39 protein-coding genes and 1 tRNA gene (1 of these 40 running past the window's edge) are annotated in these 47,576 nt (G+C 71.2%); 12 read left to right on the top strand and 28 right to left on the bottom strand.

The genetic code is table 11. The annotated features are described in order from the left end of the window. The 3 genes from H4N64_RS25550 to H4N64_RS25560 all read right to left on the bottom strand — a co-directional run. Positions 1-530: the start of a tetratricopeptide repeat protein gene (locus H4N64_RS25550; protein ID WP_186284753.1), read on the bottom strand. 1,288 nt of this gene lie to the left of the window's left edge; the window shows 530 of its 1,818 coding nt (coding positions 1-530); its start codon is at positions 528-530; its stop codon lies beyond the left edge, outside the window. 206 nt (positions 531-736) lie between these two features. Continuing rightward, positions 737-810: transfer RNA gene (locus H4N64_RS25555), tRNA-Met, on the bottom strand. 43 nt (positions 811-853) lie between these two features. Further along, positions 854-3,784: a UPF0182 family membrane protein gene (locus tag H4N64_RS25560; RefSeq protein WP_222109405.1), complete on the bottom strand. Its 2,931-nt coding sequence runs from the start codon at positions 3,782-3,784 to the stop codon at positions 854-856. A gap of 164 nt (positions 3,785-3,948) precedes the next feature. Between H4N64_RS25560 and H4N64_RS25565 the strand changes: the two genes are divergently transcribed. After that, entirely contained in the window at positions 3,949-4,491 is a 543-nt protein-coding gene (locus H4N64_RS25565) for a PPA1309 family protein (RefSeq protein ID WP_186284755.1), read from the top strand. Between the two features lie 15 nt (positions 4,492-4,506). Here the strand turns inward: H4N64_RS25565 and H4N64_RS25570 are convergent, their stop codons facing one another. From H4N64_RS25570 to H4N64_RS25585, 4 genes are all read right to left on the bottom strand, one after another. Next, positions 4,507-5,601: a YlbL family protein gene (locus H4N64_RS25570; RefSeq protein ID WP_186284756.1), complete on the bottom strand. Its 1,095-nt coding sequence runs from the start codon at positions 5,599-5,601 to the stop codon at positions 4,507-4,509. 36 nt (positions 5,602-5,637) lie between these two features. After that, positions 5,638-5,796: a hypothetical protein gene (locus tag H4N64_RS25575; protein ID WP_186284757.1), complete on the bottom strand. Its 159-nt coding sequence runs from the start codon at positions 5,794-5,796 to the stop codon at positions 5,638-5,640. Between the two features lie 119 nt (positions 5,797-5,915). Next, positions 5,916-6,377 carry a molybdenum cofactor biosynthesis protein MoaE gene (locus tag H4N64_RS25580; protein ID WP_186284758.1) on the bottom strand — a complete coding sequence of 154 codons (462 nt, stop codon included), beginning with the start codon at positions 6,375-6,377 and terminating at the stop codon, positions 5,916-5,918. Between the two features lie 115 nt (positions 6,378-6,492). Further along, on the bottom strand, positions 6,493-7,605 hold the full coding sequence (locus H4N64_RS25585) for an NAD-dependent epimerase/dehydratase family protein (protein ID WP_186284759.1): 1,113 nt from the start codon (positions 7,603-7,605) through the stop codon (positions 6,493-6,495). Between the two features lie 192 nt (positions 7,606-7,797). Here H4N64_RS25585 and H4N64_RS25590 point away from each other — a divergent pair, with 192 nt between their 5' ends. Together H4N64_RS25590 and H4N64_RS25595 are read left to right on the top strand one after the other, a co-directional pair. Then, positions 7,798-9,234 (top strand): zinc-dependent metalloprotease, encoded by a 1,437-nt coding sequence (locus tag H4N64_RS25590; protein WP_186284760.1) that lies wholly within the window; start codon positions 7,798-7,800, stop codon positions 9,232-9,234. Then, entirely contained in the window at positions 9,231-9,746 is a 516-nt protein-coding gene (locus tag H4N64_RS25595) for an NUDIX domain-containing protein (protein WP_186284761.1), read from the top strand. The genes H4N64_RS25590 and H4N64_RS25595 overlap by 4 nt, the downstream gene beginning before the upstream one ends. A gap of 51 nt (positions 9,747-9,797) precedes the next feature. Here H4N64_RS25595 and H4N64_RS25600 read toward each other — a convergent pair whose 3' ends face one another. The 4 genes from H4N64_RS25600 to H4N64_RS25615 form a co-directional block, all read right to left on the bottom strand. Further along, on the bottom strand, positions 9,798-10,553 hold the full coding sequence (locus H4N64_RS25600; protein WP_186284762.1) for an AIM24 family protein: 756 nt from the start codon (positions 10,551-10,553) through the stop codon (positions 9,798-9,800). A gap of 16 nt (positions 10,554-10,569) precedes the next feature. Then, on the bottom strand, positions 10,570-11,250 hold the full coding sequence (locus tag H4N64_RS25605; protein ID WP_015657951.1) for an AIM24 family protein: 681 nt from the start codon (positions 11,248-11,250) through the stop codon (positions 10,570-10,572). A 13-nt stretch (positions 11,251-11,263) separates the two neighbouring features. Continuing rightward, a complete protein-coding gene (locus H4N64_RS25610; RefSeq protein ID WP_186284763.1) occupies positions 11,264-12,967 on the bottom strand; it encodes a TerD family protein in 1,704 nt (567 codons plus the stop codon). A gap of 131 nt (positions 12,968-13,098) precedes the next feature. Beyond that, positions 13,099-13,695, bottom strand: a complete 597-nt coding sequence (locus tag H4N64_RS25615) for a SprT-like domain-containing protein (RefSeq protein WP_186284764.1) — start codon at positions 13,693-13,695, stop codon at positions 13,099-13,101. Positions 13,696-13,932: 237 nt separating this feature from the next. Here H4N64_RS25615 and H4N64_RS25620 point away from each other — a divergent pair, with 237 nt between their 5' ends. Beyond that, the gene (locus tag H4N64_RS25620) at positions 13,933-15,150 is read left to right on the top strand and encodes a TOMM precursor leader peptide-binding protein (RefSeq protein WP_186284765.1); all 1,218 of its coding nucleotides are present in this window, start codon (positions 13,933-13,935) and stop codon (positions 15,148-15,150) included. Continuing rightward, a complete protein-coding gene (locus H4N64_RS25625) occupies positions 15,143-16,525 on the top strand; it encodes an ABC1 kinase family protein (RefSeq protein WP_186284766.1) in 1,383 nt (460 codons plus the stop codon). The genes H4N64_RS25620 and H4N64_RS25625 overlap by 8 nt, the downstream gene beginning before the upstream one ends. 4 nt (positions 16,526-16,529) lie before the next feature. On the opposite strand, the gene H4N64_RS25630 is transcribed toward H4N64_RS25625, so the two are convergent. The 5 genes from H4N64_RS25630 to H4N64_RS25650 all read right to left on the bottom strand — a co-directional run bounded on the left by H4N64_RS25630 (position 16,530) and on the right by H4N64_RS25650 (position 20,423). After that, on the bottom strand, positions 16,530-16,739 hold the full coding sequence (locus H4N64_RS25630; RefSeq protein ID WP_186284767.1) for a hypothetical protein: 210 nt from the start codon (positions 16,737-16,739) through the stop codon (positions 16,530-16,532). Between the two features lie 135 nt (positions 16,740-16,874). Further along, positions 16,875-17,198, bottom strand: a complete 324-nt coding sequence (locus tag H4N64_RS25635) for a hypothetical protein (RefSeq protein WP_186284768.1) — start codon at positions 17,196-17,198, stop codon at positions 16,875-16,877. Further along, entirely contained in the window at positions 17,195-17,563 is a 369-nt protein-coding gene (locus tag H4N64_RS25640) for a WhiB family transcriptional regulator (RefSeq protein ID WP_005480495.1), read from the bottom strand. The genes H4N64_RS25635 and H4N64_RS25640 overlap by 4 nt, the downstream gene beginning before the upstream one ends. Before the next feature lie 172 nt (positions 17,564-17,735). Beyond that, positions 17,736-18,062 (bottom strand): hypothetical protein, encoded by a 327-nt coding sequence (locus tag H4N64_RS25645; RefSeq protein ID WP_186284769.1) that lies wholly within the window; start codon positions 18,060-18,062, stop codon positions 17,736-17,738. A 165-nt stretch (positions 18,063-18,227) separates the two neighbouring features. Next, entirely contained in the window at positions 18,228-20,423 is a 2,196-nt protein-coding gene (locus tag H4N64_RS25650) for a UvrD-helicase domain-containing protein (RefSeq protein ID WP_186284770.1), read from the bottom strand. 184 nt (positions 20,424-20,607) lie between these two features. Here H4N64_RS25650 and H4N64_RS25655 point away from each other — a divergent pair, with 184 nt between their 5' ends. Continuing rightward, positions 20,608-20,850, top strand: a complete 243-nt coding sequence (locus tag H4N64_RS25655; RefSeq protein WP_186284771.1) for a mycoredoxin — start codon at positions 20,608-20,610, stop codon at positions 20,848-20,850. Positions 20,851-20,917: 67 nt separating this feature from the next. On the opposite strand, the gene nudC is transcribed toward H4N64_RS25655, so the two are convergent. The 5 genes from nudC to H4N64_RS25680 all read right to left on the bottom strand — a co-directional run bounded on the left by nudC (position 20,918) and on the right by H4N64_RS25680 (position 30,933). Then, positions 20,918-21,862, bottom strand: a complete 945-nt coding sequence (gene nudC / locus H4N64_RS25660; protein ID WP_186284772.1) for an NAD(+) diphosphatase — start codon at positions 21,860-21,862, stop codon at positions 20,918-20,920. Positions 21,863-22,018: 156 nt separating this feature from the next. Continuing rightward, positions 22,019-23,431 carry a dipeptidase gene (locus H4N64_RS25665; protein ID WP_186284773.1) on the bottom strand — a complete coding sequence of 471 codons (1,413 nt, stop codon included), beginning with the start codon at positions 23,429-23,431 and terminating at the stop codon, positions 22,019-22,021. Between the two features lie 10 nt (positions 23,432-23,441). Then, on the bottom strand, positions 23,442-26,873 hold the full coding sequence (locus tag H4N64_RS25670) for a UvrD-helicase domain-containing protein (protein ID WP_186284774.1): 3,432 nt from the start codon (positions 26,871-26,873) through the stop codon (positions 23,442-23,444). A gap of 91 nt (positions 26,874-26,964) precedes the next feature. Continuing rightward, positions 26,965-30,288 (bottom strand): UvrD-helicase domain-containing protein, encoded by a 3,324-nt coding sequence (locus H4N64_RS25675; protein WP_186284775.1) that lies wholly within the window; start codon positions 30,286-30,288, stop codon positions 26,965-26,967. 258 nt (positions 30,289-30,546) lie between these two features. After that, entirely contained in the window at positions 30,547-30,933 is a 387-nt protein-coding gene (locus tag H4N64_RS25680) for an MGMT family protein (protein WP_186284776.1), read from the bottom strand. 186 nt (positions 30,934-31,119) lie between these two features. On the opposite strand from H4N64_RS25680, the gene H4N64_RS25685 reads away from it, so the two are divergent. The 3 genes from H4N64_RS25685 to H4N64_RS25695 all read left to right on the top strand — a co-directional run bounded on the left by H4N64_RS25685 (position 31,120) and on the right by H4N64_RS25695 (position 37,155). After that, complete coding sequence (locus tag H4N64_RS25685; RefSeq protein ID WP_186284777.1) at positions 31,120-33,849, top strand: lysylphosphatidylglycerol synthase transmembrane domain-containing protein; 2,730 nt, start codon at positions 31,120-31,122, stop codon at positions 33,847-33,849. Positions 33,850-33,923: 74 nt separating this feature from the next. Further along, positions 33,924-35,465 (top strand): alpha/beta hydrolase, encoded by a 1,542-nt coding sequence (locus tag H4N64_RS25690; protein ID WP_186284778.1) that lies wholly within the window; start codon positions 33,924-33,926, stop codon positions 35,463-35,465. A 136-nt stretch (positions 35,466-35,601) separates the two neighbouring features. Further along, positions 35,602-37,155 carry an alpha/beta hydrolase gene (locus H4N64_RS25695; RefSeq protein ID WP_186284779.1) on the top strand — a complete coding sequence of 518 codons (1,554 nt, stop codon included), beginning with the start codon at positions 35,602-35,604 and terminating at the stop codon, positions 37,153-37,155. Positions 37,156-37,217: 62 nt separating this feature from the next. Here the strand turns inward: H4N64_RS25695 and moeZ are convergent, their stop codons facing one another. From moeZ to H4N64_RS25730, 7 genes are all read right to left on the bottom strand, one after another. After that, on the bottom strand, positions 37,218-38,396 hold the full coding sequence (moeZ, locus tag H4N64_RS25700; protein WP_186284780.1) for an adenylyltransferase/sulfurtransferase MoeZ: 1,179 nt from the start codon (positions 38,394-38,396) through the stop codon (positions 37,218-37,220). 63 nt (positions 38,397-38,459) lie between these two features. Further along, entirely contained in the window at positions 38,460-39,209 is a 750-nt protein-coding gene (locus H4N64_RS25705; RefSeq protein ID WP_186284781.1) for a spherulation-specific family 4 protein, read from the bottom strand. Further along, positions 39,197-40,156: an NAD-dependent epimerase/dehydratase family protein gene (locus H4N64_RS25710; RefSeq protein WP_186284782.1), complete on the bottom strand. Its 960-nt coding sequence runs from the start codon at positions 40,154-40,156 to the stop codon at positions 39,197-39,199. Before H4N64_RS25710 ends, H4N64_RS25705 begins: the two co-directional genes overlap by 13 nt. 129 nt (positions 40,157-40,285) lie before the next feature. After that, positions 40,286-41,518, bottom strand: coding sequence for a hypothetical protein (locus H4N64_RS25715; protein WP_186284783.1), 1,233 nt, complete (start codon positions 41,516-41,518; stop codon positions 40,286-40,288). Further along, a complete protein-coding gene (locus H4N64_RS25720) occupies positions 41,515-43,221 on the bottom strand; it encodes a DUF3492 domain-containing protein (protein WP_186284784.1) in 1,707 nt (568 codons plus the stop codon). The genes H4N64_RS25715 and H4N64_RS25720 overlap by 4 nt, the downstream gene beginning before the upstream one ends. A 180-nt stretch (positions 43,222-43,401) precedes the next feature. Then, entirely contained in the window at positions 43,402-44,832 is a 1,431-nt protein-coding gene (locus H4N64_RS25725) for a DUF3152 domain-containing protein (protein ID WP_186284785.1), read from the bottom strand. Positions 44,833-44,839: 7 nt separating this feature from the next. After that, positions 44,840-45,856, bottom strand: coding sequence for an alpha/beta fold hydrolase (locus H4N64_RS25730; RefSeq protein ID WP_186284786.1), 1,017 nt, complete (start codon positions 45,854-45,856; stop codon positions 44,840-44,842). A gap of 261 nt (positions 45,857-46,117) precedes the next feature. Between H4N64_RS25730 and H4N64_RS25735 the strand changes: the two genes are divergently transcribed. The 3 genes from H4N64_RS25735 to H4N64_RS25745 all read left to right on the top strand — a co-directional run bounded on the left by H4N64_RS25735 (position 46,118) and on the right by H4N64_RS25745 (position 47,547). Continuing rightward, entirely contained in the window at positions 46,118-46,342 is a 225-nt protein-coding gene (locus H4N64_RS25735) for a hypothetical protein (protein ID WP_186284787.1), read from the top strand. A 197-nt stretch (positions 46,343-46,539) separates the two neighbouring features. Beyond that, entirely contained in the window at positions 46,540-47,184 is a 645-nt protein-coding gene (locus H4N64_RS25740; RefSeq protein WP_186284788.1) for a TetR family transcriptional regulator, read from the top strand. Between the two features lie 135 nt (positions 47,185-47,319). Continuing rightward, positions 47,320-47,547, top strand: a complete 228-nt coding sequence (locus tag H4N64_RS25745; protein ID WP_037674258.1) for a DUF3107 domain-containing protein — start codon at positions 47,320-47,322, stop codon at positions 47,545-47,547. The last annotated feature ends 29 nt before the right edge of the window (positions 47,548-47,576 follow it).

The raw sequence follows: 47,576 nt of genomic DNA on the forward strand, positions 1-47,576 counted from the left end.
GCCAGCCGGTACGCGGCCTCCCGGTGCCCCCGCTCGGCCGCGGACCGCATCCACTGCTCGGCCCCGCCGTCACCGCGGTGCTCCAGCAGATCGGCAAGCGCGTAGGCCCCCAGCGCGTGCCCTTGCTCGGCGGACTGCCGCAGCCAGTACTCGGCGGCCGGTTCGTCCCCGCGCTCACGGTGATGACGGCCCAACGCGTGCGCGGCCGCGGCCGATCCGGCGACGGCGGCGATGCGCCACCAGCCGGCGGCGTCGTCGGCGTACCCACGCTGATGAAGAAGAACTCCCAGATTGTTCGCGGCGGCACGGTCCCCCGCGGAGGTGGCGGCACGCAACTGGGGCTCGGCTCCGTCGAGATCACCGCGGCGCAGCAGCAGGGCGCCGAGGACACTCATCGCCTCGACGTCGCCGGCCTCTGCGGCGAGCCGCAGGCGCAGTTCCTCGGCAGCCTCACCGACTTCATCCCGGTCGGAAGACTGCACAAAACGCCCTGTCTCCAACAGAGTTGCCTTGTCCCCCATAACGTCCATCGTCGCACCACCTGCAACCTGGGTATACCTGGTATACCGCAGCCAGTGAGGTCACTTCAGCGTTTTGTCGACATGCCCACAGAGAGACAAGTCAAACACAGGTCAACCAACTCCCCACAGCGGCACGGCCGTCCCACCCCTCGGCACATGCGTTCGCACATCACGAAGGCCCGGATCCCTGTGAGGATCCGGGCCTTCGCCATCAGTAGCGGGGACAGGATTTGAACCTGCGACCTCTGGGTTATGAGCCCAGCGAGCTACCGAGCTGCTCCACCCCGCGCCGTTGTGTTGCAACCGTACCACGGCGCGGGGTGGGCCTTTGATCAGCTGCTGTCAGGACTGCCGGTCGGGCTGGGACTCGCCCCGCCGCCGTCACCGGACTCGGGGGACTCGCCGGACTGCGCCTCCTCGGCCCGCCGCAGCGCCTCCTCAAGATCCTCCTGCGCCCTGCCGTACGCCTCCCAGTCGCCGTCCTTCAGCGCCTGCTGTCCGTCCTCGAAGGCCTTCTGAGCGTCGTTCAACGCCTCCTGGACCGTGGGGTCCTCGGTCGTCGGCGGTGGAGTCGGCTCGGTGGTGTCACCGTCGTCCTCCGGTGGCTGCGGGGTCGTACCCTCCGCTCCGAAGATCTTGTTGAGGGCCTGGTCGAGGGTGTCCTCGAAGGCCGTACTGCCTCCGTAGGTCACCAACACCTTGCGCAGCAGCGGGTACTTGAGCCCGCCACCGCGGACGTAGACGGGTTCGACGTAGAGGAGTCCGCCGTCCAGTGGCACCGCGAGCAGGTTGCCGTACTCGACGTTCGAGTCGCCTCTGCTGAGGAGGCTGATCGTCTCGGCGATGTCCTGTTCGGAGTTGAACTGGCTCTGGACCTGTTTGGGTCCGTTGACGGTGGTGTTCGTCGGCAGTTTCAGGATTCTGATCTTGCCGTAGTCGCTGGTGCCCGCTTCCGCGTCGACCGCCATGAACGCACTGAGGTTGTCACGGCCGTTCGGTGTGAACGTCGTCGTCAGCGAGAACGCCTGGGAGTTCTGGTCGGGCATCTTCATGCTCAGGTAGTAGGGCGGCACCGCGTTGCCCGACTTGTTGGTCGGGTCGTCCGGCACCTGCCACACCTCGCTGCCGCTGAGGAACGTCGTCGCGTCGTCCACGTGGTAGCGGCTGAGCAACTCGCGCTGGACCTTGAACAGGTCCTGCGGATAGCGCAGATGGGCCATCAGCGACTGGGAGATCTCGCTCTTGGGCTCCACCGTGTTCGGGAAGGCCTTCATCCAGGTCTTGAGGACCGGGTCCTGGGTGTCCCACTGGTAGAGCTTGACCTCGCCGCTGTACGCGTCGACGGTCGCCTTCACCGAGTTGCGGATGTAATTGACCTGGTTCTGCTGGGCCACCACCGCGCGGGAGTTGTTCGTCGCGGTCAGCGAGTCGGCCGTGGTGTCACCGAGGGTCGTACGCGAGGCGTACGGATAGCCGTTGGTGGTGGTGTAGGCGTCGACGATCCACTGGATCTTGCCGTCCACGACCGCCGGGTAGGCGTCACCGTCGATGGTCAGCCAGGGCGCGACCGCCTCGACCCGCTCCTTGGGCGTGCGGTTGTAGAGGATCCGCGAACCCTCGCCGATCGCCCCGGAGTACAGGATCTGCGGCTCGCTGAACGCCACCGCGTACGCGGCGCGGTTTATCGGGTTGGAGAGGTTGACCCCGCTGTTGCCCTCGTAGCTGTAGGTCTTCTCGCCGCTGTCGTCGGAGTAGTCGATCTCCTTCTGGGGACCGCCGACGATCGAGTACGTCGAGGTCTTCTCGCCGTAGTAGACGCGCTGCTGATACGTGCCGAGGTCGCCCTTGGAGGGCAGGTCGGACTCGGTGAAGACCGGGCGGCCCTGGGAGTCGGCGCTGGTTCCCTCGGCGGCGACCACGCCGTAGCCGTGCGTGTAGCGGAAGTGGTCGTTGATCCAGTTGTTCTTCGGAATGCCGTTGAGATTCAGCTCACGCAGACCGATGACGGTGTCCTGGTCCTTGCCGTCCTTGCTGTACCGGTCGACGTCCAGGTTGGTCGGGAAGCCGTAGTAGTTCCGGATCTGCTGGAGCTGCTGGAACGTCGGCGAGACGATGTTCGGGTCCATGATGCGGATGCTCGCGGCCTTGCCGACGTCGTCCCGCAGCTGCGCCGGGTCCTCGGCGCTGCTCTGGCCCGAGTACTCGGTGACCTGGGCATCGTCGATGCCGTAGGCCTCACGCGTCGCCTTGAGGTTCTTGTTGACGTACGGCGCTTCCTTGGCCTGCTCGTTCGGCTGGACCTGGAACTTCTGGACGATCGCCGGGTACAGACCGCCGATGAGGATCGCCGACAGCACCATCAGACCGAAGCCGATGACGGGCAGCTGCCAGGTGCGCCGCCACAGGGTGGCGAAGAACAGCAGGGCGCAAATGACCGCGATGCAGAACAGGATCGTCTTGGCCGGCAGATAGGCGTTGGCGTCGACGTACCGCAGACCCGTCCAGTTGTCGGTCGCCTTGAAGTCGCTGGACTTCACGGCCAGGCCGTACCGGTCGAGCCAGTAGGCGACCGCCTTCAGCGCGACGAAGATGCCGAGCAGCACCGACAGATGCCCGGTGGCCGCGGCGGTGGCACGCGCGCCGGGGCTGGTGATGCGCAGCCCGCCGTACAGGTAGTGGGTGAGCGCGGCGGCGATCAGGGACAGGATCGCGGCGGCGAAGCCGAAGCCGAGCAGGAACCGGTACCAGGGCAGATCGAAGGCGTAGAACGAGACGTCCAGATGGAACTGCGGGTCCTTCTGTCCGAACGACACGCCGTTGACCCACATCAGCCAGGTCCGCCACTGACCGGACGCGGAGGCACCGGCGATCAGACCGACCAGCGCGGTGATCGCGAGCAGCAGCCACTTCTTGTACGGCGCGATGCCCATGCGGTAGCGGTCGAGGCTCTGCTGCTCCATCGACATGGCGCTCAGCGGCGGGCGCAGCCGGTGGGCCAGCCAGATGTTGAAGCCGACCGACAGGGCCATCAGCAGGCCGAACACGGAGAAGAGACCGATCTTCGTCCACAGGGTGGTCGTGAAGACGGACGAATAGTTCACCGACCGGTACCACAGCCAGTCCGTCCAGAAGCCCGCGAACATGGTGAACGCCATGCCGAGGACGGCAAGGACGCCCAGCGTCATGAGCAGGGTCCGGACACGCCGGGACGGGCGGCCCACTCTGATCCGCGGCCCCGTCGGGCCTCCGCCGCGGTCCGGCATCTGGAAAGCCAAGGTGCGCACCTCGAAGTTCGCTGTCGATCCGTCAGGCCCTGGTCTTTTCGGACCCTCCGGGGGGCCTCGTGATCGTAGGCCCACACCTATGCAACTTACTCACGCTTTACTCGGTTCCCGATTCCGGGTGGGAACGAGGCAGGATTGTGACCATGTCCAACACTCCCATGGCGGCGAGCCCGCTCACCCGGGCCGTACTCGAAATCGACGAGTACGCCTCCGGCCTCGGCTGGGACCAGCCCGCCCGCCTGTTCGCCCTCGTAGACACCGCACGGCTGCGGGCCCAGGAACCCGGTCTCGCCCGCCAGCTCGGCCTGGAGGACGAGCAGCAGACCCCCGGCCTGACCCCCATCGAGCAGGACGAAGTTCCAACGGGCAAGCCGCTCGATGAGTTCCTCGGCACCATCGCGTGGCCCGACGCGGTGACCGGCTGCGCGCTCACCGTGGAGCGGCTGATGCTGCCGCCGTCGGCGGAGGCCCAGGTTCCGCAGGATCTGGACGAGGCCGCGCTGACGAAGTGGGTGGCGAGGCACCCCGAGCGCCAGGAGGTCCGGATGACGGTCGCCGTGCTGCGCGACGGCACCCGCGAGTCGGCCCTGCGCCTGCGCGAGAAGGACACCCCGACGGAGGTCCTCACCGGCTCGGATCTGGTGCCGGGTCTGGCGGAGGCGCTGGCGGCGACGTTCGAGGACTAGGGCCTGGGGGCTGTCCTAGCCGGCGCTGCACTTCGGGAGGTCGGCGGTGTCGCCGGCGCGGATGTCCTTGAGGGCGCCGAGCGCGTCGTCGATGGTGCCGATCTTGACGAGGGTGAGCCCGTCGGGGGTGTCCTTGGTGGCGGCCGCGCAGTTCTCGGCCGGGGTGAGGAAGTACTGGGCGCCCTTGTCCCGGGCGCCGACGGTCTTCATCTCGATGCCGCCGATGGGGCCGACCTTGCCGTCGTCGTCGATGGTGCCGGTGCCCGCGACGAAAGAGCCGCCGGTGAGGCTGCCCGGGGTGAGCTTGTCGTAGATGCCGAGGGCGAACATCAGACCCGCGCTCGGCCCGCCCACGTCGGCGAGCTTGATGTCGATGGTGAACGGGAACGTGTGGTCCGTCCCGGCGGAGATCCCGACGATGGCGCGCTTCTCGCCGCCGTCGTCGGAGGTCGCGGTGGTGATCGTGACGTTCTGTGTCTTGGTCGCCGTCCGCTGCTCCTTCTCTGCGGCGGCCTGCTCCTTGGCGGGCACGATCGTGAAGTCGACGTCCTCGCCGGGCTTGTGCTGGGTCACCAGTTCGGCGACATCGGCCGGCTCCTTCACGGCCTTGCCGTCGACCGCCTTGATCACATCGCCGGCGTGCAGTTTGCCCTCGGCCGGGGAGTCCTTGACGACGGTGGAGACGATCACCCAGGACCGCACGGGGATGTCCAGCGCCTCCAGGGCGGCGACCTTCGCGCTCTCCTGGGACTGGCTGAACTCCTCGGCGTTCTCCTGGGTGGACTCCTCCTCGGTCTTGCCGTCCGGGTAGAGCGTCTCGTGCGGCACGACCTTGTTGTCGTGCGCGAGCCAGCCGTAGACGGCCTCGACGAGGTTCATCTTGTAGTCCGCGCTGGTGACCCGGACCGTGGTCATGTTCAGATTGCCGCTGGTGGCGTACGTCTTGCGCCCCGAGATCTGCAACACCGGCTCGCCGCCGTGGTCCCCGAGGGTGTTCACCGTCGGCCCCGGGGACATCTCCGAGTACGGCACGGGGATGAACACTCCCGCGCACAGAAGCGCGATCAGCATCAGGGTGGAGGCGAGCATCGTCGCGGTGCGGCGTGGCATGCCTCGACAGTACGGGACGCCCCTGTCAGCGTCCCGTCAGGGCCGCGGCTTCTCCATGGCAGCGCGGAACCGGGCATATCCGTCCAGCTCAGGACCGTCGCTGCGGACCTTACGGGTCCGGTTGGCCCAACTGCCCCACAGACCGGCGCCGATCGCAGCGACAAGCGGAATCAGCAACCAGGCGAGCGCCGCCATGCCGTCCTCCCAACCCCGATGAGCGACCGCAACTGACTGATCAGCAGATTAACCATCCGCACCGACAACGCTCGTGGCAGGGGTGCGGTTACGCAACCGGAGGGGCAGGTGGGGGCGGCTCAACAGGCGCCGACCCACTCCTCGGTGCCGTCGGAGAACTTCTGGTGCTTCCAGATGGGCACTTCGTGCTTGAGATCGTCGATCAGCTTCCGACAGGCCTCGAAGGCCTCACCGCGGTGCGGACAGGAGACGGCGACGACGACGGCGAGATCCCCGACCTTGAGGTCCCCGATCCGGTGCACGGCGGCAAGGGCCCGTACCGGATACTCACCGACCACCTTCTCGGCGATTCGTCGCATCTCGGCCTCGGCGCTGGGATGACAGGAGTACCCCAGCTCATCGACATCGGCACCCCCGTCATGGTTCCGCACGGTCCCGACGAACAGAGCGGTCCCCCCGGCGGCGTCGTCCCCGACGGCCCGAAAAACCTCGTCGAGCGAGAGCGCGGTCTCCCGAACAGAGATCAACTTGATGGGATCCGGCCCGGCCAGCTCACCGGGATGGTCGTTCATGGGTGCCATACCCCCATCGTGCCGCACTCACAGGAAACCGAGGAATACCAAAATCACCCGGCACACACGCGTGCGGCTTTGGAGCCTTCTACAGAGCGCCGAGCCCTTCCTGGACACGCCCCGCTCAGATCCGCCGCCGAGCCTTCCGCGCCCGCCGCACCACCGCGGCCGCACCCAGCAGCGCCACAGTCGCCCCCGCGGCGCCCGCAGCCGTCGCGTCCTTGCGCCCGAGCCGCCGCCCAGCCACCGTATGCCGTCCGGCCACCTCCTCCAGCAGCTCGGCCAGCACCTCCTCGTTCGTCCACTGCGGCCGCCACCCCGCGTCATGCAGCCGACTCCCACTCACCACCCAGGGATACATCGTGTACGCGAGATCCCCGGCCGGCGAAGGCGTCAGCCCGATCCGGTGCAACCGAGCCGCCGCCCCCAACGCGACAGCGGACGGCAATTCCATCCGTCGAATCCCGCTGAGCTCCTCGACCTCCTCCTGCTCCAGCCACCCGTCACACCCGACGGCGAGCTCCCCGTCGACCTTCTCCAGGACGGCGTACTCCAGAGCACTGCACAGATCCTCGACATGACAGAACTGCCACGCAGGCCGCGACCCGGCGACAACAAGCAGCCGCGGCGACTCGAAGTACCTGGTCAGCGCGGTGTCCGTACCCCCCACGAGCACGGCGGGCCGTACCACGGTCACATTCAGCCCGGGGTGCGCGCGCGGCGCCCGCCGGGCGAGCCGTTCGATCTCCAGCAGATCCCCGACCCCGGTCGCCTCCGCGGTCGCCCGCAGCTCCGCGTCCTCGGACAGCGGCAGCTCGTTGTCGGGAAGCGCGCCGTAGACCATGGAGGACGTACAGAGAACGACCCGGTGCACCCCGGCCGCCGCGGCAGCGGTCAGCACGGTCTGTGTCCCCCGGACGTTGTACGCCGTCCGGGCGGCACCGTCGGTCTCCAGATCAAGATCGAGCGCGAGGTGTACGACCACATCGGCCCCACGCAGCTTGTCCGCGATGGCCGGATCCCGTACGTCCAGAATGTGCCACTGCGCGCCCGCGCACTCGCCCCGCCGTTCGTCGATGGCGATGACCTGCTTGATCTCCTCCGACGCGGCGAGCCGCTCGGTGAGCAGCGCTCCCACGCCGGACGCGGCACCGGTGACCGCCACGACGGGCCCGCGCGCGGCGGGACTGGTTGACTGGTTTCGCGCTGCGCGAACCTGCGGATCAGGGGAACTCACCGGGCGTCTCCAGCGGTTGTCTTCAGTACGGACGCGAGTGACGCGTTCGTACCAGGTGGCATCCATCCTGCCGCAGGCCGAGAGTCGGCGAAGCACCGAGGCCCTAACCGCCGGTGGTGTCTACGCTGGGTGGTGTTATCGGGCAGTCGCGCCGTCGGAGCAAACCGGCGGCCTTACCAGCCGAGGAATCCCGTGAGTGACACCCCATTCGGATTCGGCCTTCCGCCGGAGGAGCCGGACGACGGCGACGAGGGCAAGAAGAAGGACCAGGAGAGCGGTGGTGGTCAGGGACCTGCCAACCCGTTCGGTTTCGGCGGCCTGCCCGGTGCCGGGGGCTTTGGCGGCCCTGGCGGTCCAGGAGCCGACAATCCGTTCGCAGCCATGTTCGGTTCGCTGAACCCCACCGACCTGGGCGCCGCGTTCCAGCAGCTCGGCCAGATGCTCTCGTACGAGGGCGGCCCGGTGAACTGGGACATGGCCAAGCAGATCGCCCGCCAGACGGTCTCGCAGGGCACATCGGACGGCACCAAGGACGCGAGCGTCGGGCCCGCCGAGCGCACCGCCGTCGAGGAGGCCGCCCGCCTGGCCGACCTGTGGCTCGACGACGCGACGTCGCTGCCGTCGGGCGCCGGCTCCGCGGTGGCGTGGTCCCGCGCGGAGTGGGTCGAGGCGACGCTTCCGGCCTGGAAGGAGCTCGTGGACCCGGTCGCCGAGCGCGTCGGCACCGCCATGGGCGATGTCCTGCCGGAGGAGATGCAGGCCATGGCCGGCCCGCTGATCGGCATGATGCGCTCCATGGGCGGCGCCATGTTCGGCACGCAGATCGGGCAGGCCGTCGGCGTGCTCGCGGGCGAGGTCGTCGGTTCCACCGACATCGGCCTGCCGCTCGGCCCGGCCGGCAAGGCCGCGCTGCTGCCGGTGAACATCGAGGCGTTCGGCAAGGACCTGGGCGTGCCGAAGGAGGAGGTGCGGCTGTATCTCGCCCTGCGCGAGGCCGCCCACCAGCGCCTGTTCGCCCACGTCCCGTGGCTGCGCTCGCACCTGTTCGGCGCGGTCGACGGCTACGCGCGCGGGATCAAGGTCGACACCGCCAAGCTGGAGGACGTGGTCGGCCAGTTCGACCCGCAGAACCCCGAGCAGCTCCAGGACGCCCTTCAGCAGGGCATGTTCCAGCCGGAGGACACGCCCGAGCAGAAGGCCGCCCTGGCCCGTCTGGAGACGGCTCTGGCGCTGGTCGAGGGCTGGGTGGACGCGGTGGTGCACGCGGCCGCGAAGCCGCGTCTGTCGTCCGCGGACGCGCTGCGCGAGACCCTGCGCCGCCGCCGCGCCTCGGGCGGCCCGGCCGAGCAGACGTTCGCCACGCTGATCGGTCTGGAACTGCGCCCGCGCCGCCTGCGCGACGCCTCACGTCTGTGGGCGTCCCTGACGGACGCGCGCGGGGTGGACGGCCGGGACGCGCTGTGGGCCCACCCGGACATGCTGCCGACGGCGACCGACCTGGACGACCCGGACGGCTTCGTCCACCGCGAGCAGCTGGACTTCTCCGAGCTCGACAAGATGCTCGGCGAGGCGGCCGACAAGCCGGACCTGCGCAAGAAGGACGACTCCGAGGACGACAGCACCGAGTGAGCCTCTACGACGACGCGGTCCTCGTACTCAAGGACTACGAGGACCAGCCCGACCTGCGCCAGACCTACCTGGAGCACCTGGAGACCCACCCGGACGGCATGTGGAAGGCCTGCGCGGCCGGGCACATCACGGCCAGCGCCCTGGTGATCGACCCGGCCCGCGGGCGCGTGCTGCTGACCCTCCACAAGAAGCTGCGCATGTGGCTCCAGATGGGCGGCCACTGCGAGCCGTCCGACGCGACCCTGTCGGCTGCCGCCCTGCGCGAGGGCACCGAGGAATCGGGCATCGCGGGCCTGGCCCTGCTCCCCGGCGGCCCGGTCCGCCTGGACCGCCACCACACCCCGTGCGCCTGGCACCTGGACGTCCAGTACGCGGCCGTGGCCCCGCCCGGAGCCGTGGAGGCCATCAGCGACGAGTCCCTGGACCTGCGCTGGTTCGCGTACGACGAAGTGGCGGACGTGGCGGACGGGTCGGTCGTACGACTGCTCGAAGCGACCCGTGCCAGGCTGTGAATGTGTAAGGGGCGACTGCCGTGGTGGTCGCCCCTTACTTGTCAGGTGCTCTCAGCTCCAGACGTTGCCCTGGTTCTGGCCGCGGGCGCCCTGCTGGCCCATGCCGTACTGGGCGGCGAGGCCCGAGCCGATCTGGGCGTTCTGCGGCGGCAGCAGCTCGCTGGGCTGCACGAGCGCGTAGCCGCTGCCCATGAAGCTGAGCTCCCAGCCCTCACCGGTGTTGCCGCGGCGCCGCCACACCCCGGAGGAGTGCGTCTGGGCCTGCATCTGGACGCGCAGGCTGGTGGACCAGGCGACGATCGCGTCGGCGTCGCAGTTGACGTACTTGTCCGGCGTGACCTGCATCATCAGCGGCATGCCTGAGGTCATCAGGGCGACCTTGCCGCGGCCGGTGATGTTGAGCTGGTACTTCCCGGAGCCGGAGATGCCGTACAGGCTGTCCACGGCGATGACCTCGTGGTGCAGCGAGGAGTCCATCGCCAGCACATAACTGCTGTCGACGGTCAGCCCGTCCTGCTCCACGTCCACCAGGTGGATGTGCTGCTTGAGGTTGGCGAGATAGACCGTGCCCTGCCCGTGGCAGCGCATGAGGTCCAGGCCCTCACCGGTGTGGGCACGCGCGCGTCCCTGGTCGTTGCTCTGGTACTCGGCGTCGAACTCGATCAGCCCCTGGTAGGCGACCATGGTGCCCTTGCGGGCGAGGATGTCGTCGTGGCCCTCCAGGGTGAGCCGGAGCATCTGCTTGTTCTGCAGGCTCCAACGCTCCTGGGTCTGCTGGTCGTTGTGGGCGAAAAGCGGACTCTGCATGGTGTGGTGCTCCCCCTCAGCCCCGGACCCGGAGACGGTCGGTGCTGTCCTCGCTGGGCTGGACGACGACGATGCCCTGGCCGGAGAAGGCCATCTGGTAGGCCTCGCCGCTGCCCCGGCCGATCAGAGACTGCGCCTTGAAGCTGCGCTTGCCCTTCACCTTGAGGTTCGGGGACCAGGCGACGAGCGCGTCCGGGTCGACGTACGTCTCGTTCTCACCGCCGCCGCAGTCGACGACGATCGGCTTGCCCCGGGAGGTCAGCGCGACCCAGCCCTGCCCGGAGATCTTGGTGTTCCACAGGCCCTGTCCGGCGAACTTCGCCAGGCCCTTCACGCGCTCGACGCCCCACGTCAGATGCGCGTCGAAGGCGAGCAGGTTGGTGGCGTTGACCGAGATGCCGTCGCCGTTGAGGTTGATCACGACGACGTTCGCGCCGTAGTCGGCCAGGTAGAGGAGCCCGTCGCCGGAGCACTTCATCAGGGGAGCGCCCTCGCCGGTCATCCAGTCCTTGGCGATCTGGCGTACGGCCGGCGGGTTGGGCTCGTACTGGACGAAGCCTTCGTAGGCGACCATCGAGCCCACGCGCGCGAGGAGGTCGTTCCCGGTCTGCATGGCGACCTTCAGCATGTGGTTGCCGTGGTTCTCCATGCGGGCGGTGACAGGTGCGGGAGCGTAGCCCGCGAGCGGCTGGTTCATGACGGGCTCTCCCTCAGATCTCGTACGGCTGGACGACGATGAAGTTGCCGGGCGCGGCCCGGAACTGGAGGTTGACGCTCTCGCCGGTGTCGCCGGGGTAGGCGTTGCGGCGCATGCGGACCTGGCTGGAGACGACCACCTGGGCGGCGGACGACCAGGCGACCACGGCGTTGCAGTCGGCGAAGGTGGTCGGCGTGACCGGCAGGACGACGGGCGTGCCGTGCGTCTTGACGACGATGGTGCCGGTGCCGGTGAACTGCATCGTGAACAGCGCGCCGCCGGGGATGCCGTGTCCCTCGATACGGCGGACCTCGTACTGGAGGCTCTCGTCGAAGGCGAGGACGTTCTCGGCGGAGACGCACACCCCGTCGCCCTGGAGCTCGATGGGGTGCAGCATCGTGGAGTTCTCGGCGAGGAACACCTGGCCCTGGCCGGTACAGCGCATCAGCTGCATCTCCTGGCCGGTCGCGTTGCCCGCGATACGGCCGGCGAACCCGGCGCCCTTGTAGCTGAAGTCGACCTTGCCCTGGTAGAGCACCATGCTGCCCTGGCGGGCCAGCACCGGCTGGCCGCCGATGCCGAGGTCGACGCGGACCATCTTCTTGTTCTGCTGCGTCCAGCGCTGCCCGGTGGGCGTCTCCCTGAACTGCTCCAGCGCGGCGGCCACACCGGGCGCCTGAGGAGCGCCGTAAGGGGCGGGCTGGCCCGGGACCTGGCCGTAGCCCGGCTGCTGACCGTAGCCGGGAGGCGGGGCGGGCTGGCCGTAGCCCTGCGGGGCGTGCGGTGCCTGGGGCTGGCCGTAGCCCGGGGGCAGCGGCGCGCTCGGGGGCTGGCCGTACGGCTGCTGCGGCTGGGCGGGCTGGCCGTAGGGCGCGGGTGCGGGGGCCGGCGGCGGTGCCTGGGTGCCGCTGGGCGGCGTCATGGGGGCGATGATCGTCGGCTGGGCGTGCACCGACGGCGCGGGGGCCGGTGCCGGGGGCGGCGGAGGCGTGGCTCCCGGCGGGGGCGCGAAGCCCTGGGCGGCGGGCTGCGGCGCGGGGGCCGGAGCGGGGGCGGGCGCAGGGGCCGGAGGGGGCGCCGGGGCTGTCGGGGCGCCGAACGCGGGCGGCGCGGCGGCCTGGGGCGGGGGCGCGAAACCGGGGGCCGCGCCTGCCTGCGGCTGCTGCGGGGCCGGGGCGGGAGTCTCCTCCTCCAGGACCTCGCCGCCGAAGTTCTTCAGCAGGGCGTCGAGGCCGCCGTCGAAGCCCTGTCCGACCGCGGCGAACCGCCAGACGTCCTTCAGGTAGAAGTCGCCCAGCATGACGGCCCGTTCGGTGCTGAACTCCGAGCCGTTGAACGCGTATCGGGCGACTTCCTCGCCGCCGGCCACGATGCGGATGTACCCGGGGCTGATCTGCGACATCTGCCCGGCGCCGTCGATCGTCGCGGTGAACGACAGCTTCTGGATCTGCGGCGGGATCCGGTCCAGCGTGACCCGGAAGGACTCCGTGTCACCGGCCTGGGTGCCCAGGAGCTGGACGGACTCCTCGGGGGACTTCGGCTGATTGAAGAAGACGAAGTAACGGTCGTCCGAGAGCCGTTCGTCGGCGTCGAGACCGAAGCAGCTGATGTCGAAGGTCAGACCGGGACCGGAGATCTGCACACCTACGTACAGATCCGTGCCCGCGGTGAGGTCACTGATCCTGGCCTTGTGGCCGCGTTGGAATTCCCTGGCCATGCGTAACGACCGTCCCCCATCCCGAATATGAGTGCGTCGCGTCAGGCTAACGGCAAACTCGGACACCGGACGAAGTCGGTACAGAGCCGGTACAGAACCAGCGCCCCTGGTACCTGAAGGTCGGAGAGCGGTCACTCTCCGCGTGCGCCGGGCAGATGCGGCAGCCGGTCGGCGGCGACCACTCCTTCGAGGTAACCCCGGGCCCGCTCGGTCCGCGGGTACGCCTCCAGCAGCCGCCAGAACCGGGGCCCGTGTCCGGGCACGAGCAGATGCGCGAGCTCGTGCAGCAGGACGTAGTCGACGACGTACTCGGGCATTCCCTGCAGACGGTGCGACAGACGGATGCTGCCCTCGGACGGGGTGCACGAGCCCCAGCGGGTGTTCTGGTTGGTGACCCAGCGGACCGAGCCGGCCCGGGCGCGGCCGTCGAAGTACTGGGCCGAGAGCCGCTCCGCGCGCTCCGCGAGCTCGGTGTCGCCGAGCACCCGCTTGCTCTCCTGGGCGGCCAGCTTGTCGAGCATGACGCTCACCCAGCGCTGCTCCTCCGCCTCGGACATCCGGGCGGGAATGAGCACAACGGTGCGATCGCCCTCGCGGTACGCGGAGACCGTCCTGCGGCGACGGGCACTTCTGCGCACCTCGATCGGGCTCGCCCCCGAACCGTTCGGCGGCGGGCTCGTCGTGCGGCGCTGTGGCGTTCCGGCGCGGTGCAGTGGGTCGACGGACACGCCCCGACGTTACCCGCTGCACACGGGGGAAGTCCCGACTCCGGTACGGTTCGGCGCCGAGACCCCACCATGCGTTTGATTTGTACGAAGAATTCCTGGGCCTGTGGACAACTTTCGGCGCGCGACCGCGCATCCGGGCATGCTGGCTCTCGCCGGGGCAGCCGCGAGCGACTCCGTTTTGCGCGCGACCGACGACTCCGGCATATGGGTACGAACCATGACTTACGGGGGCCTGTCATGCATCCGATGGTGAAGCCGGCGCTCAGGCGCGGCTGGCGCGACCTCAACACCGTGCAGTTCGGGATGACTCCCGCGCACGCGATGACGCTCGGCCCGATGGACACGGCGACGGGCAGCTTCCTCGACCTGCTCAACGGCACCCGAGGGCTGGAGCTGCTGCGCGCGGAGGCACGCCGGATGTGCCTGCCCGACGGCCATGTCGACGGACTGGTGACGCGCCTGGCTCGGGCCGGGCTGCTCGACGACGCGCGCGGGGGCGGCCCGCGCGGTGCCGAACTGCGCGGGAAGAAGGAGGTCATGGACCGGCTCCGCCCCGATCTGGCCTCGCTCTCCCTGACCACGCCCGAGCCGGGCGAGGCCATGCACCGGCTGGCCGCGCGCCGCTCCCTGCGCGTGCAAGTGCGCGGTGCCGGCCGGGTGGGCACGGTGCTGGCCTCGCTGTTGTCGGGCGCGGGCGTCGGCGAGGTCGAGGTGCACGACGGCGGCCGGGTCGAACCGTGGGACGTGGCACCGGGCGGACTGCCCGCCGAGGCGATCGGCGAGCGCAGGGACGAGGCCGCCCGGCGGGCCCTACGCCGGGCGGCCCCGGCCCGTCCGCCCCGCCGCGGCCCGCAGTCACCGCCCGATGACGCCGACCCTGGCCACTCCCTGGTCATCCTCGCCCCACGGGACGAGGTCGCGGTGCACGCACCCCTCCCGTACACCGCCGAACCGCTGATCGCCTCCGGCACGCCTCATCTCTACGCCGGAGTGGTCGAGGGAACCGGCGTCGTCGGTCCGCTCGTCCTGCCGGGCGAGACAAGCTGCGCGGGCTGTCTGCACGAGGGGCGCACCGACCGGGACCCGGTCTGGCCCCGGCTGGTCGCCCAGTGGCGTTCGGGCGTGGGCAAGGCGCGCCCGGTGCCGGCCTGCGATCTGGCGCTGGCGACCACGGTCGCGGGACTGGCGGCGGCGCACGCGCTGGCGTTCCTCGACGGCGGGACCCCGTCCAGCGCGGGCGCCCGCTGGGAGGTGTCGCTGCCCGGTATGACCTGGCACGCGCGGCCGGTCTGGGCTCATCCCGCATGTCCGTGCGGGGCCGCGGAGAAAGGTAAGGAAGGACACACCTCCAAGGACGGGGAGGCGCACGAGACAATGGCGGAGCAACGGCCGTCGAGAATGTCACGCCGTCAGGCAGACGCACGGCCGGCTGGGACCTGGAGGGCGCATGTCTGATCTTCCCCGGAAGGCGGTCACCCGGACCGCCAAGCTCGCCGCGCTCCCGCTCGGCTTCGCCGGACGGGCGACCTGGGGACTGGGCAAGCGAATCGTGGGCGAGTCCGCGGAACTCGTCGGCAGAGAGCTGCAGCAGCGCACCGCCGAGCAGATGTTCAAGGTGCTCGGCGAGCTCAAGGGCGGCGCGATGAAGTTCGGGCAGGCCCTGTCCGTCTTCGAGTCGGCGCTGCCCGAGGAGGTCGCGGGTCCCTACCGCGCGGCGCTGACGAAGCTCCAGGAAGCGGCGCCGCCGATGCCGACCCGTACGGTGCACGCGGTGCTCTCCGAGCGGCTCGGTGAGGACTGGCGCGAGCTGTTCGCCGAGTTCGACGACAAGCCCTCCGCGGCGGCCTCCATCGGCCAGGTGCACCGGGCGGTGTGGCAGGACGGCCGTGCGGTGGCGGTCAAGGTGCAGTACCCGGGCGCCGGTGAGGCCCTGCTCTCCGACCTCACCCAACTGAGCCGGTTCGCCCGTCTGTTGGGCCCGCTGGTCCCCGGCATGGACATCAAGCCGCTGATCACGGAACTCAAGGACCGGGTCTCCGAGGAACTGGACTACGGACTGGAGGCCCAGGCGCAGCGGGTCCACGCGGAGGAGTTCGCGGACGATCCGGACGTCGTGGTGCCCGACGTGGTCCATCAGTGCGACCAGGTTCTGGTCACCGAGTGGATCGACGGCATCCCGCTGTCGGAGATCATCGCCGACGGCACCGAGGAGCAGCGCGACCGCGCCGGCCAGCTGCTGGCCCGCTTCCTCTTCTCCGGCCCTGCCCGCACCGGCCTGCTGCACGCCGATCCGCACCCCGGCAACTTCCGTCTCCTGCCCGGCGTCCCGGACGACGAGGAGGAATGGCGCCTCGGCGTCCTGGACTTCGGCACGGTCGACCGCCTCCCCGGCGGTCTGCCCACCCCGATCGGCGATTCGCTGCGCATGACCCTGGACGGCGACGCGGAGGCCGTCTACGAACTGCTGTGCCGGGAGGGCTTCGTCAAGGAGTCCATAGAGCTGGACCCGGACGCCGTTCTCGACTACCTCCTGCCGATCATCGAACCGGCCCAGGTCGACGCGTTCACCTTCACCCGGGGCTGGATGCGCAGCCAGGCGGCCCGCGTCGCCGATCCCCGCTCCCCCGCCTACCAGCTGGGCAAGCAGCTCAATCTGCCGCCCTCCTACCTGCTGATACACCGGGTGACGCTGAGCACGATCGGCGTCCTGTGCCAGCTCGGGGCCACGGTCCGGCTGCGCGAGGAGCTGGAGGAGTGGCTGCCAGGCTTTGTGCCGGAGGAGGAACTTCCGGAGGAGGAAGTTCCGGAGGAGTCGGTCGCGGAGGCCTGAGCCCCTACCACCAGGACGAGTCCAGCCGTCCCTCGATCGCCCTGAGGTTCTCCCGGGAACAGACGTCGCAGAAGTAGCGGCGCTCGCCGTTCTCCACGGAGAAGGTCCAGGTGGGCTGCGGGCCCTCGGCCTTGGCGCCGCAGCCGGCGCACACCAGGGGTTGCCGCTCCGTCGCGGAGTCGGCGTCGTCACTGCCTCCGGGAAGACTCGTCACCCCGCGACGATATCGCCGTCGTCGGCGCTCCCGCGCGCACAACGCACCGCGGGGGCCGGTCCGTTCGGACGGACCGGCCCCCGCGGGGGAGCTGCTTCCTCCAGTGCCGGGAGGCGACTGCTTCAGTCGGGTCGCTTACTGCATGACCGCCATGGCGATCGCGCGGCGGGCGCGCATCGAGGCACGCTCGGCGCGGCGCTGCATACGGCGCGCGGTCACCAGGCGCAGCGCCCGGCGTTCCCGCTCCGCCTCATGCAGGCGCTCGTGCATATGCGCACGGGCCAGGGCTTCTGGGATGAGTTGCATTTCACGGGTCCTGTTCTGACGCGAGTCGATCGCGCCGGTGGTGGTGAAGTCTTCAGGCGTGGTGCCTGCGAGCTCGTTGGTGGACGGCTTCATCGGGGCCTGCTTCTTGGGGTCGTGCGTGAGGGGGCGGTCGATCGTTCCTGCGGTGTTCATGCCGTGACCGGGTTCTTGCGCGGGCGACCACGCGGCCGCTTCCGGGCGACGACGACACCCTGGACGAACAGCTCGCCACCCCAGACGCCCCAGGGCTCACGCCGCTCCTTGGCGCCGGCGAGGCAGGCCTCCATCAGCGGGCAGGTGCGGCACAGGGACTTGGCGTACTCGACGTCCGCCGGCGACTCGGCGAAGAAGACCTCCGGGTCGTAGGAGCGGCAGGGGACGGGTACGCCGAGGTTCTCGATGGCGTCGTCGAGCGCGGTGAGCGCGGTGAGCGGGGTCAAGGTGGAGTCCTCCGTGAGGCCGGGCGGGGGGATCGTTTCGGAAGGCGGTACGGACGGGGCGTGCGCTTCGAGTTGCACGGTTCGTCTTCCTCGTCTGGTCGTTCCGGTCGGGTTGGACCGGGTGGCGGCTGGTACCGGGTTCTTTTCTTGTCCCGAGGCCCCTTCGCTCTGTCATCCCGTTCGGGACAAACAGAAGGGCCGCGGATCCCGGATGGGGTTCCGCGGCCCTGAAGGCGCCGGCCTGAGTCGATCAGGCTGGATCACTCCAGGGTTCTGGCCCACGGAAGGCCCACATCAGGTGGTGCTGCGTCTGCTTCCGGAATCCGGCACCGGTCGCCGTAAAGGCATAGGCCTGCGCCTTTGCCACTACTGCCGCTTCCAGTGCCTTGGTCGGTCGCTCATTCCGCTCGCGGATGGGAAGACCCGCGAGGGACAGGGAGGCGGCCGGACGCACGGCACGGATGCCGGACAGTCCGGTGCCCTGGTTCGAGGCGCCGAGCATGCACAGGGAGGCGACGACCGAGCGATCGGTCATTTTCACGGTGCTGATGGTGGAGCTGGCGTTGATGCTGATCACTGGACTCGCCTCCTCTCGGCGTCTAGGGGGACTGGGGTGAGCCAGTCCGACGGGTATGCAAGTACAACACGGAATTGGGGCCTCCAGGAAGGCCTCCGTTCCACTGCCTAAGAACCTATGGGGATTGCTGGGGCATGCGCAAACTATTTTTTCGACGAGTTCACATCAGTCCCCGTCTGCCTCTCCCCCGGGCTGCCGGCCTGCGCAGATGGCCAGGACATCGGCTCCGTAGCGGTTGAGCTTGCGCACGCCGACGCCGGGGATCCGTGCCAGGTCGCCCTCGTCGTCGGGGCTCGACTCGGCGATCGCCATCAGCGTCTTGTCGGTGAAGACGCAGAAGGCGGGCTGCCCGCTGCGCTGCGCCTGCTCCGCGCGCCACTCGCGGAGCCGCTCGTACAGCCCCTCGTCCATGTCGGAGGGACAGTCCTCGCAGCGCATCAGCTTCATCTCGCCCGCGTCGGTGAGGGTGCGTCCGCAGACCCGGCAGCGGGCGACGGTGCGCTGGGTGCGCCGCGGCGTGGCGTCCGGTCTGCTGGTGAAGCCGCGCTCGACGCCTCCGGAGCACCCCGCGCCGGCGCGGCCCGCGGTGGCGGTGGAGCCGGGTCGCAGTCCGTCGAGGAAGCGGCTGGGGCGACGGTTGGCGCGGCCGCCGGGTGAGCGGGCGAGGGACCAGGAGACATGGAGGTGCTCCCGGGCACGGGTGACGCCGACATAGAGGAGACGGCGTTCCTCCTCGATCTGCTCGTCGGTCTTTGCGTAGGTGATCGGCATCATGCCCTCGGCGACCCCGACCAGGAAGACGACGTCCCACTCCAGGCCCTTGGCCGAGTGCAGGGAGGCGAGGGTGACGCCCTGGATGGTGGGGGCGTGCTGGGCGTTCGCCCGTTCGTCGAGTTCGGCGACGAGGTCACCGAGGGTGGCGCCGGGTCTGGCGGCGGCGAAGTCCTGGGCGAGGTTGACCAGCGCGGCCAGGGACTCCCAGCGCTCTCTGACCGCACCCGATCCGGCGGGCGGCTCGGTGGTCCAGCCCTCCCCGGAGAGCACGGCGCGCACCTGGGAAGGCAGGTCCACGGCGTCGTCGAGGAGGGAGTCGTTGCCGCCGAAGCGGGCCGCTCCGCGCAGCGCGATTCCGGCCTTGCGCACCTCGGGGCGGTCGAAGAAGCGCTCCGCTCCGCGTAGCTGGTAGGGGATGCCGGCGTCGGCGAGGGCCTGTTCGTAGGTCTCGGACTGGGAGTTCGTGCGGAACAGGACGGCGATCTCGCCGGCCGGGACTCCGGAGTCGAGGAGCTCGCGGATGCGCCGCGCGGCCCCTTCGGCCTCGGCGGGCTCGTCGGTGTACTCGGCGTAGCCGGGCTCGGGGCCCGGCTCGCGCTGGGAGATCAGCTCCAGGCGGTGGTCGGCGGCGCGGCCCCGGGCCTGGGCAAGCAGGCCGTTGGCGAGGTGGACGACCTGGGGGGTGGAGCGGTAGTCGCGGACCAGCTTGACGACGGTGGCGCCGGGGTGGCGGGTGCGGAAGTCGAGCAGATGGTCGGGGGTTGCTCCCGTGAACGAGTAGATCGTCTGGCTGGCGTCGCCGACCACGCACAGGTTGTCGCGGTCGCCGAGCCACAGTTCCAGCAGGCGCTGCTGGAGGGGGCTGACGTCCTGGTACTCGTCGACCACGAAGTGCTGGTACTGGGAGCGGACCTGTTCGGCGATGTCATGGCGGTCCTGGAGGATCGCCACGGTCAGCAGCAGCACGTCCTCGAAGTCGATGACGCCGCGCTCCCGCTTGAGGTCCTCGTAGGCGGAGTAGAGCTGGGCGATCTCGGCCGGGTCGCGGGGGGTCTCGCGGCCGGCCTTGGCGGCGGCGAGCGCGTAGTCGGCGGGGACGGTCTGGGTGACCTTGGACCATTCGATCTCGCCGGTGGTGTCCCGCAGCTCGCCCCGGTCCAGGCGGATGCGGCAGGCGGCGGCCGCGTCCGCGACGAGCTGGATCTTGCGATCGACGAGCCGGGGCATGGAACCACCGATCGCTTTCGGCCAGAAGTACTGGAGCTGTCGCAGGGCAGCCGAGTGGAAGGTCCGGGCCTGGACGCCCCCGGCGCCGAGCTGGCGCAGCCGGCCGCGCATCTCTCCGGCGGCGCGGTTGGTGAAGGTGACGGCCAGCACGCTGGACGGCTGGAGGATCCCGGCGCGCACTCCGTAGGCGATGCGGTGGGTGATCGCCCGCGTCTTGCCCGTACCGGCCCCGGCCAGCACGCACACCGGTCCGTGCAGGGCGGTGGCCACTTCGCGCTGCTCGGGGTCGAGTCCCTCAAGCACCGCGTCGGCCGAGTCCGGTGCCTGCGGGAAGAGCGGGGAGTGCGTTGCTGCTGTCACACCGCCATGCTGCCAGGTCGCCGGAGACGGGTGAGCCGGTTGTCCACAGGCAGACCCTCGCAGTCGTACTAATGCGGCAGGCGTCACGTCGCCGGGCATACCCCGGGCGGGAATGGCCGCCCGGTCGCGTACGTTGCCTCTTCGGACGACTTGGTCCCCGAGCCATCGAAGGAGCGCGCGAGACATGCAGGGCACTGTGACGATGTACAGCACCACCTGGTGCGGCTACTGCCAGCGGCTGAAGAAGCAGCTGGACCGCGAGGGCATCGCGTACACCGAGATCAACATCGAGCAGGACCCGGACTCCGCGGCGTTCGTCGAGAAGGCCAATGGCGGAAACCAGACGGTCCCGACCGTGCGCTTCGCGGACGGCTCGACGCTCACCAACCCCTCGCTGGCTCAGGTCAAGCAGAAGATCGGGGTCTGACGGCTCGCTGTCCGGCGCTACCGGAAGGCGGTTCCCAGGAGATCCCGGGAACCGCCTTTCTGCTGGGTCAGATGAAACTCCGCGTCGGCAGTGGCTTGCCGTACCAGAGCTCGATCAGGCGGGCCGCGATCGAGATGCCGTAGGGCGGCAGCACCTCGCCCGATTCGAAGGCGGCGCCCAGTTCATCGCGGGAGAACCAGCGTGCCTCGTGGATCTCGTCGCCGTCGACGTCGACCTCGGTGGAGGTGGCGCGGGCCATGAAGCCCAGCATCAGGCTGGACGGGAAGGGCCACGGCTGGCTGGCGACGTACTCGACCTGGCCGACGGTGATGCCCGCCTCCTCGAAGACCTCGCGGCGCACCGTCTGCTCGATGGACTCACCGGGCTCGACGAAGCCGGCCAGCGTGGAGAAGCGGCCCTCGGGCCAGTGGACCTGACGGCCCAGCAGGATGCGGTCGTCCTCGTCGGTGACGGCCATGATCACGGCCGGGTCGGTGCGCGGGTAGTGCTCGGCGCCGCAGGCCTGGCAGCGGCGAATGTGACCGGCGGCGGCGATGACGGTGCGGTCGCCACAGCGGGAGCAGAAGCGGTGGGTGCGCTGCCAGTTCTCCAGGCCGACCGCGTGCACCATCAGGCCGACGTCGCGCGGGGACAGCAGCAGGCCCGCCTCGCGCAGTCCGGCCGGGCGCGCGGACTGGTCGATACGGCCGGGCAAAGCGTCCTTCTGGAGCGCGAAGTAGCTGACGCCGTCCTCGTCGATGCCGAGGAAGTAGCGGTGCGCCTCGGTGAGGGGGGCCTCGAAGGAGGGGGTCATGACGAGTTCGGTACGGCCGTCGGCCGTCTCGTCGATCAGGACCTGGCCGCCGGAGACCACGAAGCAGCGGGTCGTGGGGTGGCTCCATGCCGCCGCCAGCCAGGCCTCGTCTAGGCGGTGGTGGGCGGCGCGGTCGATGCCGCTCGGTGCGGTGAGCGAGATGGGGCGGTCGGCGGTGTGGTCGGTCCAGGTGGTCACGGGTGCTTCCAACTCCCCCGGTGGAACGGTTGGTTTCGGCGGGCGGTTCAGCGGGACGTAGGGCGGGAGGGGACCGGGTCCGGCAGGCCGGTGCGGTACGGGGCGGCTCTACCAGTGTGCCCCGCGCGCGGTGCCGCTCCGGACGGGGCTGGGAGCTCAGGGCGCATGGCGCCAGTTCTCCGCGAGGTCGCCCCACAGGTACGCGGTGGTCTCGACGCCCTTGAGCAGCAGGTCCAGCTCGACCTTCTCGTTCGGGGCGTGCCAGCCGTCGGAGGGGACCGAGATGCCCAGGAAGAGCACGGGGGCGCCGAGGACTTCCTGGAGGGCGGCGGCCGGTCCCGAGCCGCCCTCGCGGGTGTAGCGGACGGGCTTGCCGAAGGCGCGGCCCATGGCGTTGGCAACGGACTGGAGGGCGGGGTGGTCCAGCGGCGTCAGGCACGGGCGCGTGGCCGGGCCGAAGACGACCTCGCAGCGGATCCCGGCGGGTACCTGCTCGACGGCCCACGCGCGGACGGCCTTCTCGATGTGCTCGGGCTCCTGGCCCGCGACCATACGGAAGGAGAGCTTCACCATGGCGCCGGACGGGATGATCGTCTTGCTGCCGGGGCCCTGGTAGCCCCCGCCGATGCCGTTGACCTCGGCGGTGGGGCGGGCCCAGATGCGCTCCAGGGTGGAGTACCCGGCCTCGCCGTGGGTGGCGTAGGACTTGGCGGTGCGCAGCCACCGCTGCTCGTCGAAGGGCAGCTCGGCGAAGAGCTCCCGCTCGCGGTCGGTGAGTTCCACGACGCCGTCGTAGAAGCCGGGGATCGCCACGCGCCCGTGTTCGTCGTGCAGGGCGGCGACCAGGCGGGCGGCGGCGGTGGCCGGGTTGGGCACGGCGCCGCCGAAGGAGCCGGAGTGGATGTCCTGGTCGGGGCCGTACAGGCGGATCTCGCACTCGGTGAGGCCACGCATGCCCGTGCACACGGTCGGGGTGTCCTCCGACCACATGCCGGTGTCGGAGACGATCACGGCGTCGGCGGCGAGCCGGTCCGCGTGCTCCTGGACGAGGGCCTCGAAGTGCGGCGAGCCGGACTCCTCCTCACCCTCGATCAGCAGCTTCAGGTTGACGGCCGGGGTGGTGCGGCCGGTCGCGGCGAGGTGGGCGCGGACGCCGAGTGTGTGGAAGAACACCTGGCCCTTGTCGTCGGCCGCCCCGCGCGCGTAGAGGCGATTTTCCCGGACGACGGGCTCGAAGGGGTCGCTGTCCCAGCCGTCCTCGCGGGCGGCGGGCTGTACGTCGTGATGGCCGTAGACGAGGACCGTGGGGGCCTCGGGGTCCGCGGAGCGCCACTCGGCGAAGACGGCCGGGGCGCCGGGCGTCCGCCAGATCTCGACGGTCGGGAAGCCGGTCTCGGCGAGCTTGACGGCGAGCCAGTCGGCGCTGCGCCGTACGTCGGGCGCGTGGTCGGGCTGGGCCGACACGGAGGGGATGCGCAGCCATGCGGTGAGATCGTCGAGGAAGGCGGCGCGGTGCTGCTCGATGTACGTACGGACGGCGCTGACGACGCTGTCAACGGGATGGCTCATGGTCACGAGCCTATCGGCCCGCACCGACATCCTTGCTGGGCGGTTCGTCACACGACGGCTCCTCGGTCAGCAGCCGCTCCAGCGCGGCCCGGTCCGGAAGGTCCTCCGGACGGACGACCTCGCCGCCGCGCACATACAGGAACGCGGCGCTGACCGATTCCAGGGGCACCCCCTGCTGCTCCGCCCACGCCAGCCGGTACACGGCCAGCTGGAGCGGGTCGGCGTCGCGGGTGCGGTTGGTCTTCCAGTCGACGATCTCGTACGTCGCCAGCTCCCCTTCGCCCTGCTTGTAGACGGCGTCGATGCGCCCCCGGACGACTCGGCCGGCGAGGGCGAGCTGGAAGGGGGCCTCGACCCGGTAGGGGGTGCGCTGGGCGTACTCGGTGCGCTCGAAGGCGTCCTTGAGCGCCTCCAGGTCCCGCTCGTCGGCGATCTCGGCCTCGCTGCCGGGCAGTTCCTCCGGCTCCAGCATGGGCAGGGTCAGCTCTTCGAAGCGGGTCTCGACCCACGCGTGGAAGCGGGTGCCGCGCCGTGCCGCGGGCTGCGGCGGGCGGGGCATGGGGCGGGCCAGCTCCTGGGCCAGTCCGTCGGGGTCGGCGGCCAGGCGCAGCACCTGGGAGGCGGTCAGGGAGGCCGGCAGGGGTACGTCGGTGGCGCTGTCCCGCGCGCGGAGGAGTTCTCCGGTGAGGGCGTCCAGGTCGCGGTCCCAGGAGGCGACGGTGCGGACCTCCTCCGGGGTGAGGCGGGTGTGCGCCGACTCCGGCTCGAGGGGCGCCGCCTGGTGGGGGACGGTCGGGCGGTCCGCGGTCCAGGAGTCCCAGTCGGCGGGGTCGTCCTCGAACGGATCCCCGTCGGGAAGGTCGTAAGGGTCGTAGGGGTCCTCGTCGTCCGGCGGTGGGGGCCAGTCCGGGTCGTGCGCGGTGGCGGCGGGGTGGTCGTCCTCGTGGGAGGCGAGGTGGGCGAGGACCGTCTCGGCGGCCGCCCTGCGCCGGGCCAGCGCCGCGTCGTCCAGGGGCAGCGGCCACACCTGGTCGGCGTCGGTCGCGTGGAGCGCCGGGTTCTCCTCGTCCTCGGTGGGCTCGTCCGCCCAGGCCTCGATCTCGCCGTACCCGGCCGCGCAGTGGTCGTGGAGGTCCTGGAGGAAGCCGGAGGGGCCGCGTGGCTTCTTCTGGCTGGGGCCCCACCAGTGGCCGGAGCCGAGCAGCAGGGAGCGGGGGCGGGTGAAGGTGACGTAGCCGAGGCGGAGTTCCTCGGTGTGCTGATGTTCCTTCATGGCCTCGTGGAAGGCCTTCAGGCCGCGTGAGTCCCAGGCCTCGACGTCGGGCAGGGTGTCGGCGTCGCCGCGCAGGGCGTGCGGCAGCACCTTGCCCTGGGAGGTCCACTTCTCGCGGCCCTGGGTGCTCGGGAAGGTTCCGGTGACCAGGCCCGGTACGGCGACGACGTCCCATTCGAGGCCCTTGGACTTGTGCGCGGTGAGCACCTTGACGGTGTTCTCGCCGCCCGGGAGGGCGTTGTCGAGGCCCTTCTCGTACTGGGCGGCCGTGCGCAGGAAGCCGAGGAAGGCCAGCAGGGTGGCCTCGCCGTCGCCCGCGGCGAAGGAGGCGGCGATGTCGAGGAAGTTCGACAGGGTCTCGCGGCGGCGGGCGGCCAGGGCGTGCGGGGACGCCGACAGCTCGACCTCCAGGCCGGTGACGGCGAGGACGCGGTGCAGGACGTCCATCAGCGGGTCCGCCAGCGAGCGGCGCAGGTCGCGCAGTTCGGTGGCCAGGCGGGCGAACCGCACGCGCGCGTCCGGCGAGAAGGGCAGCCCGTCGTCGTCCCCGACGCCGTCGAGGGGCGTCTCCAGGAACGTGTCCAAGGCGTCCGCGAGCGATATCACCTCGGCGGGGTCGACCCCCTCGACGGCCTCGGCGAGCCGCCGGTCGGGGTGGTCGTCGCCGTCCACGCGCGCGTGGGAGACCAGTCGGCGTGCCCGGCGCCCCAGGAGGGCGAGGTCGCGGGGGCCGATGCGCCAGCGCGGGCCGGTCAGCACGCGCACCAGGGAGGCGTTGGCGCCGGGGTCCTGGAGCACCTCGCAGACGGCGACCAGGTCGGCGATCTCGGGCAGGTGCAGCAGTCCGGACAGGCCGACCACCTCGACGGGGACGTCCCGGGCCACCAGCGCGCCCTGGATCTCGGCGAAGTCGGTGGCCGTACGGCACAGGACGGCGATCTCGCCGGGAGCCTTGCCGGTGTTCACGAGGTGGGCGACGGAGTCGGCGATCCAGTCGATCTCCTCGGCGTGGGTGCGCAGCAGGGCGCAGCGGACCGTGCCGTCGCGTTCGGCGCCCGGGGCGGGGCGGAGGGCCTCCACGCCCGCGTGCATGGCGCGCAGCGGCTCGGCGAGGCCGTTGGCGAGGTCCAGGAGGCGGCCGCCGCTGCGGCGGTTCTCGCTGAGGGCCTGGCGGGTGGCGGGGCGGCCGTCGGCGTGCGCGAAGTGCTCGGGGAAGTCGTCGAGGTTGGCGACGGAGGCGCCGCGCCAGCCGTAGATCGCCTGGCAGGGGTCGCCCACGGCGGTCACCGGGTGGCCGGTGCCGCCGCCGAACAGGCCCGCCAGCAGGATGCGTTGGGCGACCGAGGTGTCCTGGTACTCGTCGAGGAGGACCACGCGGAACTCGTCGCGCAGGATCCGGCCCACCTCGGGGATCTGTGCGAGCTGTGCCGACAGGGCGATCTGGTCGCCGAAGTCGAGCAGATCGCGTTCGCGCTTGGCGGCCCGGTAACGCACCACCAGGTCGGCCAGTTCGCGGCGCGCGGCGACCGTTTCGGGGACCTTGCGCAGATCGGCGTTGGTGAGCTTGACGCCGTGCAGCGTGAGCAGCAGTTCGGCGTCGTGGGCGCGCAGGGATTCGGGGCGTACGAGGTGCTCGGCGAGTTCGGCGTCGAGCGCGAGGAGGTCGCTCACGAGGTCCGCGAAGGAGCGGGTCAGCGCCGGGTACGGGCCCGGGGCCTCGCGCAGCACCCTTGCGGCGAGTTGGTAGCGGGTGGCGTCGGCGAGCAGGCGGGAGGTCGGTTCGAGCCCGATGCGCAGACCGTGGTCGGTCAGGAGGCGGCCGGCGAAGGCGTGGTACGTCGAGATCACCGGCTCACCCGGGGGGTTGTCCGGGTCGATGACGTCCGGGTCGGTGACGCCCGCCTTGATCAGGGCCTTGCGGACGCGCTCGGCGAGTTCACCGGCGGCCTTGTTGGTGAAGGTCAGGCCGAGGACCTGCTCGGGGGCGACCCGGCCGGTGCCGACCAGCCACACCACGCGCGCGGCCATCACCGTGGTCTTGCCCGACCCGGCTCCGGCCACGATCACCTGCGGGGCGGGCGGCGCGGTGATGCAGGCCGTCTGCTCCGGGGTGAACGGGATGCCGAGGAGCTCCTTGAGCTGATCGGGGTCGGTGATACGTGGCGGCACCTCAGAGAGGCTAGCGGCGGTCACTGACAGTCGGTGCCGAATCTGCCGCCGGGGGCGAAGAAGTGCAGGTCAGCACGTGTGGTGCCGTCCGTCACTCGACCACGTGCCGCCCCTCGGGGCGCGCGCTGCACGATGCCCGGAACGCGCAGTGCGTGCAGTGCTGTCCCGCGGTCGGCGTGAACCGCTCGTCGAGGACCTTGCCGGCGGCGGTGGCCAGCAGCTCGCCGACCCACTCACCCTCAAGCGGCTCCTGGGCCTGCACCTTGGGCAGGGTCTCGCCGCCGTCCCGCTTCGCCGCGCCCTGACGCAGGTGGACGAGTTCGGCACCGCCCGGCTCGGGGCGCACCCCGTCGAAGGCCTCGTCCACGGCGCCCTCGCGGACGGCGAGCTGATAGACGGCGAGCTGTGGATGCCGGGCCACCTCTGCCGAGCTCGGCGCCTGCTTGCCGGTCTTGAAGTCGACGACATAGGCGCGTCCTTCGCCGTCGGCCTCGACACGGTCCATCTGGCCGCGGATGCGGACCTCGTAGTCGCCCGCTTCGAGGGTGACGTCGAAGTCGTGCTCGCTGGTGACCGGGGTACGGCCGGTGCGGTCGGTGACGTGCCACTTCAGGAAGCGTTCGAGCGCCACGCGCGCGTTCTCCTTCTCCTGCGCCGACTTCCACGGCGCGTCGAAGGCGAGCGCGTTCCACACGGAGTCGAGGCGCTCCATGAGGACGGCAAGATCGGCCGGGGTGTGCCCGGAGGCGACCTCGTCGGCGAGGACATGCACCACGTTGCCAAAGCCCTGGGCGACGGTCGCGGGCGCGTCGGCCTTCACCTCACGGCCCAGGAACCACTGCAGGGAGCAGGTGTTGGCGAGCTGGTCGAGGGCGCTGCCGGAGAGCACCACGGGCTGGTCTCGGTCACGCAGCGGCACCTTGCTCTCGGTCGGCTCGAACATCCCCCACCAGCGGTAGGGGTGGGCCGAGGGGACCAGCGGGCGGCCGTCCTCGTCGGCGAGTGCGGCGAGCCGGGCAAGGCGGCGGGCGGCGGCCTCCCGGAGGCCGTCGGACACGCGCGGGTCGACAGTCGTGGCGCGCAGTTCGGCGACCAGCGCCGCGACCGACAGCGGGCGCCGCGGGCGTCCGGTGACGTCCTTGGGTTCGACGCCGAGTTCGGTCAGGAAGCGGGAGGGCTGGTCGCCGTCGTCCGCGGGGGCCTTCACCGCGGTGACGACGAGGCGCTCACGCGCGCGTGTGGCGGCCACGTAGAACAGTCGGCGCTCCTCGGCGAGCAGCGCTCCTGGGGTGAGCGGTTCGGCGAGTCCGTCGCGGCCGATCCGGTCGGCCTCCAGCAGGGAGCCGCGGCGGCGCAGGTCGGGCCACAGTCCCTCCTGGACTCCCGCGACGACGACCAGCCGCCATTCCAGGCCCTTGGAACGGTGCGCGGTCATCAGGCGCACGGCGTCGGGGCGCAGGGCGCGCCGGGTGAGGGTGTCGGCGGCGATGTCCTCGGCCTCGACCTCCTCCAGGAAGTTCAGGGCGCCACGGCCGCCGGTGCGCTCCTCGGAGCGGGCCGCGGTCGCGAACAGCGCGCAGACGGCGTCCAGATCGCGGTCGGCGTTGCGCCCCGCCGCTCCGCCGCGCCGGGCGGCCCGCTCCAGGCGCCCGGGCCACGGAGTGCCCTCCCACAGGTCCCACAGCGCCTCCTCGGCCGTACCGCCGCCCGCGAGGCGCTCTCGGGCCTTGCGCAGCAGCGCGCCGAGCCGCTGCGCGCCACGCGCGTACACGGGGTCGTGCGCGACCAGCCGCTCCGGCTCGGCCAGCGCCCGCGCGAGCAGTTCGTCCGAGGGCGGCGGCAGGGCGACCCCGGCAGCGCGCTCCTCGTCCCGAAGGGCTCGGCCGAGACGGCGCAGGTCGGCCGCGTCCATGCCGGCGAGGGGGGAGGCCAGGAGGGTCAGGGCGATCTCGGTGTCGAGCCAGCAGGGCTCCGAGTCCTCCTCGGCGGAAACGCCATCCGCCTCCTCGTCGCTTCCCCGAGCCTCCGCCTCGGCCACCGCCCGCAGCGCCGTCAACAAGGGCGCCACCGCCGGTTCGTGGCGAAGGGCGAGGTCGTCGCCGTCGATGTCCAGGGGGACCCCGGCGGAGGTGAGGGCACGGCGGACGGTCGGGATCGTGCGGGAGCCGGCGCGCACCAGGACGGCCATCTCGCGCCAGGGGACGCCGTCCTCCAGGTGTGCCCTGCGCAGGATGTCGGCGATGTTGTCCAGTTCCGTGCCGGGCGTCGGGTACGTGTACACCTCGACACGGCCCCCGTCCCGGACCCGCGTGAGCTCGCGGTGGGCGCGGACCTTCTCGGCGGGCAGGCGGGTCAGCGGCATCCGCTGGGTCAGCAGCCGGGTCGCGGCCAGCAGGGCGCCGCCGGAGCGGCGTGAGGTGCGCAGGACCGCGACGGGTGCCGAGCGGCCGTCCGCGCGCGGGAAGGCGTGCGGGAACTCCAGGATGCCGTTCACGTCGGCGCCCCGGAACGCGTAGATCGACTGGTCCGGGTCGCCGAAGGCGACGAGGGTGCGACCGCCGCCGGCGAGCGCGTGCAGCAGCCGTACCTGGGCCGGGTCGGTGTCCTGGTATTCGTCGACGAAGACCGCGTCGTACCGGTCGGCGAGCTGCCGGCCCACGTCGGGGCGCTGGGCGAGGAGCACCGCGCGATGGACGAGTTCGGCGTAGTCGAGCACGCCCTGGAGGTCGAGGACGTCGAGGTACTCGGCGAGGAAGGCGGCCGCGGCCCGCCAGTCGGGGCGGCCGATACGGCGCGCGAAGGCGTCCAGGGCGTCGGGACCGAGGCCCAGTTCGCGGCTGCGGGCGAGGACCGCCCGGACCTCGTCGGCGAAGCCGCGGGTGGTCAGACAGGCGCGCAGTTCGTCCGGCCAGCGCACATGGGCGAGGCCGAGCCGCTCCAGGTCCGGCTGGCCCGCGAGCAGCCCGCGCACGGCCACGTCCTGCTCGGGACCCGACAGCAGCCGCAGCGGCTCCACGAACAGCTCGCTGTCCTGATGGGCGCGGACCAGGGCGTAGCAGAACGAGTGGAAGGTGGTCGCCTGGGGCGCTCGCGCGGCACCGGTGCGCAGCGCCATGCGCTCCCGCAGTTCGACGGCCGCCTTGCGGCTGAACGTCAGCACCAGTATGCGCGCGGGATCGCCGCCCCGGGCGATCCGCTGAGCCACCGACTCGACCAGCGTGGTGGTCTTTCCGGTGCCCGGACCTGCGAGAACGAGCAGCGGGCCGGTGCCGTGGTCAACCACGGAGCGCTGTGCGGCGTCCAGACGAGGGGGGTCCACCCTGGCCGGCGGGGTACGCACCAGTCGGTAAGCGCCACGGCTCCCCTGCCGCACCTGGGGGTGCGACAGGCGCCTGGTGGAGGAAGAGGAGCTCACGTGGTTCGCCGGTCCTGGTGGGGTGTGCTGGTTGGCCGGCCACCGCGCGTGGAGGGCGGTGGCGACGGGATGAGGGGGACACGTGCAGCCGACGCTACGCCGACGGATCCGGCGGAAGCAGGGCTTCCGATTCATCCCTCGGGGCGCTCGCGCCACATGCGTCCCTTGACTCACGAACGTACGTCATGCCACGAACGTGCCCCTGTTCCCCCGCACGGATCACGGGTCACACAGCGAGCCGTCGAATGGCGGAAGCTGTCAGGTGTGACCTTCCGCGCGTTCGCCGCCGTCCCATCGCGCCCGTTTCATGTCGAGGCGCGGCAGGTGCCCCTCGGTGGTCCGGCCGGCCTCCTTCAGGGGCGTGCCCTCGGCACGGTAGTGGCCGAGCGCCCGCAGCTCGTGCCCCGGGAGCAGGACGCCGTCCGCGCGGACGACACGCCACCACGGAACGGCTCCGCCGTACAGGGCCATCACCCGGCCGACCTGTCTCGGGCCGCCCTCCTGGAGCCACTCGGCGACGTCCCCGTACGTCATGACACGCCCGGGCGGGATCAGTTCGGCGACCTCAAGGACCCGCTCGGCGTACTCGGGCAGTGCGTCCGCGTACTCCGGGTGGGCGTCCTCCGGAAGGCTCTCCTCGCTCATCCGCCCCATCCTGCCCCACCCCACCGACAATGTGACGGGCCCGCGACGGTGCGTGGCCCTCGCCCCGAAGCGGCGCTTCCGGCAGACTGTGCGCCCCCGCATCTGCGCCCTGACGCCCCCGTGTGTCGGTGGGGCATGCCACCATCGTGCGGGCGGTGACCGTTGATACGAGATCAAGAAGAGACGATGAAGCAGCAGGGTGTGCACCCCGAGGATGCGGAGAGCACCTCTGAGGCTTCGTCGCGGCCGGACGCCGCCGACGACAGGAAGGGCGCGGCCACGAACGACGCCGACAAGCCCGCGGAGTACGACGAGATGCCCGCCGACGAGGTGGAGGGCGACGAACCGCTGCTCCCCGCGCGCGTGCACCGTCCCTCCGACCTCATGCGGCTGCTGGTGGGCGTCCTCGCGGTGGCCGTGCTGCTGGCCATCGCCGCGTTCGCGCACGGCACCACCTCGGGCCTGGAACAGGACATCAACAAGGGCACAGGACAGGCGCCCGACCTGCTCATCAAGATCGCGGGACTGGCCTCCAGCATCGCGATCCTGCTGGTTCCGGTCGCGTTCGCGATCGAACGGCTGATCAAACGCGACGGGCTGCGGATCGCCGACGGTGTGCTCGCCGCGGTCCTCGCGCACGGTGTGACACTCGCCACCGACCTCTGGGTCGCCGAGGCCGCCCCCGACTCGATCCAGGAGGCGCTCACCCAGCCCTCCCCCGGCGACATCAACGCCCTCACCGACCCGGTGCACGGCTATCTGGCCCCGGTCATCGCGTACATGACCGCCGTCGGCATGTCCCGTCGGCCGAGATGGCGCGCGGTGTTGTGGATCGTGCTGCTGCTCGACGCCTTCTCGATGCTCGTCACCGGGTACACCACCCCGTTCTCGATCATCCTCACGGTGCTGATCGGCTGGACCGTGGCCTACGGCACGCTCTACGCGGTCGGCTCCCCCAACGTCCGCCCCACCGGCCGGACCCTGATGGCGGGCCTGCGGACCGTGGGCTTCCGTCCGGTGAGCGCGGCCCGGGACGAGACCCCGGACCACGGCGACAGCGGGGACCGCGGCCGACGCTACTTCGTCACCCTGGAGGACGGCCCGCCGCTGGACGTCACGGTCGTCGACCGTGAACAGCAGGCGCAGGGCTTCTTCTATCGCGTGTGGCGCAATCTGACGCTGCGCGGCTTCGCCACCCGCCGCAGCCTCCAGTCGCTGCGCCAGGCGCTGGAGCAGGAGGCGCTGCTCGCCTACGCGGCCATCGCGGCCGGCGCCAACGCGCCCAAGCTGATCGCGACCTCCGAGCTCGGCCCCGACGCGGTCATGCTGGTCTACGAGCACAGCGGCGGACGCACTCTGGACTCGCTCGCCGACGAGGAGATCACCGATGAACTGCTGCGCAACACCTGGCATCAGGTGCGGGCGTTGCAGTCCCGGCGCATCGCGCACCGCAGGCTCGCTGGTGACGCGATTTTGGTGGATCGTTCCGGCACGGTGATCCTCACCGATCTGCGCGGCGGCGAGATCGCGGCCGGCGAGCTGCTGCTGCGCATGGACATCGCCCAGCTCGTGACCACGCTCGGGCTCCGGGTGGGCGCCGAACGCGCCGTCGCCTCGGCGGTCGGCGTCCTCGGCCCCGACGCCGTGGCCGACTGTCTGCCGATGCTCCAGCCCATCGCGCTGACGCGCTCCACGCGCGCGACGCTGCGCAGGCTCGCCCGGGAGCGGGCGGAACGCGAGCGCGAGGCGGTCCTGGAGGCCTCCCGGCAGGCCAAGCACGCGCGCGTGGACGCCGCCGCCGGCGACACCGGACCCGTCGTACTGGAGAAGGCCGCCAAGAAGACCGTACGGGCCCAGGAGCGGGCCGAGAAGCGGGCCATCGACGAAGCCATCGAAGAAGCGCGCGAAGAGGACCTGCTCACCCAGATCCGGCACGAGGTGCTGCGGATCAGGCCGCAGGCGCCGGTCGAGCCGGCCCGCCTGGAGCGGGTGCGGCCGCGCACCCTGATCAGCTTCATCGCCGGTGCCATCGGCGCGTACTTCCTGCTGACACAGCTCACCCACATCGAGTTCGGTCCACTGGTTTCCAACGCCGAGTGGGGCTGGGTCGCCGCAGCCGTGCTGTTCTCCGCGGCCAGCTACTTCGCCGCGGCGATGGCGCTGCTCGGGTTCGTGCCGGAGCGGGTGCCGTTCATGCAGACGGTGGCGGCGCAGGTCGCCGGATCCTTCGTGAAGATCGTCGCGCCGGCCGCGGTCGGCGGGGTCGCGCTCAACACCCGGTTCCTGCAACGCGCGGGCGTGCGGCCGGGGCTCGCGGTGGCGAGCGTGGGCGCGTCGCAGCTGTTCGGGCTCGGCTGCCACATCCTGATGCTGCTGGCCTTCGGCTATCTGACCGGTACGGAGAAGACGCCGTCGCTGTCGCCTTCCCGGACGGTCATCGCGGGTCTGCTGACGGTCGCGGTGCTGGTGCTCGTGGTGACCTCGGTGCCGTTCCTGCGGAAATTCGTCGTCACGCGCGTGCGGTCGCTTTTCGCGGGCGTGGTGCCGCGCATGCTCGATGTGCTCCAGCGGCCCCAGAAGCTGATCACGGGCATCGGCGGCATGCTGCTGCTGACGGCGTGCTTCGTGATGTGCCTGGACGCGTCGATCCGCGCGTTCGGCAACGAGCAGACGTCGATCAGCATCGCCAGCGTCGCCGTCGTCTTCCTCGCGGGCAACGCGCTCGGCTCCGCCGCCCCGACGCCGGGCGGTGTGGGCGCGGTCGAGGCGACCCTGACGGTCGGTCTGATCGCCGTCGGCCTGCCCAGCGAGGTCGCCGCCCCCTCGGTCCTGCTGTACCGGCTGCTCACCCTGTGGCTGCCCGTCCTGCCTGGCTGGCTGGCCTTCAACCACCTCACCCGCAAGGGCGCGCTCTAGTACGGGGACCGCCCCCGTCCCTCGTACGGCCCGTGCCCCGAGCGTCCCGTCGTACGCGACCGCAGGATGGGGTCATGCCGAACCCCCGCCTGCGCGCCGCCGTCCTGACCACCTCCGCCGTGCTGCTGTCCTCGCTGCTCACGGGGTGCGGCGACGACTCCCAGGACGAGGATCTGACGGCCCAGAAGCTGAGCTGGAAGGACTGCCCGGCCCCCTCCCAGGCGGAGGGCGGCGGCGCTCCCCCCTCGCCGCTGCCGAACGGCGACGAATGGCAGTGCGCCACCATGAAGGCGCCCTTGGACTGGGACGAACCCAAGGGGGACACGATCGGGATCGCGCTGATCCGCGCCGAGGCCAGCGGCGACAAGAGCAAGCGCATCGGCTCGCTGCTGTTCAACTTCGGGGGGCCCGGCGGCTCGGGCGTCACCACGCTGCCCGCCTTCGGCGAGGACTACGCGAAACTGCGCACCCGGTACGACCTGGTGAGCTTCGACCCGCGCGGAGTCGGCCGCAGCGCCCCCGTGCAGTGCGAGAACGACCAGCAGCTCGACGCGTACTTCCAGCAGGACGCCACCCCGGACGACGCCGCCGAGCGCACCGAGCTGCTGGACAACACGAAGGAGTTCAACGAGGCCTGCGAGAAGAACTCCGAGAAGATGCTGCCGCAGGTGCGCACGACCGACGCCGCCCGCGACATGGACCTGATGCGCCACGTCCTCGGCGACGACGAACTGCACTACTTCGGCATCTCCTACGGCACCGAACTCGGCGGTGTGTACGCGCATCTGTACCCCGAGCGCGTCGGCCGTGCCGTGTTCGACGCGGTCGTCGACCCGACGCAGGACCCCGAGCAGGGCTCGCTCGGACAGGCCAAGGGGTTCCAGCTGGCGCTCGACAACTTCGCCGAGGACTGCACCTCGAAGGTCGAGGACTGCCCGATCGGAGACAGCGCCCAGGACGTGAAGGACCGTATCGCCAAGCTGCTCGCGGACCTCGACAGGAAGCCGCTGCCGGGCATCTTCCCGCGCGATCTGACCCAGACCGCCGCGACCAGCGGCATCGCGCAGGCGCTGTACTCACCGGACTTCTGGGAGTACCTCACCGAGGGCCTTCAGCAGGCCTACGACGGTGACGGCCGGATCCTGATGCTGCTGTCCGACTCCATGAACGGCCGCAGCGAGAACGGCGAGTACAGCAACCTCATCGCGGCCAACGTGTCCATCAACTGCGCCGACGACAAGCCGCGTTACACCGCCGAGTACGTGCAGTCCAAGCTGCCGGAGTTCCGGGCCGCCTCCGAGCTGTTCGGCGACTTCCTGGCCTGGGGCATGGTCTCCTGCACCGACTGGGCCGTGGCCGGCGTCGCCGACCACCCCGACGTGAGCGCGCCCGGCTCGGCGCCGATCCTCGTGGTGGGCAACACCGGCGACCCGGCCACGCCGTACGAGGGGGCACGGAAGATGGTGCAGGCGCTGGGTGCGGGCGTGGGAGTCGAGCTGACGTACAGGGGTCAGGGGCACGGCGCCTACGACTCCAAGAGCAAGTGCGTACAGAACGCGGTGGACGGCTATCTGCTGGAGGGGAAAGTGCCCGCGGCCGGGACCGTCTGCTCCTGAAGCCACCCCCCGAGCTCCACAAAATTGCAGGTCAGAAGGTTATCCACAGGCCGGAGCGGGTCTCGTGCACTCCGCCTACTATGGCCTGACCGCCATCCGCTGCACGGTGCGGACGGCCTGCGAGGGGGTAGTGCACATGGCGCGTTTCGTACGGTGGGCGGCGGCTCTGACGGCCGCTGCCACGCTCCTGGTGACCGGCTGCAGCTCGGGGAGCGACGGGGCCAGTGACAGCAAGGGCGAGGAGACCGGCAGCGGGACACCGTCGGCCGGTTCCGCCGACTCCGCGGCGCCGCTGCCCGCCTCCCTGACCTCCCAGAAGCTCGAGTGGGGCGGCTGCGAGGCCACCGAGGACTCGGCGGCGCCGGGCGGTGACTGGCAGTGCGCGACGCTGAAGGTGCCGCTGGACTGGGCAGAGCCGGAGGGCGAGACGATCGGGATCGCCCTGATCCGCGCCAAGGCGACGGGGGACGACCGCATCGGCTCGCTGCTGTTCAACTTCGGCGGGCCCGGCGGCTCGGGCGTCTCGATGATGCCGTACTACAGCTCCACCGTGTCCAAGCTGCACAAGCGCTACGACCTGGTGAGCTTCGACCCGCGCGGGGTAGCCGCGAGCGAGGGTGTGCGCTGCCGCGGCGACAAAGAGATCCAGGCCGCCGAGGCGGTGGACGCCACTCCGGACACCGCGGCCGAGGAGACGGCGTATCTCAAGGACGCCGCCGACTTCGGCAAGGGCTGTGCGAAGTCGGCCGGGAAGCTGATGGCCCATGTCTCGACCACGGACACCGCCCGCGACATGGACCTGATGCGCCAGGTCCTCGGCGACGACAAGATGCACTACTTCGGCATCTCCTACGGCACCGAACTGGGCGGTGTGTACGCCCACTTGTTCCCGAAGAACGTGGGTCGGCTGGTCCTCGACGCGGTGGTCGACCCGAGCGCCGACACCGTGGACCACGCCAAGAACCAGGCCCGGGGCTTCCAGCGGGCGCTGAACAACTACCTGAAGTCCACCGGGCAGGACCCTGAGGAGGGTTCGCGGAAGATCGCGGACCTGCTGCAGCGGATCGACACGAATCCGCTGCCGACATCGTCGGAACGGAAGCTGACGCAGACGCTCGCCCTCACCGGCATCGTGCTGCCGCTGTACAGCGAGTCCAGCTGGCCGACGCTCACCAGCGCGCTGGAGGCGGCGGAGCAGGGGGACGGCTCGGAGCTGCTGACGCTCGCCGACGGCTACAACGAGCGTGACGCGTCGGGGAGCTACGGCACGACGACCCACTCGCAACGGGTCATATCGTGCTTGGACGCCAAGCAGCGGCCGACCGCCGAGGAGACGAAGAGGCTGCTGCCCGAGTTCGAGAAGATCTCGCCGGTGTTCGGGACGTTCCTGGGCTGGGACACGGCCGGCTGGTGCCACGACTGGCCGGTGCCCGGCCTGCACGACACCCCGGAGGTCAGTGCGCCGGGTGCGGAGCCGGTCCTGGTGGTCGGCAACACCGGCGACCCGGCGACGCCGTACGAGGGCGCTCAGAAGATGGCGGACGAGCTGGGCGAGGGCGTCGGTGTGGTGCTCACCTGGAAGGGCGAGGGCCACGGTGCCTACGGCAGCGGGAGCGACTGCGTCGACTCCACGGTGAACGACTACCTGCTCTCCGGCACGGTCCCGAAGGACGGCAAGGTCTGCTCATGACGCCGTCGGGGGCCCCGGACACCCTTGGCGCCCGGAGCCCCCGACGTGACGGAGAACCGAGGTCAGTAGACCGGCTTGCTCGGCTCGATCTGGTTGACCCAGCCGATCACGCCGCCGCCCACGTGGACGGCGTCGGAGAAGCCCGCGGACTTCAGGACCGCGAGGACTTCCGCACTGCGGACACCGGTCTTGCAGTGCAGGACGATCTTCTTGTCCTGCGGGAGGCCCTCAAGGGCGGTGCCCATGAGGAACTCGTTCTTCGGGATCAGCTTGGCGCCCGGGATGGAGACGATCTCGTACTCGTTGATCTCACGTACGTCGATGATCTCGATGTTCTCGCCGTCGTCGATCCACTCCTTGAGCTGCTTGGGAGTGATCGTCGAGCCGGCCGCCGCCTCCTGGGCCTCCTCGGAGACGACGCCGCAGAAGGCCTCGTAGTCGATGAGCTCGGTGACGGTCGGGTTCTCGCCGCAGACCGCGCAGTTCGGGTCCTTGCGGACCTTCACCTGGCGGTACTGCATCTCCAGGGCGTCGTAGATCATCAGTCGGCCGACCAGCGGCTCGCCGGTGCCGGTGAGGACCTTGATGGCCTCGGTGACCTGGATGGAGCCGATGGACGCGCACAGCACGCCCAGGACACCGCCCTCGGCGCAGGAGGGAACCATGCCCGGCGGCGGGGGCTCCGGGTAGAGGCAGCGGTAGCACGGGCCGTGCTCGGACCAGAAGACCGAGGCCTGGCCGTCGAACCGGTAGATCGAACCCCACACGTACGGCTTGTTCAGCAGCACGCAGGCGTCGTTCACCAGGTAGCGGGTGGCGAAGTTGTCGGTGCCGTCGACGATCAGGTCGTACTGGCTGAAGATGTCCATCACGTTGTCGGCCTCAAGCCGCTCCTCGTGAAGGATCACGTTCACGTACGGGTTGATGCCGAGGACGGAGTCGCGCGCGGACTCGGCCTTGGAGCGGCCGATGTCCGCCTGGCTGTGGATGATCTGGCGCTGCAGGTTCGACTCGTCGACCTCGTCGAACTCCACGATGCCGAGGGTGCCGACGCCCGCGGCGGCCAGGTACATCAGCGCCGGCGAGCCCAGGCCGCCGGCGCCCACACAGAGCACCTTGGCGTTCTTCAGCCGCTTCTGCCCGTCCATCCCCACATCGGGGATGATCAGGTGGCGGGAGTACCTGCGGACCTCGTCTACGGTGAGCTCAGGAGCTGGCTCGACCAGGGGTGGCAGCGACACGGGGGCTCCGTTGGTCGGTTCATCACTACGGTTGTTCTCTCCGTAACAGTGCCACGGCCTTTTTCATTCCGAGACACCTGTTCCGATCCGCGAGACGATTTCGTCCCAGTAGCCGGGCATGGTCTCCCAAGGGTCGGCGCTCCCATCGCGATCCGTGCGGTCGGTGAACCAGATCGTGGCGGCCCCCTGCCAGCGGGCGATGCGCAGTGCCTCCTCCAGGTGGCCCCCGGGCACGCCGTGGACGAAGTGGCAGAAACGGTCGGGGGGATAGTCCGCCGTCCACTCCGCCACCTGCGACCAGCGGTAGTCGCTCCAGGGCCCGGAGAAGGTGACCAGCTGGTCGGCGTGCTCGGCGTAGCCGGGGTAGGGGTGGGTGCCGTGGCCGAGGACGATGTGGGCGTCGTCACGCAGCGCGCGCAGCGTGGCGTTCGTGCGCCGGATCTCCGGGAGTGCCGTCCGCTTGGTGGGACAGCGGTCCAGCAGGAAGCCGTCGACCTGGTACCAGTCGAGATAGCGGTGGGCCTCGGAGATCACCTCCCCGAAGGAGCGGGCGCCGTAGGTGCTGTCGAGCCGACCGAGGACCCGGACCCCGGCGTTGCGCAGCCGGCCGGCCGCGGCCAGACAGTGCGGGTCGGGGCGGCTGCCGGGACCGTCGGCGACGTCGAGTGCGGCCCAGTGGACGGGCGTGCCGGGCCGGGTGAGCTCGGCCCACTCGGCCGGGGCGACGAGGGGGTGGGCGAAACCGGGGACACCGAGCCCGGTGCGCAGGTTGGTGCTCGCGGTGCCGGGTTTGGTGCTGGTCAGATGCGGCATGCCGCCTCCATCCAGATGTCGGCGAGGGACTCTTCGAGGTTGATCCGGGGCCGCCAGCCGAGCCGGTCGCGTGCGGTGCGCACATCGGCCTGCTGCCAGCTGCCGCAGCCGTCCGGGTACGGGTACACGACCGGGGCCGCGTGGTCCGAGTCGGAGCGGGGGTGCCCGATGGATGCCCGCAGCGGTACCGGAGGGCCGTCGAGTTCGTGGAGCGCGCCGCCGTATCCGGCCACGCGGGCGAGGATCGCGGCGGCGTCGCGCAGGCGGACCGCGCGGCCCGAGCCGATGTTGATGACGCCCTGCGCGGCGGAGAGGGAGGCCGCGTGCACGGCGCGGGCGACATCGCGTACGTCGACGAAGTCGCGCTGGGCGCCGAGTCCGCCGAGCTTCAGCTCGCCGTCGCCGGACTGCATCGCGCGGCGCATGGCCTCGGCGAGACGGCCGAGTGGCGATCCGGCGGGGGTGCCGGGACCCGCCGGTGAGAAGACGCGCAGCACCACGGCGTCCAGGCCGGAGCCGAGGACGAGTTCGGTGGCGGCGAGTTTGCTCACACCGTACGGGCCTCCGGGGCGTGGGACGGCGTCCTCGGCCGTGGAGGAGCCGGGCTGGCTGGGGCCATACTCGGCGCCACAGCCGATCTGCACCAGACGCGCGCCGCAGCCGCTGCGGCGCAGCGCCTCGCAGACGGTGGCGACGGCGACGGTGTTGTGGCGGGTGAGTTCGCGGGCGCCGCCCCGGGTGGCGCCCGCGCAATTGACGACGACGCCCGGGTGGACCGCGTGGAGGAAGCGGGTGAGGGCGCCGGGGCTGCCGGACGCGAGGTCGAAGCGGACGTCGGCGTCGTCGCCGCGGCCGAGCGCGGTGAGCTGGACGGCCGGGTCGGCGAGCAGACGGTCGGCGACGAAGCGGCCGAGGTAGCCGTTGGCTCCGATCAGCAGGACTCTCATCGCGTGGCTCCCGGGGCCGAAGGCTCGGGTCGGGAGGTGATCATGTGCGGTTCTCCTTCGAAGGGATGGACCGGTGCCTCGGGCGGCCTGCGCGCGTTGGGGGGCACGCGCTCGCTCGCACACGTCGCGTCAGCACGGTGCGTCCGGCGTGGCGTGGGCCGAGGCCCGGGTCAGGGTGCGGGAGGAGTGGATGAGCAGGGTCAGAGCGCCCGTGCCACAGACGAGCGTGGGAACGGCGCCCGGTCCCCAGGCGGTGACGAGGGCCTCCACGGGAGTGGCCAGGAAGCCGCAGCCGGGGAGGCGGGCGGCGAACACCGAGGCGAGGGCCACTGCCTCGGCGGTCGCGGCGGCGCCGAGGACCGCCGCGGGGGCATGGGTGAAGCCGTGAGCGCCGAGGAGCCGGGCGAGCAGCAGGAGGGCGCCCAGGGTGAGGACCTGGGGGTGGGCCGCGGTCTCGTCCAGGGCTGCGCCGGACAGTGCCGTGAGGGCGGCGAGGGAGGCCAGGAACAGGGCGAACGTGCCGAGCAGCAGGGGCTGTACGGAGGTGGCGTACTCCTCAAGGCCCCGGCTGGCCGCGAGTCTGCGGCGGGCGCGGGCGGTGAAGAGGTGGGCGCACCAGGCCGCGGGGGCGCAGGACAGGGCGAGGGCGAGGACACCGGCGGCGGCCAGGGGCCAGGCGCCGTCCGGGGAGCCCGTGGGGAGGGCGTCGGGGCCGTCGGCGAGGGCCGCCCTCAGCAGTCCGTCGCCGAGGGCCGCGTAGGCGATCAGCCCGCAGGTCCAAGCCGCCGTGGGGCGCTGGGCGCGGTCCGCGACGCGCAGTGGGCCACGGGAGAGGGCGACGCGCAGCACTACGGCCACGGCGAGGACACCCACCACGGCAATGATCAGGCGTGCCTGCCCCTCGGCGTGCCGCAGGGCGGTCACCGCTGCCGCGCACAACGTCCCGGGGAGCAGCGCGAGGACGGCCCAGTCGGCCCGTACCCGGGGGGCGCTCGGGGGCGTGGTGCGCGCCGGCGCGTCTCCGTCGCGGGGCACGCGCGCGTACATCTCCTCGGCGAGAGAGAAGACGTCCCGGTGGCGGAAGCGGGCCGCGGTGCGGTCGGTGACGCCGTGCGCCTCCAGGCCCGCGGCGATCTCCAGAGGGTCCACGGCTCGTTCGCACAGCTCGCGGTGACGGTGCATCAGCGTCTTGACGGGGTCGACGGCGGGCCGGCGCGCGCGGCGCTCCGTCGCGGGCGCGGAGCCGGGCTCGCCCGGGTCCGGTCCGTCCGTCTCCGTCACCAGCGACTCGTTCGACCGTGCGTCCCGGGCCCCTGGGCTGGTCGAGGTCCCGGGGCGGTCCAGTCCGCCGAGCCCGCTCATCGCGCCCCCTCCGCGGCCACGCGCGGAGTGGCCCGTACGGGAGGGCCCGCCGCCCAGCCGGGCCCGCCCCGGGCCACCAGACGCGTGGCGGGGCCGGTCCAGCGGCCGGGGACATGGGCCTCGGCGGGGACGGCGAAGGGCAGGGGTTCGCCGGTCTCGTCGAGGAGGACGCGACGGACCGGGCAGCGCGCGACGATCTCCAGGTAAATGCCGTGAAATGCGGCGATGTTCTGCTCGACGGTGAACAGTTCGAGGGCACGCGCGCGTGCGGCGGCGCCCAGGCGCTCGCGGCGCTCGGGGTCGCGCAGCAGCGCCACGCACGCCTCGGCGAGCGCCCTCGGGTTGCGCGGCGGAACGACGAGTCCGGTGCCGCCGATGACCTCCACCACCGCGCCCACGTCCGTGGACACCGTCGCGCGGCCGCAGAACATGGCCTCGACCAGGCTGATCGGGAACCCTTCGACGACACTGGACAGCACGGCCACGGCGCCCGCGGCGTACGCGTCGGCGAGCGACGGCAGTTCGGGGCCGCCGATCTCCTCGAAGGACACGGGGTTGTCGCCGACGGCGTGCAGTCCGTCCGCCTCGTCGGGGAAGAGCTGTGCGGCCAGCGCCTTGCAGTGGCCGAGATAGGCCGCGCCCTCGGAGCCGGCCGGGGCGCCGACGATCCGCAGCCGCGTCTTCGGTTCCTCCTTGCGGATCTCGGCGAAGGCGTGGAGCAGCGACACCAGGTCCTTCGCGGGCTCCACGCGGCCGACCCACACCAGGGTGCCCGGGTCGGCGCGCTCCGGGGCCTCGCCGACCTCCGCGAATCGGGAGGCGTCCATGCCGGGGTAGACGGTGCGCAGTTTGGCGCGGTCGGCGCCGCAGTGCTCCTGCCAGCGGCGGGCGTGCGCGTTGCCGGGTGTGACGATCTCGGCCCGGCCGTAGATCTCGGCGGCGAGCCGGCCGTGGAAGGCGGCGAGCAGCGCCCGTACGGGGGGCGGGGCGTCGGTGGTGGCGAGGTAGTGCGAACGCAGCCGCACGCTGTACTCGGTCACCAGCAGCGGTACGCCCGAGAAGTGCCGGGCGAGCAGTCCTGGCAGGGCCGCAGGGCCGCCGGAGGCGGCGTGGCACAGGTCGACCGAGCCGAGCCCTACGTCCTCGTACCAGTCGAGCGAGAGGGGGCGCAGGACGCGCTCCAGGTGCGCGGCGACGGTGAGCAGATCGGGGACGCGCGCCTCGCGCGCCGTGCGGAGGGCACCCGGCGCGCGACAGGCGCGCTCCAGAGCGCGTACGGCGGTCTCGGACCGGAGTGCGCCCGACAGGCCGCCCTCATCGCGGGCGAGTTCGGCGAGCCCGTACAGCGCGTTGCCGAAACGGTCCGCCACATCATCCGACGGCCCCTCGGAAACACCGTCCTGGGCATCGGGTCCGGCGCACAGCGCCGACGCCAGCGCGCCGTAGCGCTCCGAGAAGCGCCGACGCGCACTCCGCCCGAGCACCACACCGTCGTCCTCCGCGCTCCACAGCGGCGCCGTCCGCACCCGTCTGACCTGCGGTGGCAGCGAGACCCACCCCTCGTACTCCTGGCGCTCGCTGCGACTGAGCGCGTAGACGTCGAACTCGTGCTGCCCGAGCCCGCGCACGAGCCGGTCGCACCAGAGCCTGGCGTCACCGCTCACATACGGATAGCCACCCTCCGTAAGCAGTCCGATGCGCACGAGCGCACCCCCGATCTCCCGTAAGGGGAGCCGCCGTTGACCCGACGACTCGCAGCGGGACGAACGTATGCGGACAAGGGGGTGGCGCGACGGACGGTTGTCCATCGCGCCACCAAAAGGGGTGAACGGTCGTAACTTTCCCGTGCGGGTCGCGTTCGGTCGCGCTAAGAAATCAAGTGATTACGTTTCGTCATGCCCGGGGTACGCCCAGGGGTTGGCGCGGCAGCTGATCCCGTCGTGGTCCAGGAACTTGGTCTGCTGCTGCATGACCGGGGCGAGATCGCCGTCCTTGTCGCAGGTCACATGGTGGAAGCCGAGCCGGTGGCCGACCTCGTGGTTGATCAGCATCTGCCGGTAGGCGTGGATCTGATCGCCGTAGGTCTCCGACCCCTGCGCCCAGCGATAGGCGTTGATCATCACGCGCTCGGTGGCGGCCGAGTCGCAGGACACGTTGTCCACGGTGGTGTCCAGGCCCGATTTGGCACACCAGTCGGCGGTCGTGCCCGGGCTGGCCAGGGTGATCACGAAGTCGGGCTTGCCGGAGTAGACGCGCTCGAAGGTACGGGCGCCGTTGTGCGCCCAGCTCCGGTCGTCGTTCAGCGTCCTCTGCACGGCCTGCGCGAACAGCTCGCCGTCCAGCCCGAGCCCCTGCTCCACATCCACCCGGTAGGTGAACTTCTGCCCCTGGCCGGGCGCCCTGTCGACGCCCTTGACGGCGTCGAACTTCCCCGGCCCGTCGAGCGTGGCGCTCAGCGCATACGTCTTGCCCATCTTCTGCTCGTACGTCAGCGCCGCCACCGCCGACCCGGACGGCGCCGGCCGCCCTTCCCCTCGCGAGGCGGAGTCCCGCGCGTCCCGCGCCTGGTCGGTGGCCGACTGCGACTGTACGTCGGAGTCCTCGCCCCGGTCCGTGACCTGCCCCGCGACCACGACCGCGAGCACGGTGGTGACGGCGGCGGCCGCGATACCGGTGAAGGCACGCCCCTTGGATCCCTTGCCGGAGGCGGGTTCGCCAGTGGGCGGCGGGGAGTCGGCCTCGGTCTCGCTCGGCACCCCGACCGCGGCGGACCAGTCGGTGACGGAGGCGTACGGGTCGGCGGAGGTCCGGGGCGTGAAGACGTCGACATCCTCGTCGAAGGCGTCGACGTAATCCTGCCGGGGCCCACGACGCTCGGCCGCGGGCTGCTGATGCGGTATCCCGACCCCGCCCGCGACCGGCCCGCTTCTCAACTGACCCCAGCCACCGCCGGCTTCACGATGCTCGGGGTGCCCGCCACGGACCTGGGGTACGCCATGTGGGGGGGTGCCGTCGGGATAGCGGGGGGTGCCGTGGGCCGGGGTGCCGTCAGGCAGGCGGGGCACGCCATGAGCCGGGGTCCCATCAGGGAACCGCGGCACCCCATGAGCCGGAGTCCCGTCAGGGAACCGCGGCACCCCATGAGCCGGAGTCCCATCAGGGAACCGCGGCACCCCATGAGCCGGAGTCCCGTCAGGGAACCGCGGCACCCCATGAGCCGGAGTCCCGTCGGCAACCCCCGGAGCCCCCCGCCGCCCCGTCCTGTCCGCCGCGTCCCCCTTGGGCGCGGGCCCCCGCCGACTGTGGCGTCCCACTCGCGCCTCAGCTCCCCGCGGTCTCGGTCAGTGCGTCACCGTCGTCCGAGGCCGCGTCGGTATCGCCGCCCTCGACGTCGGCGCGCAGTTCACGGAAGGCCCGGGCCACCACGTCCGGATACTCCATCATCGCCACATGCCCGGCCTCCGGCAGGCTCAGCAGCCGGGAGTGGCGGAAGGCGCGGGCCGCGCGCTGGGCCATGCGGTAGCCGACGAGCTGGTCCCGGCCGCCGTAGACGAGGAGCGTCGGGGCGAGGACGCGCTCGGCCTGGCGCCAGAGCGCGTGCTGACCGCCGAGCGTGTAGGCGTTGACGATCCCGCGCGCGGAGCGCGCCATCGCGTCCCAGAAGTACGGCAGTTGCAGCCGCCGCTCCATCTCCTCCACGGCGTTGCGGAACCCCTCCGGGGTCACCCGCCCGGGATCGCCGTAACAAAGGGCCATGACCCCGCGCACCCGCTGCTCCGCCGACCACTGCTTGGTGAGCCGGGTGAACAGGGTGACCACGCCGGGCAGCGCCAGCAGCGCGGTGGGGACGGCGGTGCGTTGGACTCGGATCTCGGGAAGGGCGGGCGACACGAGCGTGAGCGTACGGACGAGATCGGGTCGTACGGCGGAGACGCGCGTGGCGACCGCGCCACCGAGCGAGTTTCCGAAAAGGTGCACGGGCCCGCGCCCCGAGGCGTCGAGGTAACGGATGACCGCACGCGCGTGGGCGGTGATCGAGTAGTCGCCGTCGTCCGGCGGCGGGGAGTCACCGAAGCCGGGCAGGTCCACGGCCTCGCCGTCGACGTCCGCCTCCAGCTCCTCCATCAGCTCCGACCAGTTCTGGGAGGAACCGCCGAGCCCATGGACGTACAACGCCGGCGACAGCCCCGCGCGCGCGGGCGGCCTGGACCGTACCGTCAGAGTGATCCCCGGCAGCCCGACGGACCGCAGCCGCTCGCCCTTCGCGACCCGGACGGCCGACACCTTCGGAAGCACGTTGGCCGCCGGGGCGGCGGACGGCAGCTCGGTCGAAGACATGCGGCAATGTTACGAGACGATCACGCAGTGGTTCATGTGTTCGCCGTCACAAGCCGACGGAGTGTCCGGCACGCACCGGCACGCATCCTCACCCCGAAAACGCGTCAGAACGACCAGCCGACAACCAACCGAGTGCGCAGGGAGTGACCTCTCGGACGCGGATCGCATAGCGTCCGGATCGGGTGTCTCCTAGGCTCATACAGAGGGCACCCGGTGTGGCCCCTGCTTCTCTCAGGGACGTTCGTAGGAAGGGAGCCCACCATGGCCGTAGACCCCAGCGATCCCGAGACATTCGAGGACGAGGACACCCAGGAAGCCCAGGAGGTCGACGTCGAGGCTCCCCCGGCCGACGCGGCCGAGCAGCACGCCGCCCTCTCACCCGACCGCGACGAGCCGCTGAACGAAGCCGACCAGGACCGCGCCAACGTCGCCGACCTGGCGGAACAGGCCCGGGTCGTCTCGCAGGACGAGGACGACTATCGGTGACGGGCAGTGCCGAAAGGGTCCACTGAGCAGGAGAGAGGCCGTTTTTTGCCCCGCTCGCCCCGCTTTGAAACCTTCCGCACGGTTTTCGTCACCGTCCGGTCCGTGAAATTCTGCGCTCGCACCGCGCACACCAGGGTTACCGAAAAGTACGATGGCGGCGCGGCGCACACCGCATGTGGACGACTTTGGGAGGCGGCGTGACAGCCATCGAGCAGACAGAGGCGGCACGCCCGCGAGGTACGCGCCTGCCGCGCCGTGCCCGTAGGAACCAGCTGCTGGGCGCCGCGCAGGAGGTCTTCGTGGCGCAGGGGTACCACGCGGCCGCGATGGACGACATCGCCGAGCGCGCCGGCGTCAGCAAGCCGGTGCTCTACCAGCACTTCCCGGGCAAGCTGGACCTGTATCTCGCCCTGCTGGACCAGCACTGCGAGTCCCTGATCCAGGCCGTACGGAACGCGCTCGCGTCGACGACCGACAACAAGCAGCGCGTACGGGCGACCATGGACGCCTACTTCGCCTACGTCGAGGACGACGGCGGCGCCTTCCGGCTGGTCTTCGAGTCGGACCTGACGAACGAACCGGCCGTGCGCGAGCGCGTGGACAAGGTCACGATCGAGTGCGCCGAGGCGATCCGCGACGTCATCGCCGAGGACACCGGCCTCTCGCGCGCGGAGTCGATGCTGCTGGCCTCCGGTCTCGGCGGCCTCGCCCAGGTCGTGGCCCGCTCCTGGCTGCACAGCGACCGCAGCGTCCCGCGCGAGCAGGCGGTGCAGCTGCTGACCTCGCTCGCCTGGCGGGGCATCGCGGGCTTCCCGCTGCACGGCACCGACCAGCACCACTGACGCACCGCTTGTTCCCGCCCGCTGTTCGCTCCTGGCGTTCTTGCGCGGAGCGTGTACGTCCCCTCACCGGGCTAATGTGTGCTGGGTACGGCGCGGAAGGTCGCGCACTTCACTGACCGTCGGAGGGACATAGCCGTGGAGGTCAAGATCGGCGTGCAGCACGCGCCCCGCGAGATCGTTCTGGAGAGCGGTCAGAGTGCCGAGGAGGTCGAGCGGGCGGTGTCCGAGGCGCTGGCCGGCAAGTCGGCGCTGCTGAGCCTCGTGGACGAGCACGGCCGCAAGGTCCTCGTCCCGGCCGACCGTCTCGCGTACGTCGAGCTCGGCGAGCCGGCCCCGCGCAAGGTGGGTTTCGGCGCGCTGTAAGCAGCAGCTGCGACGGAGGGCCCGGCGGA

Origin of the sequence: Streptomyces cupreus (assembly GCF_014257025.1) — a bacterium.
GTDB lineage: Bacteria > Actinomycetota > Actinomycetes > Streptomycetales > Streptomycetaceae > Streptomyces > Streptomyces cupreus.

Bases quoted from the DNA above. Each gene is read 5' to 3' on its own strand.
- H4N64_RS25710 (WP_186284782.1), bottom strand. From the start codon at position 40,156: ATGAGAGTCCTGCTGATCGGAGCCAACGGCTACCTCGGCCGCTTCGTC.
- H4N64_RS25635 (WP_186284768.1), bottom strand. From the start codon at position 17,198: ATGAACACCGCAGGAACGATCGACCGCCCCCTCACGCACGACCCCAAG.
- H4N64_RS25625 (WP_186284766.1), top strand. From the start codon at position 15,143: ATGTCTGATCTTCCCCGGAAGGCGGTCACCCGGACCGCCAAGCTCGCC.
- H4N64_RS25735 (WP_186284787.1), top strand. From the start codon at position 46,118: ATGGCCGTAGACCCCAGCGATCCCGAGACATTCGAGGACGAGGACACC.
- H4N64_RS25685 (WP_186284777.1), top strand. From the start codon at position 31,120: ATGAAGCAGCAGGGTGTGCACCCCGAGGATGCGGAGAGCACCTCTGAG.
- H4N64_RS25690 (WP_186284778.1), top strand. From the start codon at position 33,924: ATGCCGAACCCCCGCCTGCGCGCCGCCGTCCTGACCACCTCCGCCGTG.
- H4N64_RS25575 (WP_186284757.1), bottom strand. From the start codon at position 5,796: ATGGCGGCGCTCGCCTGGTTGCTGATTCCGCTTGTCGCTGCGATCGGC.
- H4N64_RS25610 (WP_186284763.1), bottom strand. From the start codon at position 12,967: ATGGCCAGGGAATTCCAACGCGGCCACAAGGCCAGGATCAGTGACCTC.
- H4N64_RS25570 (WP_186284756.1), bottom strand. From the start codon at position 5,601: ATGCCACGCCGCACCGCGACGATGCTCGCCTCCACCCTGATGCTGATC.
- H4N64_RS25730 (WP_186284786.1), bottom strand. From the start codon at position 45,856: ATGTCTTCGACCGAGCTGCCGTCCGCCGCCCCGGCGGCCAACGTGCTT.
- H4N64_RS25680 (WP_186284776.1), bottom strand. From the start codon at position 30,933: ATGAGCGAGGAGAGCCTTCCGGAGGACGCCCACCCGGAGTACGCGGAC.
- H4N64_RS25580 (WP_186284758.1), bottom strand. From the start codon at position 6,377: ATGGCACCCATGAACGACCATCCCGGTGAGCTGGCCGGGCCGGATCCC.
- H4N64_RS25665 (WP_186284773.1), bottom strand. From the start codon at position 23,431: ATGAGCCATCCCGTTGACAGCGTCGTCAGCGCCGTCCGTACGTACATC.
- H4N64_RS25605 (WP_015657951.1), bottom strand. From the start codon at position 11,250: ATGAACCAGCCGCTCGCGGGCTACGCTCCCGCACCTGTCACCGCCCGC.
- H4N64_RS25655 (WP_186284771.1), top strand. From the start codon at position 20,608: ATGCAGGGCACTGTGACGATGTACAGCACCACCTGGTGCGGCTACTGC.
- H4N64_RS25715 (WP_186284783.1), bottom strand. From the start codon at position 41,518: ATGAGCGGGCTCGGCGGACTGGACCGCCCCGGGACCTCGACCAGCCCA.
- H4N64_RS25695 (WP_186284779.1), top strand. From the start codon at position 35,602: ATGGCGCGTTTCGTACGGTGGGCGGCGGCTCTGACGGCCGCTGCCACG.
- H4N64_RS25565 (WP_186284755.1), top strand. From the start codon at position 3,949: ATGTCCAACACTCCCATGGCGGCGAGCCCGCTCACCCGGGCCGTACTC.
- H4N64_RS25705 (WP_186284781.1), bottom strand. From the start codon at position 39,209: ATGCCGCATCTGACCAGCACCAAACCCGGCACCGCGAGCACCAACCTG.
- H4N64_RS25620 (WP_186284765.1), top strand. From the start codon at position 13,933: ATGCATCCGATGGTGAAGCCGGCGCTCAGGCGCGGCTGGCGCGACCTC.
- H4N64_RS25600 (WP_186284762.1), bottom strand. From the start codon at position 10,553: ATGCAGAGTCCGCTTTTCGCCCACAACGACCAGCAGACCCAGGAGCGT.
- H4N64_RS25560 (WP_222109405.1), bottom strand. From the start codon at position 3,784: ATGCCGGACCGCGGCGGAGGCCCGACGGGGCCGCGGATCAGAGTGGGC.